The sequence below is a fragment of the Nonomuraea sp. NPDC050691 genome, from assembly GCF_040654455.1.
GTDB lineage: Bacteria > Actinomycetota > Actinomycetes > Streptosporangiales > Streptosporangiaceae > Nonomuraea.
Genome location: NZ_JBFAIA010000011.1, coordinates 56,954 through 108,685, shown reverse-complemented (window position 1 = coordinate 108,685; position 51,732 = coordinate 56,954). Strand labels below are relative to the sequence as shown.

Below are 51,732 nucleotides of genomic sequence, written 5' to 3'. Positions count from 1 at the left end.
GCATCGCCGATGCCTGGCCGCTCGCCCTGGCCGCCATGGTCGGCCTCGACACGGTGCCGCCGCGCATGGCCGCCTTCCGGGAGCACGCGATCGCCATCGCGGCCGCCGTCAACGCCGACGGCGTCGCGCGCGCCCACCCCGACCCGCCGCAGACGCCGATCTTCCACATCCACCTGCCGGCCTCCAGAGCGGCCGTCGAACGGGCCGGGGCGGCCATCCTCGCCGAGCACGGCATCCAGCTCTGGGGACGGGTGCGGTCCGGGCCCGACCCGTCGCGCTGCAGCTTCGAGGTGACCGTGGGCGAGAACGCGATGGAGTTCACCCCGGACGAGGTGGCCGCGCTGGTCCGCGACCTGCTGACCCGCGCGTCGCCGGTGGCCGCGACGCGCTCGCCCGGCTAGCCCCGTTTCCCGTACGGCCTGGCCGAGTCCGGCTTCGCACGAGGCGACCTCCGCTGAAGATCGCTCACATGCCGAGAACGGTGCTAGCGGGGCGGCCGGACCTCACGATGGCGTACAGCCGGCGCGCCGCCCAGCTCGTCCAGCAGGTCCGCGAGCAGCGCGCGGCACTCCTCCAACCGCCGCTTCCCGCCGCGTTCGGCCAGCCGCGACTCCAGCGCCTCGCGGGCCCGCCGGGCTGCCGCCACCGCCTCGCGGCCTCGCCCGGTCAGGTGCACGCGGCGGATGCGGGCGTCGCGCGGGTCGGCCAGACGCTCCACGTAGCCGAGGCGTTCGAGCTCGGTCACGGTCTTGGACGCCGCCTGCTGCGTCACGCCCAGCTTCGGGGCCAGGTCGCCCACTGTGGGGCCGACGTCGCCGACGAGATGCTGGAAGACGTATCCGTGTGCGAACCGCAGGCCGGAGAAGCCCTGCTCCGCCAGGCTCGCCTGCACGACGGAGGCGGCCGCGAATCCGACGAAGAGGGTGAGCGTCCCGGTGTCCAGTTCGCCGGGTTGTACAGGCTGCATGAAGACATTCTGCGGTTGACAACCAAGGTTGTACAAATATGGTTGTGAATATGACGAACCTCCAGCAGCACGCCAACGTGGACCTCGCCGTTCGGTACCACGAGGCGGTGTCCCGAGGCGAGAGCCCCGAGCCGTACTTCCACGAGGACGCCGTGCAGCGCGAGCTGCCCAATGCGCTCTTCCCCGACGGCGCCGTACGCGACCTCGGCGGTCTGCGCGCGGCGGCCGAACGCGGCCGCACGACCATCAAAGAGCAGCGCTTCGAGGTGCTGAACGCGGTCGCAGCCGGCGACCAGGTCGCCCTCGAGGTGCTCTGGACCGGCATACTCGCCGTACCGCTGGGCGACCTGCCGGCCGGCCACACCCTGCGGGCGCACATCGGGACGTTCCTCGAGTTCCGCGACGGCAAGATCGCGGCCCAGCGCAACTACGACTGCTACGAGCGCCTGACCCGCCGCTGACGCCCCGCCACACAGTGGTGGGCCGTGCAGCACGTTCCACACCTTGTCACAACAGCCGCCGCTCCTCCGCCACCCGCCGTCTTCGGCCGGAACCTCTTGGGGAGGAGGGGCCGTACCGGCGGTTCCATGGTGGCGACCTGCGACAGGGCGGCACGTGCGGAGAACGGGGCCGGCCTGTCGCCGCGCCCGCGGCCCGCGGCAGGCGGCGGCTCTTCAGGATGACACCCCGTAGCGGGCGGCGATCGCGGCGGCGCGGTCGCGCAGGGAGTCGCGCAACCACTGCGGGGCCAGGGCCTCCGCGCTCGTGGTGAGCTGCCACAGCGCCCATACGGCGTGTCTCGGGTCTTGGAAGGTCACCTCCAGCCGCAGCCAGCCGTCCGGGTCGGCTTCTTCGGCGCGGACGGCCAGCGCGGTGCCCACCAGGTCCTCCCGCCGCCTCGGATCCACCCGTACCCGCACCGCGACCTGATCGCCGCCGGTCCGGAACCGGGTGCTGCGTTCCTGCCAGGCCCGGTCCAGGTCGACCCGGTCCGGTCGCTGCGCGGGTTCGGCGAGTTCCTTGGCGGCCAGGATCCGGGACAGCCGGTAGGTGCGGTCCGCTCCGGACCTCGTGGCCAGCAGGTAGCCCCGGTCGCGTACGGTGACCAGGCCGATCGGGTCCACCGTGCGCCACTTCGGGGTCTCTCCCACAGCCGCGTAGTGGATCTGCAGCTTGCGTCCGGTGAACACCGCGCGCAGGACCTCGGCCACCACGGCGTCAGGCACCTCCTCGTCGACCAGCCGACGCGAGAGGAGGTCGGTCTCCGGGTCGATGAGCAGTCGCTCGGCCGCCCCGGCGGCGGTGTGCCGATAGCTTTCGGGGAGCGCGTCGACCACCTTGAGCATCGCCGAAGCGAGCGCCGAGCCGAGGCCGAAGGCCTGCGCGCCGCGCCGCGATCCGGCGACCAGCAGGGCGAGGGCCTCGTCGTGGTTCAGTCCGGTGAGCTCGGTCCGGAACCCGGGCAGCAACGCGAAACCGCCGTGCCGGCCGCGTTCGGCGTAGACCGGGACGCCCGCCGCGGACAGCGCCTCGATGTCGCGCAGCACGGTGCGGGTGGACACCTCCAGCTCGCGGGCCAGCGCGGCCGCGGACAGCCGGCCGTGCTGCCGCAGCAGCAGCACCAACGAGACCAACCGGTCGGCGCGCATGCGAAAACTCTACCGAAATACACGACACAGGATGTCGTGATTTGTTGGGAGGCTCATCAGCACGTCCGGCGCGGCCACCGAGCCGATGGGCGTACGTACTCACACTGAATCGAATGGAGCTGATGTGGCGATGGAGCGAACGGCGGTCAACCCGTGGGCGTGGTCGGTGGAGATGGGGTACAACCAGGGTGAGATCGTCTCCGGGCACACCCGGACCCTGTACTGCTCCGGGCAGACCGCGATGAGCGGCGACGGCAAGCCCCAGCACAGCGACGACATGGCGGCGCAGCTGGCGCTGAGCCTCGACAACCTGGAAGCCGTGCTCGGCGAGGCCGGCATGTCCCTCGCCAACCTCGTCCGGCTCAACGTCTACACCACCGACGTCGACCGGCTCTTCGAGCACTACGGCGTGCTGGCGGCGCGGCTGGGCGCCGCCGGGGTGGCACCGTCGACCACGATGCTCGGGGTGACCCGGCTGGCGATCCCCGACCTGATGGTGGAGCTTGAGGGAACCGCCGTCGCGTGATGCGACCTCGCCGCCTCCGGCAGGGGCTGCCGGAGGCGGCACGAGGAGACAGGGAGGTGATCTCCGGTGCTCAGAATGGTGACCATCGGCGTCTACGGCTTCGACGGCGAGTCCTTCCTGCGGCGACTGCGGCACGCGGACGTCCGTCTGCTGCTCGACGTACGCCAGCGCCGCGGTGTCCGGGGACCCGAGTACGCCTGGGCGAACTCACGCCGGCTGCAGGCGGCCCTCGCCCATGCTCGGATCGCCTACGAGCACCACCTCGAGCTCGCCCCGACCACCGAGCTACGCCGGCTCCAATACGCCGAGGACGACCGGCAAGGGGTCGGCAAGCGCTCGCGCCGCGAACTCGCCGCCGAGTACGCCCGCCGCTACACCAGCGAGATCCTCGACGGCGCCGACCTCACGCCGATCGTGTCGGAGCTGCCGGACAGCGGGACCGCGGCGCTGCTCTGTGTCGAGCGCGACCCCGAGGCCTGCCACCGCTCGTTGATCGCCCAGCGGCTGACCGAGCGGCACCACGTCACGATCGAGCACCTGCGCCCGTTGTGACGCGGGAATCCCATGCCTGGGGGTTCGAAGGGGACGAAACGGCGATACCCATGACAGAGCTCCGGCGCGACGGGGGGTCGCGGGAGCGTGTGAGGTGACGACCATGACAGAGCCGATCGTCGTCGGGTTCGACGGTTCAGACTCCTCGCGGCAGGCCCTCGCCTGGGCGGAGCAGGAGGCGGCCATCCGCGACGCCCCGCTGCGCGTCATGCACGCCATGCCGCGATGGTCGCCCGACGTCCTGCTGGTCCCCGAGCCCTCCGGCTGGGAGATCGAGGCGGACAAGGCCGCCCGCGAGAACCTCAATCAGGTGACGGCCGAGATCCGGTCGAGGAGGCCGCGGCTGGAGGTCACCGCGGAGGTGGTCGCGGACAGGCCGGAGGACGCGCTCGTCCATGCCGCCGACGCCGCGCAACTGGTCGTGGTCGGCAGCAGGGGCCGCGGCGGGTTCGCCGAGCTGCTGCTCGGCTCCGTGAGCCGGCACGTGGCCTCCCGCGCGCCGCGGCCCGTGGCGGTCGTCCGGGCGAGACCGACGAGCGAACACGGGGTCATCGTCGTCGGCGTGTCGGGGCAGCCCGGCGAGGAGGCCCTGCTGGAGTACGCCTTCCGCGAGGCGGTGCTCCGGGGGTCCGTCCTGCGCGCCGTCCATGCCTGGACGCATCCCGGCACGGTCGAGCCCTGGACCGTGGAGCCCGTGGTCTTCGACACCGAGGCGGCGGGACGGGACGAGGCGCAGCGGCTGGCGGAGTTCCTCGTCGGACCGGCCGAGAAGTTCCCGGACGTGGACCTCGTCGCGCAGGTGGTGCGTGGTCACCCGGCCAAGGCGCTGGCCGGCGCCTCGGCGGAGGCCGACGTCGTGATCGTGGGGGCCGCGCACGGCGCGACGGGCACCCTGCTCGGCCTCGGCGGCACCGCTCACGCGGTCCTGCACCACGCGCGGGCCCCCGTCATCGTGGTCCGCGCCTGACCGCCACACCACGCGCCTGCCCCGTGGGGCGCTCGCGGCGGTACTTGCCGGGTGCGATGCCGTACCGGCGTTTGAAGGCGTTGGCGAAGGCGAACTCGGAGGTGTAGCCGACGCGGGCGGCCACCTCGGCGAGCGGGGCGTCGCCCGTCCGCAGGAGCTCGGCCGCGATGGTCAGGCGCCACCACGTCAGGTACGTCAGGGGCGGCCTGCCGGCCAGCGCGGTGAAGCGGCGGGAGAAGGCGGCGCGGGACAGGCCGGCTTCGGCGGCGAGGGTCTGGACGGTCCACGGGCGGGCGGGGTCGCGGTGAACGGCCCGCAGGGCGGCGCTGACCGCCGGGTCGGCCAGCGCCCTGGCCCAGCCGGCGCCGCTCTCCTGCGCGGGACGCTCCTCGAACCAGGCGCGCAGGATGAACAGCAGCAGCATGTCGAGCAGGGCGAGCACGACGGTGTCCGCGCCGGGGCGGGGGTCGCCGACCTCGTTGCCGAGCAGGTCGACGGCCGCGCGCAGCTCGGGGTGGCGGCCGGGCCGGGCGGGCAGGTGGATCGTCTCGGGCAGGCCGCGCAGCAGCGGGTGGGTGTGGCGGGGGTCGAGCCGGTAACCGCCGCACAGGGTCACGGTGAGGGGCCCGTCGTGCCCGGCGGAGTCGGAGACGAACAGGTCGGCGTCCTCCAGCGGGTCGCACGCGGGCTCGGCGAGCGGTGTCGAGGGGCTGTCCGCGAGGCCGTACCCGTGGCCGTGGGGGAAGAAGACCACATCGCCGGGCCCGAGCGCGACGGGGACGCCGGAGGGCGGGACGAGCCAGCAGGAGCCCTGCAGGATCACCTGGAAGCCCGCCGATCCGGGCACCGAGGGGAAACGCTGTCCCCACGGGGCCCGCCAGGCGACGCGCGTCGAGCGGGGCCGCCCGGAGCGCATGATCGCGATCGCGTCGCTGAGCACGTCCACCCGGAGAAGCTAACACAAGACGATCGCGTATGAAGCGAAGCCATACGAGCATTGGCCATCTCATTTCCGCCCCCTACGGTTGACGATCAGTAGAGATCACCGAAAGGGAGGCACTGTGATGCAGCGACGGATACTGGTCACCGGGGCGACCGGCACGGTCGGCCGCCACGTGACCCGGCAACTGCTGGAGGCCGGAGCCGGCGTTCGCGCCCTGAGCCGGGAACCGGCCGGTTTCCCGCCCGCCGTCGAGGGCGTGCGCGGGGACCTGACCGTGCCCGATTCCCTGCGCGCCGCCGTCGAAGGCGTCGAGGCGGTGTTCCTGGTCTGGCCGTTCGCCTCGGCCGAAGGGCTGGAGCCGGTGCTGGCGATGGCCGCCCGGCACGCCCGCCGGGTGGTCTACCTGTCGTCGGCGGCCGTCCGCGACCACGAACGGGAGGCCGAGCGGCTGATCGCCCGGTCCGGTATGGAATGGACGGTCCTGCGCCCGCACGCCTTCGCGGCCAACGCCCTGCGCTGGGCCGGGCAGATCCGGGCCGAACGCGTGGTGCGTGAGCCGTACGGCCAGGCCGCCATGTCGCCGGTGCACGAACGGGACATCGCCGCGGTCGCGGTGCGGGCGCTGACCGGGGCCGGGCACGACGGCGCCGTCCACGAGCTGACCGGGCCGCGGTCACTGACCCAGGCCGAGCAGGCGCGCGTCATCGGCGAGGCGATCGGCCGGCCGGTGCGCTGGGAGGAGACCTCCCCGCAGGAGGCGCGGCGGCGCATGCTCTCCCTCGGGTGGCCTCCCGAGGCCGTGGACGGCGTCCTGCGGGCGCAGGCCGAGATGACCGGCGGCCCGGCACCGGTCACCGCCACCGTCGAGCGGGTCACCGGGAGCGCCGCGCGCACGTTCCGCTCCTGGGCCGCCGAGCACGCCCACGCCTTCCGTGCCACCATGCGGGCCGCGCGCATCCACGCCTACGGCGGGCCCGAGCTCATCCGCCACGAGGAGGCGCCGCTGCCGTCGCCCGGTCCCGGCGAGGTGCTCATCCGTGTCGCCGCGACCTCGTTCAACCCGTCGGAGACGGCGCTGCGGTCCGGGATGCTGCGCGCCGTGCTGCCGGTGGCGTTGCCGTACACGCTGGGCTGGGACGTCTCCGGCACGGTCGCGGCGGTCGGCCCCGGCGTGACCGGGTGGGCTCCGGGCGACCGGGTGATCGGCCGGCTGGACCGAGGCGGGGCGGCGGCCGAGTACGTCACCGCCCCGGCGGACGTCCTGGCCGCGGCGCCGTCCGCCATCCCCCTCGCCGACGCCGCGGCCATCCCGGTCGCGGGGCTGACCGCCTGGCAGGCGCTGTTCGAGCACGCCCAGGTGGGCGCGGGCCGGCGCGTGCTGATCAACGGCGCCGGCGGCGGGGTCGGCGGGTTCGCCGTCCAGCTGGCCAAGCACGCGGGCGCGACCGTGATCGCCACGGCCGGGCCGCGCAGCGCCGCCGCGGTACGTTCCCTGGGCGCCGACCAGGTCGTCGACCACACCGCCGAGCCCCTGCCGGGCGGGGTCGACGCCGTGATCAACCTTGCCCCGATCGGCCCGGACGCCGCCGCCTCGCTGGCGGCGCTCGCGCGGCCGGGCGGTGTAGCGGTGTCCATCACCGTCCCCCTCCCCTCCCCCTCCGGCTCCTCAGGGCACTTCGTGACGCGCAACGACCCCGCCCAGCTCTCACGGATCGTCCGCCTGGTCGACGCCGGGGAGCTCACCGTGGACGTCGTCGAGTCCCACCCGCTGACGGAACTGGCCTCCCTCCACCGCAGGAGCGAGACCGGCCGGACCCGAGGCAAGATCATCCTCACCCCCTGACGGGAGCGCGAACCGGCATGGCGAGCGTCGTGCCCGCCTTCCGCGGGCGGCGGGCGGCTTCGCGGCAGGTCTCGCTTCGGTGGTAGGGCTGGCACTACCGCAAGAACGGGCGGCAGCGGGGGTCCGCGCACCCCCTGGCTCTGGCGATGCTGACAAGCGATCACGTATGACCGACTTCGTCAGCATCGGAGACAGATGTGACTGTGGTGGAGGCGTCCCGCCCGCAGCGGGGCAGCGACTTCGCGAGATTGTCGCGCCGCATCGCGGAGGCGGGGCTGCTGGAGCGGCGGCCCGGCTCCTACGCGGTCCGGATCGGACTGGTCGCGACCCTGTTCGCGGGGAGCTGGGCGGTGTTCGCCGTGGTGGGAGACTCCTGGTGGCAGATGCCGGTGGCGGCGCTGCTGGCTGTGGCCTTCGCCCAGGTCACGCTGCTGGCCCACGACCTCGCGCACGGCCAGATCTCCCGGTCGCGCCGCACCGACAGGATCGCGGGGCTGCTGGTCGGCAACCTGGCCGTCGGCCTGAGCTACGGCTGGTGGATGGACAAGCACACCCGCCACCACGCCAACCCCAATCACGAGGACCACGACCCCGACGTCGCGCCGGACATCCTCATCTGGTCGCGGAAGCAGGCCGAGGCCGCGCGCGGGCTGCCGCGGCTGGTCGGGCGCTGGCAGGCGTGGCTGTTCTTCCCGCTGCTCACGCTGGAGGGCGTCAACCTGAAGGTGTCGAGCTTCCGCGCGTTGCGCCGCCCGACGTTGAAGAACCGCCCGGCCGAGGGGCTGCTGCTCGTGGCGCACGTCCTGGCCTACGCCGGTGCGCTGTTCGTGGTGCTGCCGCCGGCCAAGGCGCTGGCCTTCCTGGCCGTCCACCAGGCCCTGTACGGCGTCTACCTGGGCTGCACGTTCGCCCCCAACCACAAGGGCATGCCGGTGCTGACCGCCGAGGACGAGCTGGACTTCCTCCGCCGCCAGGTCCTGACCTCCAGAAATGTCAGCGGCGGGCGGCTCATGGACGTCGCGCTCGGCGGCCTGAACTACCAGATCGAGCATCACCTGTTCCCCGGCATGCCCAGCGCGAACCTGCGCAGGGCCCAGCCCATCGTGCGCGACTACTGCCGCTCGCTGGGCGTCGAATACGCCGAGTGCGGGCTGCTCGCGTCCTGGGGCCAGGCCCTGCGCCACCTGCACGAGGTGGGCCGGCCGCTGCGCCACGCCCGGACCTGACGACCGGTCCGCCCCGTGGCGGACATCGGTTCACCCGGTAAGACGTCGGCTCACCCGGTGACGGGTCTCCACCTCTCACCGAGCGGGAGTCGTCTCGGGGGGCCTGCCTGCCTGGAGGGGAGCCCTGACGCCTTCTCCCCCGGTACTCAGGCGAAGACCTGCTTCGCGGTCGTGATCGCCGTCATGGCCTTCGGCCAGCCGACGTAGAAGGCGAGATGGGTGATCGCCTCGATGAGTTCGGTCTCGGTGACGCCGTTCTCCCTCGCCCGTCCGAGGTGGAAGCGGAGCTGATCGGCGTCGCCGCCGGCGACGAGCGCGGCGACGGTGATCAGGCTGCGGTCGCGGGCGGCCGGCTCGGTGCGATTCCAGACGTCCTCGAACAGGACATCGTCGGTGAGCCGGGCGAGCTTCGGGCGAAATCGCCGATCATGCGGCGTCCGCCGCCGGTCTGCTTGTGCTGCCGGGTCATCGAAGATCTTTTCGTCGGCCGTCCTCCGGCGCACGACGGCGCGGGAAGAAGGACGGCTCGCCCGCGCCGGACGGCCTGTGCTCGGAGTGCCCCCTCCCGCCCCCGCCCCCGCCGCAGGCGCAGGCGCAGGCGCAGGCGCAGGCGGACGAGATTCACCCCATCCAGGTAACCGGCTTCACGCCCGGCCGAACAGGCCCTGCCGTGAGGTGTACTGGCAGTACCCCCTCCCACCGGGCGCGAGACGCACCCAGGTCAGGAGTGGCTGACCGGCCGGCGCGCGACTCGCGCTCATCGTCGTCTAGGGTGCCCGTGCATGGAGGAGCTGTTCGGCGGCGCCGCGCCGTACTACGCCAGATACCGCCCCGCGTACGGGGAGGCGGCGATCGAGCACCTGGCCGGAGCGCTCGGCGCGGCCAGCCGGGTGCTGGATCTGGGCTGCGGTCCGGGGACGATCGCGATCCCGCTCGCCCGCCGGGTGAGGGCGGTGCTCGCCGTGGACCCGGCGGAGGAGATGCTGGCCGAGGGCCGCCGCCTGGCCGCCGGCGCCGCTGCCATCACGTGGCTGCGCGGCGACTCGACCACGCTGCGCGCCCTGCCGCCGTTCGACCACGTGGTGATGGGCAGGTCGTTCCACTGGATGGACCGCAGGGCGGTGCTGGCGGACCTGGACGAACTGCTGCCGCCCCGCGGCGCGGTGGCGCTGCTCGGCCCGGTCAGGCAGCCGGGGGAGCCGTGGCAACCGAACGCCCAGCCATGGCAGCGGGTCGAGCGGCGGGTATGTGCGGACTTCGGTCTCGGCATACGCGCGGCGGCCGCCTCCTTCCACGCCACCGCCGAGTCCCACCGCGATCTCCTGGCCGCCTCACCGTTCAACCACCTGGAGTCGCGGACGTTCACGCGCCGGCTGACCTGGGACGTGGACGGGCTGGTCGGGCTCCAGCTCTCCTACTCCTACAGCTCCCCCGCCGCGCTCGGCGACCGGCTGCACGCCTTCGTCGAGGCGCTCCGCGGGGCGCTGCTCGCCGACAATCCGGCAGGGCGGTGGGAGCAGGAACTGGTGACCGAGGTGCTGATCGCCAGACGAACGGGCCGCCGGCCGGCCGATCCCCGGTGAGCGGTCGGCGACTCGCGATCACCGCAGGCCGGGACACCTGAGGGCCATGCCCATGGCGGTGGCCGGCTGCTTATTCGATGGAGGCGCCGTCCTGCCGTTTGTACAGTGAATCCAGCCGGGAGCGGGCGTCAGGGGAGGGATCGTGCGGGTGCACTATCCGCGTACCCCTCACCTGCCCTGGTCGCCCGGCGCGACCTCGGACGACGTCCGCGCGCGGGACCTGTCCGGGCTGCGCGGGCGCGAGGTCGTGGTCACGGAGAAGCTCGACGGCGAGAACACCACCTTGTACGCGGACGGGATGCACGCCCGGTCGCCGGACTCGGCCCACCATCCCTCCCGGGCGTGGGTCAAGGGACTGCAGGGGCGGATCGGCAGGCGCATCCCGGCGGGGTGGCGGGTGTGCGGGGAGAACATGTTCGCCCGGCACTCCATCGCGTACCAGGGACTGGAGAGCTGGTTCTACGGGTTCTCGGTCTGGGACGGCGATCGATGCCTGCACTGGGACCGCACGGCCGCCTTCCTGCGTGAGCTGGGGATTCCGGTGCCGCCGGTGCTGTGGCGCGGCGTCTTCGACGAGCGGGCGCTGCGGGCGCTGCGGCTGGACCCGGAGCGTCAGGAGGGCTACGTGGTGCGGGCCGCCGAGGAGTTCGGGCGGGAGGAGTTCGCGGGACGGGTGGCCAAGTGGGTGCGCCGGGAGCACGTCCGGACCGGCACCCACTGGATGCACACCACCGTCGTGCCGAACGCTCTCGGCCCGGGTGCGGCCCTCTGGTCGGTGCGCTCGGGCGCGGAGCCCGATCCGAACGCGCTGCAGGCCGCGGTGGGCATCCCCCGGGCCGAAGCGGGAGCCCCGGAGGCGGTGGCCGAGGTGTCGGCCCGGCTGGAAGTGATCGGGCGGTACGGGGACGCCCGGCTGGCGGGCGTGCTGGCCGCGGCGCTGTCCTCCATGCCGCGAGCCCGGCTGGCGGCCCGGCTGGCGAGGCCACTGGGCATGCGGCTGGCGCGGCGGGTCGGGGACCTGGTCGGGCTGCACGGCGCGCTGCGCCGGCCGTACCCGGACGAGCAGCGGCGTGCCGGACTGGGGCGCATGGCGTTGGCCGCCGACCTGGGCGTGCTGCACGCCGTGGCGGCGGCCGTGCCGGCGGGGCGCGCGGACGATGAGGCCGGCCGGGAACGTGAGCAGGTCGAATGGTCGGCCCTGCACGCCGAGGACGCCGGGCTGCTCGGGCCGAGCCCGCTGGAGCCGTTACGGGCCGGTCTGCGCGAGGCCCTGGCCGGTCTCGGCGAGGAGGCGGCCGATCGGTGCTGGGCGGAGGCGCGCGACGCCTGGGCCGGGGGAAGGATCGCCACCGTCGAGGAGGCCGTGGCGATGACCTGGCGGTGGCGATCGAGGAGGTTCCCCCGGCTGGTGCAGCTGGCCGGACCGTCGGGCAGCGGGAAGAGCACGTTCGCGGCCGGCCTGCCGGGGGTCGACGCGTACCTGTCGCTGGACGACCTGCGTGACGCCCGAGGGTCGCGGGCGGACCAGCGGGCCAACCGGGACGTGCTCGGCGAGGCACTGGACCGGCTCGACGCCGCCCTGGCCGCCGGTGGCACCGTGGTGTGGGACGCCACCTCGCTCAACCAGCACCAGCGTTCCCTGGTCCACGCCGTGGCGCGCCGCCGCGACGCGCTGACGACGTACGCGGTCACGCTGGTGGAGGAGGACGAGCTGCACCGGCGCAACGCCGGCCGCGCCCATCCGGTGCCCTCGCACGTGCTGGCCGCGCAGTGGCGCCGGTATGTCCCGCCTTATCCTGGCCAGGCCCACCGCACCTGGTACATCGGGGCGCGCGGAACCGTCGATGACGTGGACGGCGCCTTGGACGGGGAGGAGGCGTGATGCGTACCAGTGAGGAGATCTACCACCGGATTCGCTGGGACCCGCGGTTCGACCCGTCCCGTTTCGTCCTGGGAGTCGGCCAGCGGAACGCCGGCCCCGAGCGCGTCGCGCTGCCCGCCTTCACCCCGGGAGGCGACATCCCCTGGCACCGGGTGCTGTTCGTCGAGGCGGACGGCGAGCTGGTCTGGGACCGCGCCACAGGCCTGGACCGCGTCGACACCTGCGAGGCCGGCCGGGCGCGGGACCCGCGCCGGCTGCGGTCGCCGTTCTTCACGGCCAGAACCCCGCACGCCTGGGATCCGGCCGGCGGGTGGCGCCCCGCGGCAGGGCACGATCCGGCCGGCGGATGGGGCCCCGCCCCAGCGCGCGCGCACGCCGGTCACGCGGCCGCGCATGTGCTGACGTGGAACACGCTGTGGGACCGCTACGACAGCGACCTCATCGACACCGCCCGCCGCCGCCCCCTGCTCCTCGCCGCCCTCGAGGAGGCCGGCGCGGACGTCATCGCCCTGCAGGAGGTCGAGCCCGCGCTGGTGTCCATGCTGCTGGCCGCCCGATGGGTACGCGCCGGTTACACGCTCGGCACCGACCCGTACGGCCCGGACGTCCAGGACAGCGGCCTCCTGCTGCTCAGCCGGCTGCCCGTACGCGAGGCGGCCCGGCACGAGCTCGGCCCGCACAAGGCGGTGGCCGCCATCGTCGTGGACACCGCCACGGGCCCCCTCGTCGTCGCCGCCACCCACCTGACCAGCGATCATTCCAGCGACGGCGCGGCCAGGCGGCGGGCCGAGCTGGCCGGGATCGCCGAAGGGCTGGCCGGCGTTGACGCCGATCTGGTCCTGCTGGGCGACTTCAACGACGGCACCGACACCCCCGCGTCCGCGCTCGGCCTCCGCGACGCCTGGACGGAGGCGTACGGACCCGACCAAACCCCCACCTTCGACCCGAACGCCAACCCGCTGGCGGCGCTCTCCTCCCGATCCGGCCGGGCCGCGCGCCTGGACCGGATCCTGCTCCGGGGCCGGCCTCGCGTGGTCTCGGCGGCTCTGCGGGGCGACACGCCCACCCCCGAGGGGCTGTACATCTCCGACCACTACGGGGTGGAGGCAGTTCTTGACGTCTCCGGTGAGGGGGCAGTTCTTGACGTCTCCGGTGAGGAGGCCGGCGGCGCGCTCGACGTGCCGCCGACGGCGCGGACGGCGGTGGCGTGGATACCGCCGCAGGAGCTGTGGCCGCCGATCCAGGACGTCCGCCGCGCGCACGATCCGCAGATCGGCCGCTGGCCGCCGCACGTCAACCTGCTCTTCGGCTTCGTGCCGGAGTCGGCGTTCGAGGCGGCGGCGCCGTTGCTGGCCGCGGCGGCGGCCGAAACCGAGGCCTTCACGGCCAGGTTGGAGGGCGTGCGTACGTTCCGGCATCGCGACCACGTGACCGCCTGGCTCGACCCGGCCGCCGGCGACCCGGCGCCCTGGGCGCGCCTGCGTCACGCGCTCGAACGGCGCTTCCCCCGCTGCGAGGGACGCCCCGAAGGCTTCACCCCGCACCTGACCCTCGGCCGTACCGAGGACGCGATCCGCCTGACCGCGATGACGGCGCGGGTGGGAGAGCTGGTGCTGCTGTCGCGCCGCGCGGACGAGCCGATGCGCCCCCGAGCCCGGGTCGCGCTGGGCACAGGTGAGATCCACTGGCTCCCCGAGCCGGCTGGAACCGGTTCCCAGGGGCGGGCGGACCGGGCGGGCCTGGCGGCGGACGTGGCGCGGCGGCTGGAGGAGGCGCTGGCACCGGGGATCGTGCATGTCGCCGGATCCCGGCGCATGGGCTGCGAGCTTCCGGACGCGGACCTGGACCTGGTGGCGGCGCTGGCCGGCGAACCGGACATGGACGAGGTGGAAGCCCGGGTGCGCGCGGCGCTGCCCGGCGCGGCCCGGCTGCGCCAGGTGATCGGCGCCCGGGTGCCAGGCCTGCGGTTCCGCTCGGCCGAACTGGACGTGGACCTGACCGTGGTGCCCACCGGCTCCCTCTCGCCCGGGCAAGCGGCGGCCGGCAGCGCCGAGCTCGGCCAGGCGGCGGCGATCGCCATGAGCGCGGTCAGTGACGCGGACGCGATCCGCGCAGCCGTCGGTCACCACCACGCCCGTTTCGCCCGCCTCGCCAGGCAGGTGAAGGCGTGGGCGCGGGCACGCGGCCTGGCCTCCGCCCCGTTCGGCGGTCTCCCCGGTCTGGCCTGGACGGTCATGGCCGCGCGCACCGCGCGCGACAGCGGCGACCTGCCCGCCGACGATCTGCCGGGCCTGTTCTTCAGTACGTGGGCCGCCTGGAACTGGCGGGACCCGATCGCCCTCGACCCCGCCCCGGCCCCTCCGGAATCGGCCCCGCTCGTGGTGATGACGCCCAGCGCTCCCGTACGCAACTGCGCTCGCCAGGTCACTCCCGGCTACCTGGACCTGCTCAGCCAGGAGCTCTACCGGGCTTGGGAGCTCACGGAGAACGGCCGGTCCGCGGAGCTGCCCGCCCCGCCGCCCCTCCACCGCCGTCACGCGGCCTGGGCGGCGGTGACCGTGCGCTCCGACCGCCCCGAGGAGCTCGACGCGGCGCTCGGCCGCGTCAGAGGACGGATGCTGGAGCTGCTCACCGCGCTGGAAGAGGCCGGGGTGCCGGACGTCCACGCCTGGCCGCGCCCGTTCGAGAGCGGCCCCCGGCAGTCCCGGTACGCGATCGGCCTGGGCCGCACACCCCCGCAGCGCGCGCGGCTCGGCGAGATCACCGGCCGATGGGCCAGGGACCTGCCCGGCGTCACCGTCGAACGGGTCGAGTGCGGCGCCGTGCCGACCTTGAGCTGACCTCCGGGATCCTCGCCCACGTGAGCGGTCAGGTGTCGAAGCCGCGGCGGGCGGCTTCGATGTGACCGAAGTACTGGTGGGTCCAGCCGCAGATCAAGTCGACCGTCGCCCGCAAGGCCTGGCCCGGCTCGGTGAGGGTGTACTCGACCCGTGGCGGCACGGTGGGATGCACCTTCCGCTCGGCCAGGCCGTTGCGCTCCAGCATGCGCAGGTTCTGGGTGAGCATCTTGTGGCTGATGCCCTCGACCTCGTCCCGCAGCTCGCTGAAGCGCAGGGTGCGCTCACCGAGAGCCTCGATGATCAGCAACGCCCACTTGTTGGCGACATCCGAGAAGATCTCCCGCGCCAGAGAGTCCGCGCGCCTCAGATCCGCCTCATCGGACGAGCCGCTGAACTGCTTGGTCACCATCTGGTTCCCCAGTCACTGAAAAGTGCGTTCTTCCACGTCAGCGACCACTCTCTTATGGTTTCTGAGTAACCGCAAGAGACCACGGGTGGTCTGACAGGAGTTCTCATGACCGTTTCGCTCATCAACCCCGACAAGCATGTCCGAGTCCCGCTCTACCACCACGTCGCGGTGGCGACGGGTACCAGGCAGGTCCACATCGCGGGACAAGTCGCCTGGGACGAGAACGGCGAGCTCGTGGCACCGGGCGACCTCACCGGACAGGTGGCCCAGGTCTACCGCAACGTCGCCAAGGCGCTCGACGCGGCAGGGGCGACGTTCCACGACGTCGTCCGCTTCACCTGGTACGCCGCAGGCTGGAAGAGAGAGATGTACGACGCCTTCAAGGCGGGGATCGACCAGGCGGCCCTCGAGTTCGACCTCGCCACGCCGCCGGCCGCGCTGATCGGGGTCGACGTCCTCTTCGAGCCCGGCATTCTTGTCGAAGCCGAGGTCACCGCAATCGTCGATGAGGAGCGTGTGTCGGACTTCCAGCAGTGAGAGGAAGCCGGCGTCACTGACACGCCGCTGACCGCGGCACGACGCGACCTTGCGGAGAACCGCCGGATCCGGTCTCGCGCGTAGTAAACAAATCAGGCGACTTCGGCGTCTCAAATCACCGGGCCTCGCAAAGGCGTGGCGCTGCCGATCGCGGTGATCGCCTTGACGACTGTGATCGGTTCAGCCATGCCTGCCCGCGCAGAGAACCGGACGCCGGCTACGACGAGCATGGCCGCGAACGTGGCCATGAAAACAGCCATCCCCAAGGGTTTCCTGCTGTATGAGAGCAGGGCGACGAGGAAGAGACTGGAAAAGAAGGTCGTCCGCACGCGCATGCGATGGACGGCCAGTGACCGCCTGAGGGCGCCGTTGCTGATCGACCCTTGTGCCACCGGGAAGCAGACCGACCAGGGCCGCCGGTCCGCACGTACCATCACGGGGCGTTCGGTGATGTGGGACGGTGATTACTCCGAACAGCTGATCGTCTACCGGAATGAGATGGCCGCACGCGTGGCCGTGACGGGCCTGCGCTCGGATCTGCGCCGGTGTGCCAAGCGAAGCCGCCACAACTTCACCTACCAGGTGAAGGACATGCGGATCGGGGATGAGGCGTTCATGGTGGATATGTTCGAAGTCGCCTCGACAGAGGGAGCCACCGTCATGCGACAAGGAAGGACCGTGGCCATCTACGCCCTTCCCCGCGAACGGGCGGACGATCCTCCGCAGTGGAGGGAGACAGAGTACGGCGGGCTCGAGGCCGGGAAGATGGCGAACAAACTCGCTGACACTCCTCTTTGAGCGCCTGTCTCTGATGGATCAGCGTCAGTCGCAGACGTGGCGAGAGTGGGCCCGGCGATGAATCCCCTCGGCCTGTCCGCCTGAGCCACCCTTCAACGGGTGGATCGGCATGGTCGAGGTGGAAGGACGGGTCCTCATGCTGCAAGCGGTTAGCGGGACGGTTTCCACGGAATGCCTCAAGGCCGATGAAACCGAAGCGGCCGAGTCCAAGACGAGCGTGCGGGTCCGTGTGATGCTTCGCGACGTCTGCCCGCGACGCGAGCGCACGCTGCTGGAGAAGTGGCGGGACGAGTTGTGGCCGCCATCGTCCATCGGGACCGGCGGAGTTGTTGTCGCGCCCGTCACGCTCGACCGGCCCCTGGGGCGCCGGAAGGTCGTCGACGAGGAAGGCCGCGAGATCCGGGTCTGCCCGATCATGGGCTCGCCGTTCAAGACCATGCAACACTGCCTGAAGTAGGGCGATGCCCGTTGGGTGGTCGATGGATGCGCCTCCTGGGGCAGCTCGGGTACCGCCGGCGGGGTCAGTCCGGGAGTTCGTCCAGGATTGTGGCGATGGCCCGGAAGTGGCCCGAGCGCCAGCCGCTGCCCATGATGCGGCGCGACAACTGCTGTGTGGCGTCGTCCGGGTCGAAGCCCTCGTGGTCCAGGAACAGCCGCGTGCCCGTGCCTTCCGGCTCCAGGCGCCAGGTGACCGTCCAGTCGGCGTTCCTGCCGCCGCGCCAGCTGATGCGCAGCAGGCGTTCCCGTACGACCTCCAGCACCTCACAGTGCACGATCCCGTCGAAGCCCACGGCCTCCATGGGCTTGGTGGTGTAGGTGAAGCGGTGTCCCACCACGGGCTTGAAGTCGTTCGGCATGAGCCAGCGGGCCATCAGACCCGGGTCGGTGATCGCGCGCCACACCTTGGCGGGCGGGTGGGCGAGGAACTGGTCCAGGTGGATGGAGCGCAGGTCGTCGTCCACGTCGGCGGCGCCAGGTGGTGTCCGGTCAGACATGGGGTTGTTCACCGTTCCTTTCGTGCGGGTCGTCGAGATCGTCCAGGTCGTCCAGGAGGGTGCTGAGGGCGGCCAGGCGTTCGCTCCAGAACCGCTCGTACGGAGTGAGCCACTCGCGGAGCTCCATGAGCGGGCCCGCCTCCAGCCGGTAGTGCCGCTCGCGCCCGACGCGGGTCTCGGCCACGAGGCCCGCGTCCTTGAGGACCTTCAGGTGCTCCGAGACGCTCGGCCGGCTCATGTCGAAGCGCACGGCCAGCCGCCCCGCCGGCTGCGCGCCCTCGTCCAGCAGCAGGCGCAGCAGCCGTCGCCTGGCCGGGCTGGCCAGGGCGGCGAAGACGTGGTCGGCCGTCACGCCGACGTCACCACGAACCCGTTGCCGTCGGGGTCCTTGAACAACAGCTGCCGCCCCCACGGCTCGTCGGTGGGCCCCTCGCAGTCGGCGCCGTGCTCGCGCAGCCGGGCGGCCAGTTCGTCGAGGCCGGGCGAGGCGACCACGAGGCCGCCGATCGGCGCCATGCGGGGGAACCACGAGGCGAGCAGCAGGGCGGTCTCGCCGCCCTTGGGTGCCACGGTCAGCCACCGGCCCAGGGGGAACGGGTTGTCGGCGCGGACCTCCATGCCGAGGACGCCGGTGTAGAAGGCGAGGGCGCGCTCCTGGTCGGAGACGGGCACGGTCACGGTGAGGATCGAGGAGATGTCCATGTCGGCCACTATATGTAGGAAAATTCCTACATATCAACCGCAGCCTCGGAATTGGGGTAGGCGATCGAGGGCCGCAGGTCCCGGGGGGCGGTTCTGAGGTTCGCCGAAGGTCGGCGAGTCGCAGGTCGCGGGCCAGGGGATCGCGGGCCGGGGGCCGGGGGTCGCGGATCCGGGGTCGCGCGGGCCTGGAGGCTCGGGCCGGGGGCTCGGATCGCGGGCCGGGGGCTCGGGGCGCGCGGGGTCCGTAGGCCCGGGGGCGTGGGTCCGAGGTTCGGGGTGAGGGGGTCGCCGGGGTTGGGGTTGGAGGTCGGAGGGGGCGCCGGATGGGGGGTGGGGGATCAGGGAGAACCCCGATGGGCCGCCGGGGGCCCGGCCCGTACACTTGACGCATGCTGATCGACGACTACGTGGCCGATCTGAGCAGGGCGCTGGCCGGACCGGCCGGCCCCAAGCGCGATCTGGTCGTCGAGGCACGCGACAGCCTGGCGGACGCCGCCGACGCCTTGGAGGCGGAGGGGTTCGACCGCGCCGAGGCCGAGCGGGTGGCCGTGACCGAGTTCGGCGAGGTGTCGGAGATCGCCCCGTGCTTCCAGGACGAGCTGACCGCGGCGGCGGGCCGGCGGCTGGCGGCGCTGCTCTTCCTCAGCCTGCCGGTGGGTGTGCTCATCTGGTCGGTGATCTGGCAGAACTTCCCCGGCTACGGCGTCGCCTGGGAGGAGCGGCCCTTCTGGTACGGCTCGGTCGCGCGCCTGCTCGACTACGTGCAGGCCGGGGTCGGCGTGTACGGCGGGCTGGCGCTGGTGGCGCTCACCCGCGGCGGCCGGTGGATCCGCCGCCCCAGGCTCGTCACCCGCTCGCTCGGGTTGACCGTGATGATCGCGCTGCCCGTGTGCGGGCTGCTGAGCTCGGTGCTCACCGTCACGGCCGGGCTGCCACGCAGCTTCGACCACCTGCCGCCGGTCGTGCTGGCCGAGTTGACGACGTCGGCCTTCTGGGCGCTGCAGTTGTACGGCGCCACCCGCTGCCTGTGCATCACCCGTACGACCGCCGCCCTGGCCTGATCCGGCGGCGCGCACCTGCCGCACCCCGCCGGACGCACGGACGCACGGAGGAGGGTCAGGGGGAATTCGGTCCGGGGTGCAGGACGCTGCCGATGGCGCTGGTGAACTCGCGCCAGGCCGACCGCTCCCCCTCCAGTTGCCTGCGCCCGGAGTCGGTGAGCCGGTAGGTGCGGCGCTTGCGCCCGCCGACCGTGGCCCACTCGCTGGACAGGTGACCGATGCGCTCCAGCCTGCGCAGCGCCGGGTACACCGTGCCCGTCGGCACGGACAGCGCACCCCCGCTCCGTTCCTGCAGCGCCTCGATGATGGCGTAACCGTGCAGCGGCCCGGCCTCGACCACGGACAGCAGGAGAGCGTCCATGTGGCCGCGGAGCGCGTCGGGGTTCATGCCCTCGATCCTAGGCAACCGTGCATCATGTAGGCAGTCTACATGTAGGCTCTCTATATGTAGGTAGCCTCAATAAAGGAGTTGACGCGCATGGACGCGCTGGACCTGGCGCGGACGCAGTTCGCGGTGACGGGAAGCCTCCACTTCCTGTTCGTCCTGCTCACCCTCGGGCTGGCGCCGCTGGTGGCGATCATGCACACCCGCTGGACGCGGTCCGGCACGGCCGAGCACGAGCGGACGGTCCGGTTCTGGGGACAGGTCTACGTCACCAACTACGCGGTGGGCATCGTGACCGGCCTGGTGATGGAGTTCCAGTTCGGGCTGTCGTGGAGCGGGCTGTCCCGCTACGCCGGAGACGTGTTCGGCGCTCCCCTGGCCATGGAGACGCTCGTCGCCTTCTTCCTGGAGTCCACGTTCCTCGGCCTGTGGATCTTCGGCTGGGGCCGGCTGCCGAAGTGGCTCCACCTGGCCTGCATCTGGGCCGTGACGCTCACCGCGTACGCCAGCGCCTGGTTCATCATGGCCGCCAACTCCTTCCTCCAGAACCCCGCCGGCGCCGTCGAGCGCGGCGGCCGCATGGAGCTCATCGACGCCGCGGCCCTGTTCACGAACAAGACCCTGGTGTTCTCCTTCCCGCACGTGATCAGCGCGGGCCTGTTCACGGCCGGCATGGTGCTGGTCGGCGCGAGCGCCTACCGGCTGCGCCGCGGCGGCGAGGACGCCGCGTTCTTCACCCGCTCGATGCGCACCGGCGTCGTCACGGCCGCCATCGGCATCACGCTGACCGTCGGCTACGGGTACGCGCAGTTCGGCGGCATCCAGGAGGGCAAGTTCGACGGCGACACCATGGCCGGCCTGCCCCTCGCCCTCATGATGGAGATCGGCAACCTGGTCTTCTTCGTCGCGGTGTTCCTCATGCTGCCGCTGGTGCGTTTCCTGCCGCGCTGGCGGTGGACGCATCGGTTCCTCATGTTCCTGACGCCCGTCCCGTTCGTCCTGGCCATCTGCGGCTGGCTGGCCAGGGAGCTGGGACGCCAGCCCTGGATGGTCTGGAAGAAGCTGACCGTGGCCGACGCCATGTCCCCCGGCCTGACCCCCGGCATGATCACCGCCTCGCTCGTGGGCTTCACCGCCGTCCTGGGGCTGCTCGCCCTGACCGACTACGCGCTCATCGCCCGGCTGATCCGCCGGGGCCCGCGCGACCTCGACCTGGGCGCCGCCGAGGAGCGGCCCGCCCCCGCGCTGAGCTACTAGGAGTCCCCCGTCATGGAACTGATCTGGTACGCCGTCTTCACGCTGCTCCTGTCCGGCTACTTCGCGCTGGAGGGCTTCGACCTCGGCGTGGGGCTGCTCATGCCGGTGATCGGCCGGACCCAGGAGACCCGCGACCGCATGGTCGCCGCCATGGCGCCCTTCGTGCTGGCCAACGAGGTGTGGCTGGTCGCCGTCGCCGGCACGCTCTTCGGCGTCTACCCGCACCTGGAGGGCGAGGCGCTGTTCGGGCTCTACCCGCTGGTGGTGGCCATGCTGCTGTCGTGGGTCGTCCGCGACGCCGGGCTGTGGTTCCGGCGCCGGATCGACGGGCCGGGCTGGCGGCGGTTCTGGGACGTGATGATCACGGCCGGGTCGCTGGGGCTGTCGTTCGGCTGGGGCGTCGCGTTGTACGCCGCCGCCACGGGCTTCGGCTCCTCGCTGCTGCACCCGATGGGGCTGCTCCTGGGCGTGGTGGTCACGCTGCTGCTCGCCTGGCACGGCTGGACGTTCCTCGGCTGGCGGGCGCCCGAGGCCGCCGGCATCACCCGCACCGGGCGGGCCCTCGCCCTGTCGGGACTGGCCGCCGCCCTGCCCGCGCTCTCCGTGCTCGGCGGCGCCCTGCCGTACCTGCTGGCCCAGAGCGCCCCGGCGTCCACCCTCGGTGTGATGGGTGTCATGGTGCTGCCGTTCGCGCCCGTCATGGTACTCGCGCAAGTATGGGTGTGGCGGTTCTTCCGGCCCGGGAGAAGCGCCGTCCGGACCCCCTCGTTCTTCTGAGGACACGTGCATCGAGATCTCCTCCGGCTCATGCGGGCCGAGCGGTCGGTACGCCGTCACCTGACCGTCACCCTCGCGGCCGCGGTCGTCGCCGGCCTGCTCGTGCTGGTGCAGGCCGAACTGCTGGCCGGCGTGCTGTCGGGCAGGTTCGCCGCGACCGCGCTGGCCGGCCTCGTCGCCGTGGTGGCGCTGCGCGCCCTGCTGGCGTGGACGCAGGGCGCCTTCGCCGGGCGCACCGCGACCGGTGTGAAGTCCGCCCTGCGGCGGCGGCTGCTGGAACGGCTCCAGGAGCTCGGCCCCGCCCGGCTGAGCGGCCACCGCTCCGGCGAACTGGTGACGCTCGCCGGCCGCGGCCTCGACCGGCTCGACGCCTACCTGACCGGCTACCTGCCCGCGGTGGCCGTCGCCGGGGTGGTGCCGGTGGCGGTGCTGGTCCGGCTGTTCGCCGCCGACCTGGCGAGCGCGTTGATCGTCCTGGTCACGCTGCCGCTGATCCCGGTCTTCGGCGCGCTGGTCGGCATGACGACCAAGGCGGTCACCGAGCGGCAGTTCCACGCGCTGTCCCGGCTCGGCGGGCACTTCCTCGACGTGGTGCGCGGCCTGCCGACGCTGCGTGCGTTCGGCCGGGCCCGCTACCAGGCGACGGTCATCCGGCAGGTCGCCGACGCCCACCGCGGGGCCACCATGCGGACGCTGCGGGTGGCGTTCCTGTCGTCGCTGGTGCTGGAGCTGTGCGCGTCGCTGTCGCTGGCGCTGGTGGCGGTGCCGATCGGGCTGCGGCTGCTGGGCGGGACGCTGGACCTGACGACCGCGCTGCTGGTGCTGCTGCTGGCGCCCGAGGCGTACCTGCCGCTGCGCGCGATGGGCACGCGCTTCCACGCCTCGATGGAGGGGGTCGCGGCGGCCGACGCGGCCTTCGCCGTCCTGGACCGGGCCGCCGGCCCCGAGCCCAAGATCGCGGCAACGGCCGAGCAGGGGGCCGGGGCGCCGCGGATCGAGCTGGAGAACGTCACCGTGCGCTACCCCGGCCGGGACGACGCGGCCCTGTCCGGTGTGTCCCTCACCATCGAGCCGGGCGAGCGGGTCGCGCTCGTCGGCGAGAGCGGCGGCGGCAAGAGCACGCTGCTCCACCTGCTCCTCCGCTTCGTCGAGCCGTCCGAGGGCCGGGTCCTCGTCGACGGGACCGACCTGCGCGACCTCGACCCGCGCGCGTGGCGCGACCGGCTGGCGTTCGTGCCGCAGCGGCCCCACCTGTTCGCGACGTCCGTGGCCGGAAACATCCGGCTGGGCGCCCCCGAGGCGACCCTCGACGAGGTGCGCCGGGCCGCCGCGGCGGCGCGCGCCGACGAGTTCGTCGAACGGCTCCCCGGCGGCTACGACACCCCGGTGGGCGAGCGCGGCGCCAACCTGTCGGCCGGCCAGCGGCAGCGTGTCGCGCTGGCCCGGGCCTTCTGCCGTCCGCACGCCCCGGTGCTGCTGCTGGACGAGCCGACCGCCCGGCTCGACGGGCGCAGCGAGGCCGCGGTGGTGGCCGCGACGGCCGAGCTGAGCGAGGGCCGCACGGCAGTCATCGTCGCGCACCGGCCCGCGATGATCGAGCTGGCGGACCGGGTCGTCCGCCTGCACGAGGGCCGCGTGATCTCCGAAACCGGCACCGCTGCCCCGCCCTGTCCGGTAGGGACCGGCGGCGACGCGGCTGTACATGCCGGTGGGCAGGACCACGGAGGTGACCGATGAACCGGCGGATGGGACTCCGGCTGACCTGGGCCGTCCTGGCCGGAGCCGGCGCCGACCTGGCCGGGCTGGGCCTGATCGCCGCGGCCGCGTGGCTGATCACCCGGGCCGCCGAGCAGCCGCCGCTGGCCGCGCTGAGCGTGGCGATCGTGGCCACGCGGGCGTTCGCCACCGGCAAGGGCGTCCTGCGGTACGCCGAACGCCTCACCGGCCACGACGTGGCCCTGCGCGCCCAGGCGGGCACCCGCGAGGAGCTGTACGAGGCGCTGATCCCGCCGCGCCCGCCGCAGCACGGCGGCGCCGACCTGCTGAGCCGCATGGTGGACGACACCGAGGCGGTCCAGGACCTGCTCGTGCGCGCCCTGCTCCCGGCCGCCGCCGCGGCGCTGACCGGTCTGGCCGCGGTCGTCGTCGGGCTGTTCGTGCTGCCCGTGACGGCGCTGGTGCTGGCCGCCGGGCTGACCGTGGCCGGCGTGCTGCTGCCCGCCCTCACCGCCGCCGCCGCACGCCGCTGGTCGGCCCGGATCGCCCCGGCGCGGGCCGCGCTGGCGGGGTCGGTGGCGGACCTGGTCCACGGCTCGGCCGACCTGGCCGCGTACGGGGCGGAGGACCGGGCGCTGACGACGGCGCTCGCCGCGGACGAGGACCTGGCGGCGCTCGAACGGCGTCAGGCCCGGGTCCACGCCGTCGCCCTGGCCGCCGGCACCCTCGTGCAGGGGCTGACCGTGGCGGCCGTCGTCCTCCTCGCCCAGGGCGCGGACGCCGGCTCGGTGGCCACGGCCGTGCTGGCGCTGACGGCGCTGGTGTCGTTCGAGCCGGTGCTGCCGCTCGCGGCGGCGGGTGAGCGCATGGCGGGCATCACGGCCGCGCTGCGGCGCCTCAAGGAGGTCCGCTCGGCCCCGGTCGCCGTCGCCGAGCCGCCCTCCCCCGCGCCCGTGCCCGCGCCGCCGTACACGGTGCAGGTGGAGGACCTCGTCGTCCGGCACGCGGACACCGCCCGGCCCGCGCTCGACGGCGTGTCGCTGACCTTGACGCCGGGCCGGCGGGTGGCGCTCGTCGGCCCCAGCGGCGCCGGGAAGAGCAGCCTGCTGTCGGCGCTGATGCGCCTGGTGGAGCCGGAGGCGGGCCGGGTGCTGGTCAACGGCGCCGACGTCCGCGGCCTCGCGTCCGACGACGTGCGGGCGCTGATGACCGGCCTGACCCAGGACCCGTACGTCTTCCAGACCACCCTGCGCGACAACCTCCGCCTGGCCGGCCCGGAGGCGGGCGAGGAGGAGCTGGCCCGGGCCGTGCGCGAGGCGCGGCTGGAGCAGTGGGTCGAGCGGACCGGCTGGGACGCCCAGCTCGGCGAGGACGGCCGGACCGTGTCCGGGGGGCAGCTCCAGCGGCTGGCCCTGGCGCGGGCCCTGCTGTACGACCCGCCGGTGCTGCTGCTGGACGAGCCCGCCGAGGCACTGGACGAGGAGACGGCCGACCGGCTCATGACCGACCTGCTCGACGCGACCCGGGGCCGTACCACGCTGCTAGTCACCCACCGGCTGCGCGGCCTGGAGGGCGTGGACGAGATCGTCGTGCTGGAGGAGGGCCGGGTGATCCAGCGCGGCACCCACGCCGAGCTGGTCGCCGAGCCGGGCTACTACCGCGATCTGTGGGAGTCCGAGGTCCTCACCCGCTCCCGCTGACTTCTCCCTCTGCCAAGGGAGTTGAGTTGGCGGCGCCATCTGGTTTAAAGTACAAACCAGTTTGATGGTGAGAGAGGTTGGGATGACAGAGGACTCCGAGGCCCCGCCCACACCGGAGGAGACCCTGCGGCTCATCGAGCAGCAGCGGGCCGCCACCGTCCGGCAGCTCAAGGGCGAGCCGCTGCTGCTCTACACCCCATGGGGCGTCGCCTGGCTGGTCGGCTTCGGCGCGATCTTCCTGCACTTCGGCCTGGACGGCCGGGGCCTGGCCCCGATCTCGCAGATGCAGGCGGTCGGCGTGCTCCAGGGCGCGCAGGTCCTGGCGGGCGCCTTCGCCGGGTTCGGCATCGCGAGGCAGAGCCGGCAGGTGCGCGGCGACACCTCGGCGCGCGGCGCGATGATCGGCTACTCCTGGGTCGCCGGGATGGCCCTCATGGTCATCATCTGCGTCCGGCTCTCCGTCGGCCTGCCGGAGGAGGAGGTCCAGATCCTCTGGACCGGCTCGTCGCTGCTCGTCGTCGGCCTGATGTACATGATGACGGCGGCGGTCTGGCTGGAATGGCCGATGTTCTTCCTCGGCGCCTGGACCGTCGCCGTCAACGCCACCGGCGTCATGCTCGGCGCGGGCCGGCAGGCCCTGCTCATCGCGGTCCTCGTCGGCGGGGGGTTCATCGCGGCGAGCCTGTGGCTCAGGCGGCGCGGATGACCGCCGGCGCCGGCCCGCCGCCCGAGCTCGACCCCGTCATCCACGCCCAGGCCCGGCTGCGCGTGGTGGCGGCGCTCAACACCCTCGGGGATCGCGACGAGATGGCGTTCCCGGCGTTGAAGGACCTGCTCGGCATGACCGCCGGCAACCTGTCCGTCCACCTCACCAAGCTGGAGGACGCCGGGTACATCCGGATCACCAAGACCCACAAGGGCCGCACCCCCGTCACCTACGTCGCGCTCACCAAGCGCGGGCGGCTGGCCTTCGACGAGTACACCAGGGCCATCCGCGCCCTCCTCGACAACGCTGGAGACGCATCATGACCGTCCTCGCCCGCACGGCCGAGGTTTCCCGCAGGTACGGCGACGTGCTCGCGCTCGACCGTGTGTCCATCGACATCCGGGCCGGCGAGCTCGTCGGCCTGCTCGGCCCGAACGGGGCCGGCAAGTCCACGCTCATCAACCTGTTCGTCGGCCTGCGCCGGCCGACGTCCGGCACGGTGGAGCTGCTCGGCGGCTCCCCCCAGGACCCCCTGGTGCGGCAGGGTATCGGCGTCACCCCGCAGGAGACGGGCCTGCCCGAGGCGCTGCGGGTCGGCGAGATCGTCGACTTCGTCTCCTCCCACTACCCGCGCCGGGCCGGCAAGGGCGAACTGCTCGAACGGTTCGGGCTCCAGGACCTGGTCAAGCGGCAGATCGGCGGCCTGTCGGGCGGGCAGCGGCGGCGGCTGGCCGTGGCGCTGGCCTTCGCCGGCGAGCCCCGCCTGGTCTTCCTCGACGAGCCGACCACCGGCCTCGACGTGGAGGCCCGGCGCGCGTTATGGGACGGCGTCAGGAGCTTCCACGAGCAGGGCGGCACGATCCTGCTGACCAGCCACTACCTGGAGGAGATCGAGGCGCTCGCGCGCCGCGTCATCGTCGTCGGCCACGGACGGGTGCTGGCCGACGACACCGTCCACGCCATCCGCGACGTGGTCGGCACGCGGCGCGTCTCGCTGACCGCGGCGGAGCTGCCCGAGCTGCCCGGCGTGCTCAGCAGCGAACGTCAGGACGGCCGCGTCCACCTGGTCACCACCGATCCCGACCGGCTGGTGGTGGAGCTGGTGCGCAGCGGCGCGCCGTTCTCGGGGCTGGAGATCCGGCCCACCACGCTGGAGGAGGCGTTCCTCGCCATCACCTCGAAGGAGACCGCCGATGTCTAGTCTCGTCCTCGCCCACACCCGCTACCAGCTCCTGGAGCAGATCCGGGTGCCGATCGGCCTGGTGGCCAGCGCGTTCTTCCCCGCGGCGTCGATGCTGGCCTTCGTCGTGCCGTTCGCGGGCGCCGACCCGGTGGGGGCGACCCGGGCGACCGGGTCGATGATGATGATCGGCGCGATGTCGGCGGCGGTGATGGGGCTGAGCATCTCGGTCGCGCAGGACCGCGAGCAGCCGTGGAACCCCTACCTGCGCACGCTGCCCGCCGGGCCGTTCCCCCGCTTCGCCGGGCGCATCGTCACCACCATGGCGGTCATGCTCATGGCGGCCGTGCCGGTGCTGCTCATCGCGGCGCTGCTCACGGAGGCCACCGTCACGGCGCCGCGGCTGGCGCTGGGGCTGGGGGCGCTGATCCTGGGGGCGCTGCCGTTCATGCTGATCGGGCTGTTCCTGGGGTTCCTGCTGCCGTCGAAGGCGGCCATCGGCGTGTCGCAGGTGGTGTTCTTCCCGATGGCGATCGTGGGCGGGCTGTTCATGCCGCCGCAGGTCATGCCGGAGTTCCTCCGGGCGCTCTCCCCGTACGTGCCGAGCCGCGGCGCGGTGGAGCTGGTGTGGAGCGCGACCACCGGGTCCGCCCCGGACGTCACCGGCGTCGTCATGCTCGTGGCGTGGACGGTCGCGGCGGCGCTGGCCGCCGCCTGGGCCTACCGGCGCGACGAGGGCCGCCGGTTCTCCTGACGGCCCTGCGCCTGACACCTGGACGGTCTGATACCTGAACGGGGGTGTGCCGCCGAGTCCGCAGCGATCTCGACGGCACACCCGTCCGTGAGGGGGTCCTGTTATTTCTTCTCTTCGAGAGTGACGCTGACGTTACTCGTCTTGCCGTCCCTCATATATGTGATCTGAACCTGTTGGCCCACTTTGAAACCTCTGACCTGCCCAACTACCGTATCTCCGCCGTCAACGGGCTTGCCGGCGATCTTCGTGATGAGGTCGCCCTCCTGGAGCCCCGCCTTGGCCGCCGGGCTGCCCTCGATCACCTGGCGGACCAGGGCGCCCGAGACGTCGCCGGTGGCGTCGGTGACGCTGACGCCGAGGTAGGCGTGGCTGACCTTGCCGCCCTTGATGAGCTGGTCGGCCACCTGCTTGGCGGTGTTGATGGGGATGGCGAAGCCCACCCCGATGCTGCCGCTGCTGCCGCCGTTGGTGGCAATGGCGGTGTTGATGCCCACGACCTGGCCGGCCGCGTCGACGAGGGCGCCGCCGGAGTTGCCGGGGTTGATCGCCGCGTCGGTCTGGATGGCGCCGCCGATCGTGGTCACCTCGGACGGCTGCCCGCTGCCCCGCTGCTGGCCCCAGCCCGGCGGGATCTGCTGCTGCTGCTGCTCGCCGCCGACCGTGAGCGTACGGTCGAGGGCGCTGACGATGCCGGCCGTGACCGACCCCTGCAGGCCGAGCGGGCTGCCGATGGCGAGGACGGGCGCGCCGACCTTGAGCTGGTCGCTGTCGCCGAGCTGGGCGGGGGTCAGCCCCGAGACGCCCTCGGCCCTGATGACGGCGAGGTCGCTGGCCGGGTCGGTGCCGACAACGGACGCCTTGGCGCTCTTGCCGTCGCTGAACTTGACCGTCATCTGGCCGCCCTGACCGGCGCCCACGACCACGTGGTTGTTGGTGAGGACGAGGCCGTCGGCGGTCAGCACCACGCCGGACCCCTCACCGCTGCTGCCCTGGATCATGACGACGGACGGCTCCAGCTTCGCGGCGACGTCCGAGACGGTCATGGTGCTGGCCGCCTGCTTGAACGAGGCGGGCGCCGGGGCGGCCGTGGCGACCGTGTCCGGCTGCATGGCCGTGGCGACGGCGGCCCCCGCCGCACCGCCGCCGATGGCCATGGCCGCCAGGGCGAGCCCCGCGATGGCCTTCTGGCGAGTGGAGAGGCCCGGCTTCACGGGCGCGGACGGTGGAGGCGGAGGTGTGGGCTGCCCCATGACCACGGTGTCTCGACGGGGGAAGCCCCCGGAGGAGGGCGGCGTGGCACCGAACTGGCTCCAGCCGCCGTTTCCCTGCTCGCGAGGCTCGTTCGCGTTCATTGTCATCTCCTCAAGTCCCGATGACTCAAGAGTGCCAAGTCGCGCGTAAGTGCAGGTTAAGGCGATGATCGGAGCTTTCTGCGACGTCTGACGCAGGCCTTATCACCGCTGGTACGGGCTCCGTCACCCGTCTCGGAAAGCCGGAAAAATCTTCCTTCACTTTGCCGTCGTGTCGCCGGAGGACGGCCAGTACTCGTCCCTGAGCAGCCGCTTGTAGAGCTTGCCCGTGGCATGACGGGGCAACTCGGCGCGGAAGTCGACCGAGCGCGGGCACTTGTAGGAGGCCAGCCGCGAGCGGCAGTACGCGATCAGCTCCGCCTCCAGCGCCGGACCCGCCCGCTCCATGGACACCGGCTGCACCACGGCCTTGACCTGCTCACCCATCTCCTCGTCCGGCACGCCGAAGACGGCGACGTCGGCTACCGCGGGGTGGACGGACAGGACGTTCTCCGCCTCCTGCGGATAGATGTTCACGCCGCCGGAGATGATCATGTAGGAGAGCCGGTCGGTGAGGTAGAGGAAGCCGTCGGCGTCGAGGTGGCCGATGTCGCCGAGCGTCGTCCAGCCGCGTCCCTGGGGGTCCTGGACGGAGCGGGTCTTGCCTGGATCCCCGTGGTACTCGAAGCGGACGCCGCTCTCGAAGTAGATCAGGCCCGTCTCCCCCGGCGGCAGCTCCCGGCCCCGCTCGTCACAGACGTGCACGGGGCCGAGCAGCGAGCGGCCGACCGTGCCCGGGTGCGCCAGCCAGTCCTGGGGCGAGGCGTACAGGAAGCCGTTGCCCTCGGTGCCCGCGTAGTACTCGTGGATGATCGGGCCCCACCACTCCATCATCCGTTCCTTGACCGGGACCGGGCAGGGCGCGGCGGCGTGGACGACGCAGGCCAGCGACGACAGGTCGTACGCCTTGCGGGTCTCCTCCGGCAGCTTGAGCAGCCGGCTGAACATGGCGGGCACGAGCTGCGTGTGCGTGACCGCGTGCCTCTCGACCAGCCGGAGGTACTCCTCGGGGTCGAAGCGCTCCATCACCACGACCGTCGCGCCGAGCCGCTGGAAGGTCATGCAGTAGCGCAGCGGGGCGGCGTGGTAGAGCGGCGCGGGCGACAGGTAGACGCTGCCGGCGGACGGCGCGAACAGGCCGGCCACGAGCTTGTAGAGCATGGTCGGCTCGGTGAGCGGGGCTCGCGGCAGGGGCGGTTTGACGCCCTTGGGCCGGCCGGTGGTGCCGGAGGAGTAGAGCATGTCGGCGCCCTGGCGCTCGTCGGGGATCGGCGTGACGGGCAGGTCCGCGACGGCCCGCTCGTACGACTCGAAGCCCTCCGCCGTGCCGTCCAGCATGAGACGGCGCTCGACGCGCGGCGTGGCGCCGGTGATCGCCGTGGCGACCTCGGCGAGGTCCGCGCCGGCGATGAAGACGCGGGCGCCGCAGTTGTCGACGATGTACGCGAGCTCGTCGGCGAGCAGCCGGGAGCTGATCGCCGTGTAGTACAGGCCGGAGCGGTGGGCCGCCCAGGCGATGGCCAGGAAGAGGGGGTGGTTGCCGAGCATGAAGGCGACGTGGTCGCCCGGCCGCAGCCCGGCGGAGCGGAAGAGGTGGGCCAGCCGGTTGGACTCCTCGTCCAGCCGCCGATAGGTGACGATCTCCCCCGAACCCGCCATCACGACAGCGGGTTTGTCCGGGTCCGTTGCCGCGATCACTCCCGGGTACATGAACCGAACACTATTCGGCCACCGGCCGACGCGCCAGCACCCGTGATCATGTACGGCCGGACGCGAAGGAGCCGCGGCCTCTCACCGAGAGGCCGCGGCTCCTTTCGCGGACGGGGTCACTCCGCGGGGATGACCGAGCCCTGGTACTTCTGCTTGATGAACTCCTTGACCTTCGGGTCCTGCAGGAGCTTGCCCAGGGTGACGATCCCGGCGTCCTTCTCGTGCCCGGCCTGCACGACCAGGCCGTTCACGTACGGGTTGCCCTCGCTCTTCTCCAGGGCCAGCGCCTGGGAGGCGGGCTTGAGCCCGGCCTCGATCGCGTAGTTGCCGTTGATGACGGCGGCGTCCACGTCGTCGAGCGAGCGCGGCAGCTGCGCCGCCTCCAGCGGCTTGAAGGCCAGCTTCTTCGGGTTGCCCGTCACGTCACGCTCGGTCGCGGCGGTGCCGGCGCCCTGCTTGAGCGTGATGACGCCGTTGTCGGCGAGCAGCTTCAGCGCGCGGCCGAGGTTGGTGGCGTCGTTCGGCACGGCGACGCTCGCCCCGGAGGGCAGCGCCTGCAGGCTGGTGACCTTCTTGGAGTACAGGCCCAGCGGCTCCAGGTGGACGGGGGTGACGAAGCTCAGCTTCGTGCCCTTGGAGGCGTTGAAGTCGTCGAGGTACGGCTTGTGCTGGAAGAAGTTGGCGGTCAACAGGCCCTCGCTGAGCTGCACGTTCGGCTGCACGTAGTCGCTGAACTCGACCACTTCCAGCTTCAGGCCGGCGGCGGGCGCCAGGTTGTCCTTGACGTAGTCGAGGATCTCGGCGTGCGGCACCGCGGAGGCGCCCACCTTGATCACGGTGTCGGCGGACTCGGCGCCCGCGTTCGTCGTCGCGATCTGCGACGAGCCGCACGCGGCGAGCAACACCGACAGCGCAGCAACGCCCACAATGTTCCGCAATTTCATGATTTTTCCTTACTTATACAGGGATGGTGTACATCGTTCAGCGATGGGAAAGCCGGCGCGCCACGGCGTCGCCCAGGCTCTGCACGACCTGCACGATGACGACGAGCAGCACGACCGTGACGATCATGAGCAGGGTCTCGAAGCGCTGGTAGCCGTACCGGACGGCCAGGTCGCCGAGCCCTCCCCCGCCGATCGTCCCGGCCATCGCCGAGTAGCCGATGAGCGCGACGATCGTGACGGTCAGCCCCGCCACCAGGCCGGGGAACGCCTCGGGCAGCAGCACCTTGCGGACGATCGTCGTCCGGCTCGCGCCCATGGCCTGCGCGGCCTGGACCACGTCCGAGCCGACCTCGCGCAGGGCCGTCTCGACGAGCCGGGCGAAGAACGGGACCGCGCCCACGGTGAGCGGCACGACCACGGCGGCGGTGCCGATCGTGGTGCCGACCACGAGCCGGGTGAACGGGATGATCGCGATCATCAGCACGATGAACGGCAGCGACCTGCCGATGTTCACCACCACGCCGAGCACGGACCTCAGCGCGGGCAGCGGCAGCAGCCCGCCGCGGTCGAAGGCCACGAGCGCCACGCCCAGCGGCAGCCCGAACAGCACGGTGAACAGCGTGGACCAGCCGACCATCTGGGCGGTCTGCCCGGCGGCCTCCCACAGCAGCGGGGTCATCTCGTCCCAGGTCATGGGGTCACCTCCACGAGCAGTCCGCGCTCGCGCAGGAAGGCGAGCGCCGGGGCGGTGTCACCGGTGATCGAGACGCGCAGCCGGCCGACCGAGCCGCCGGCCAGCTCCTCGATCGAGCCGCCCAGGATGCTGATCTCGACGTCGAACTTGCGCACCGCCTCCGACACGACCGGACGCTGCGGGTCGCCGGTGAAGGTGAGCGTGACCGAGCCGGGCGGTGCGGGCTCGGGCAGCGGGAAGATCTCGCTGGTCAGGCGGGAGCCGGGCGTCCGGATGAGGTCCGCGATGGCGCCCGACTCCTCGATCCGGCCCCCGGCCATGATGGCGACGGAGTCGCAGACGCTCTTGACGACGTTCATCTCGTGCGTGATGAGCAGGATCGTCAGGTTCAGCTCGGCGTTGAGCCGCTTGAGCAGGTCGAGGATGGAACGGGTGGTGGCCGGGTCGAGCGCCGAGGTGGCCTCGTCCGACAGCAGCACCGACGGGTTGCCGGCCAGGGCGCGGGCGATGCCGACGCGCTGCTTCTGGCCGCCGGAGAGCTGGTGCGGGTGGTCGCCGCCGCGGCCACCGAGCCCGACGAGGTCGAGCAGCTCGGCCACGCGCCGGGCGCGCTCGCCCCGCGGGACGCCCATGACCTCCAGCGGGAAGGCCACGTTGCCGGCGACGGTCCGCGAGGACAGCAGGGCGAAGTGCTGGTGGATCATGCCGATGCGCTGGCGCGCCCGGTTCAGCTCACGGGACGGCAGCGCGGTCAGATCCTGGCCGGCGACCGTCACGGTGCCCGCGGTCGGCCGTTCGAGCAGGTTGACGCAGCGCAGCAGCGTGCTCTTGCCGGCGCCGCTCTGGCCGAGCACGCCGTAGATCTCGCCTTCGCGCACCCGCAGGTCGACACCGTCGAGGGCGACGGTGTCACCGTACAGTTTGCGCAGGCCGGAAACCTGGATCACGAGAAAACCCCACACTGGCAGCGGCCACGCCGCTGGGAACGAAACGTCAGGAAAGAGCGGACCGGGGGCGCGGGTCAGCGGGTGCCGGGGTGGAAGGGCAGGTGGCTCAGCCTGCGCAGCACGTAGCTCGGTGCGATCATCGGGGGACCTTCGTGGGTGGACGGACGGGTCTTCGCTCCCGCGGGCGGCTTCAGCCCGCGGCGGGCCGGCTCGGTCGGGGTGTGCGCTCGCTCGGCCGCTCGGCCGGCAGCTGGGTCAGCGCATTCGCCGGGTGCGCATGCGACAACAGCGCCCGCCGATGGGGGCGTCTTTGGCGTTCGCATATGCCTCGTCCACGTTGGGTGCCAACGACCCCTTCACTTCCCTATATTCCCGACACTTTTGGTGATGTACATCACGCAGGTCCCCCGGGCTCCCGTCACGCGGACCTCTCGGCGAGGATCCGCCAGGCGTGCGGGCCGACGACGGCGGGGTCCTGCGGGCCGCGGTCCGGCTCCAGCGGCGTCAGCCGGGAGACGTCGAGCGGGAACCGGTAGGAGCGGTCGTCGAGGTTGAGCAGGGTGACCAGCGCCTGCCCGCCGGCGCTCGACCTGAAGGCGGCGGCCCGGTTCGTCAGGTGCTCGACGTCCGTGCGGGCCCGCACCAGCCACGGGTGGCGGCGGCGCAGGCCGACGAGCTTCTGGTGCAGGCGGTAGATCGGCAGGCCGTACGGGGCCAGATCGGCGGGCGCGTCCGGGAAGGCGGGACGGATGGCGTCGTCGCCGCCCTCGCGCTCCTCCTTCAGCCCCTCGAACGCCTGCTCGTCGCCGGAGTACAGGCTCGGCACGCCGCCCACCGTGAGCAGGATCGCCAGGGCGTGGCCGAGGTGGCGCCGGTCGTCGAGCCGGGTCGCGAGCCGGGTGACGTCGTGGTTGCCGGCGAAGGTGAGCGGGGTGAAGCCGGCGAGCAGGTCGTTGTGCCGGTCGAGGGCCCAGGCCAGTTCGAACAGGTTCCGGTCGTTGAGGGAGCTCCAGATCGCCTTCCACAGCTCGTACTGGGTGACGGAGTCGAGCCCGGACTCCTTGACGTACCCGGCGTAGTCGCCGTGGATGACCTCGCCGGCGAACCACGCGTCCGGGTGCCGCTCGCGGACGCCCGGCAGCACCTCGCGCCAGAACGCCGGGGCGACGGCGTAGGCGGCGTCGAGCCGCCAGCCGGCCGCGCCGCGCGTGAGCCAGTGGTCGAGCACGGAGGCGACGTGGTCGCGCACCGCCCGCTGCTCGTGGTCGAGGGCGACCAGGCGCTCGTGGCCCTCGAACGTGTCGTAGCCGTCCGCCCCCTTCCTGAACCAGGCCTGGCCGCCGGTGAAGGACCTGCCGACGTGGTTGAAGACGCCGTCGAGCACGATCCGCAGCCCGCGCCGGCGCGCCTCGGCGACCAGGTGGTCGAAGTCGGCGTCGTCGCCCAGGCGCGGGTCGACGCGGAAGTGGTCGACGGTGTCGTAGCCGTGGGTCTCGGAGGCGAAGACGGGGCCGAGGAGGAGGCAGGAGCAGCCCAGCTCGACGGCGTAGTCCAGCCACGGCACCAGCCGCCTCAGCCGATGCTGAACCGGCTCTCCGGGGGGCGGTGCGGCGGCGGGGGCCCCGGTGAAGCCGAGGGGGTAGACCTGCCAGAGGATCGCGTGGTCACTCCACGACGGCACGGGTACTCCTCACCTCGTCCTTGCGGTCGTCGTTCCGGTCATGCTCGCGGTCGTGCTTGTGGTCGTGCTTGTTGCGGCGTATTGCCCAGGGAAGGTAGCCGAAACACCTCGCCGGCGCGCACCCGACGCACGGGCCGGCGATCCGGGGACCCCCCGGCCCGGCGCGAGCGCCTCCGGAGAGCAGGCCCGTTCCCCGGGCCGAGGCCGGAGGCAGGGCGAGCAGGACACCCGCCACGTTGGTCCGTCCATCAGGGCGGACATGGCGACGCCCGCCGTCCCGGAAGGGATCGGCGGGCGTCGATCGAGGTGCCCCATCCGGAGCCGGGGGTCAGGCGGCGGCCGGCGAGGCGACCTTGGCCGGGGTGAGGGCGATGTCCAGCACCTCGCGCACGTCGCTGACCGCGTGGATGGTCAGCTCGTCACGCACCTCCTGGGGCACGTCGTCCAGGTCGGGCTCGTTGCGGGCCGGGATGAGCACCGTGGTGATGCCCGCCCGGTGCGCCGCGAGCAGCTTCTGCTTGACGCCGCCGATCGGCAGGACCCGCCCGGTGAGCGAGATCTCACCGGTCATCGCCACGTCGCCGCGGACCTGGCGGCCCGACAGCAGCGAGGCCAGCGCCGTCGTGAGCGTGACACCCGCCGAGGGGCCGTCCTTCGGCACCGCGCCCGCCGGGAAGTGGACGTGGACCGAGCGGTCCTTCAGCGCGGTCACCGGCAGCTCCAGCTCCGCGCCGTGCGAACGGAGGTAGGACAGGGCGATCCTGGCCGACTCCTTCATCACGTCACCGAGCTGGCCGGTCAGCGTGAGGCCGGTCTCCCCGGTCTCGGGGTCGGCCAGCGACGCCTCCACGTACAGGACGTCGCCACCGGCACCCGTGACGGCCAGGCCCGTCGCCACGCCCGGCACCGAGGTGCGCTGCGTCGCCTCGGGCAGCGACGACTCCGGCACGAACCGCGGCCGGCCGAGGTAGCCGACCAGGTCGTCGGCGCCGACCGTGACCGGCAGCTCGTCCTTGGCGGCCACCTTGCGCAGGACGCGGGCGACCGACCGCTCCAGGGAGCGCACCCCGGCCTCGCGGGTGTACTCGGCCGCGAGCCTGCGCAGCGCCGCCTCCTCGACCGTGACCTCCTCGGCCGTCAGCCCGGCCAGCTCCAGCTGCCTGCGCAGCAGGTGGTCACGGGCGATGGCGACCTTCTCGTCCTCGGTGTAGCCGTCGAGTGTGACGACCTCCATGCGGTCGAGCAGCGGCCCGGGGATCGCCTCCAGGACGTTGGCCGTGGCGAGGAACAACACGTCGCTCAGGTCGAGCTCGACCTCCAGGTAGTGGTCACGGAACGTGTGGTTCTGCGCCGGGTCGAGCACCTCGAGCAGGGCGGCCGTCGGGTCGCCGCGGTAGTCGGCGCCGACCTTGTCCACCTCGTCGAGCAGGACGACCGGGTTCATGGAGCCGGCCTCGCGGATGGCGCGGACGATGCGGCCGGGCATCGCGCCGACGTACGTGCGCCGGTGGCCGCGGATCTCCGCCTCGTCGCGCACGCCACCGAGGGCGACGCGGACGAACTTGCGGCCCATCGCGCGGGCCACGGACTCGCCGAGCGAGGTCTTGCCCACGCCGGGAGGGCCGGCCAGGGCGAGCACGGCGCCGCTGCGGCGGCCGCCGACGACCCCGAGTCCCTTGTCCTGGCGGCGCTTGCGCACGGCCAGGTGCTCGATGATCCGGTCCTTGACGTCGGCGAGGCCGGTGTGGTCGGCGTCGAGCACGGCCCGCGCGCCGGTGATGTCGTAGTTGTCCTCGGTCCGCTCGTTCCAGGGGATGTCGAGGACGGTGTCGAGCCAGGTGCGGATCCAGCCGGTCTCGGGGGACTGGTCGGACGTCCGCTCCAGCTTGTCGACCTCCTTCAGCGCGGCCTCGCGCACCTTCTCCGGCAGGTCGGCGGCCTCGACGCGGGCGCGGTAGTCCTCCTCCTCGCTCTCGGAGGTGTCGCCGTTGAGCTCCTTGAGCTCCTTGCGGACGGCGGCGAGCTGCTGGCGCAGCAGGAACTCCCGCTGCTGCTTCTCCATGCCCTCCTGGACGTCCTTGCGGATCGTCTCGGCGACGTCGAGCTCGGCGAGGTGCTCACGGGACCACTCGACCAGCTTGGCCAGCCGGTCGGCCGGGTCGGCCGCCTCCAGCAGTTCGACCTTCTGGGCCGTGGTCAGCCAAGGGGTGTAGCCGGAGCTGTCGGCGAGCACCGAGGGGTCGTCGATCTGGTTGACCTGGTCGACCACCTGCCAGGCGCCGCGCTTCTGCAGGATCGTGGTGGCCAGGGCCTTGTACTCCTTGGCCAGCTCCTGGGCGCGCTCACTGACGGCAACGGGGTCGACCGTGATGGCCTCCACCCACAGCGCGGCACCCGGCCCGGTCGTGCCCGTGCCGACGCGCACGCGGTTCACGCCCCGCACCACGGCGGCGGGCTCACCTCCGGGCAGCCTGCCGACCTGCTCCACGACGGCCTCGACACCGACGGCGCCGTAACGACCGTCGATGCGGGGAACGAGAAGGACTCGCGGCTTGTTGCGTCCGGATGCGCGGCTCGACGACTCGGCCGCGTCGATCGCCGCACGCACCTCGGAGTCGGACAGGTCCAGCGGGACCACCATGCCCGGCAGGACGACCTCGTCGTCGAGCGGCAGGACCGGCAGGGTCAAGCTTTCACTCATGCGAACTCCCAAGGGTTGAGTTATACAGACTCAATTCATCAGAGCCCACTGGTGTTCCCTTCCTTGCCGATGTTCGCTCAGAGCGATCGTAATCATGTAAGCGGAGTGTGCAGATGGCGGGTCGCCGGGGCGCGACCTGGAGCGGTCGGCGGCGGGAGACATCCGGACTCGTGATGCGTCATGTCCGGGTGGATGCGGGCCATCGGGCCAGGCCTCCCCGCGCGCCGCACTCATCCTGGTCGCCGGGGACCGAGACCGGCCGGCGCAGTCGTGTGTCCGGACACTGGTCGTCTTGACCTGTGGCGTCTTGAACGCCGTCCCGCGCCCGGCCCGCGGCGCCTCGTGTGGCACCGGTCCGCGCGGCGCCTCGTGTGGCACTGTCACGCGCCGCCCAGTGCGGCACCGTCACAGCGCCGCCGGACCGTGCACGGGGAGGCGCTGCGTGAGGCGGGTGACGGCCGACACCGCAGGAGCCGCGTTGCGCAGCGGGCTACGCGGCGGCGCCCCCGCCTTCCACCGGCATCTCGCCGAAGCAGTTCGCCCGCCCCCGCGGCGATCCGCCGCAGGCATCCTCCAGTCTGGCGCGGGCCGCCGGCACCAGGGCCGTGATGCCGCCCTGGGGTCCGAGCCCGCCACACCCGGCCAGGCAGAGCAGAGGACGGCCATCCCCTGCCAGGGCGAACGCTTCGCGCTGTGCCACTCCCGGCCGGGCACAGCTCTGCCCCGGCCACTCCCGGCCAGGGCAGAGCTTCGCGCCGACCACTCCCGGCCAGGGCAGAGCTTCGCGCCGACCACTTCCGGCCGGGGCAGAGCTTCGAGCGGCCCGCCGGATCAACGGCGTTCGTCTATGCCGAACGGAACCGCCGATTCAGTCGGTCGAAGCGCCGTCCTCCTCCGCCGCCTCCTTATCGCCCTCGGCCGGAAGTTCGCCGGTTTGGTCCTGCGCGGGAGTTCGGCCGACATGTCGGTGACCGAGCAGATACGCTGAGTAGCTGTTCGCCATCGAGGAGGTGCCGGCCTCATAAGGGGTGACGAACATGGGGAATTGGTGTTGAGTCATGTCGAGTCGCCTTTGTTGTGCGTGACAGGGCGCCGACGGGGCGAGGGGGACGATTCCTGCTGCAACAGGAAGCCGCCGTCCCCCTCGCCCCACCTGCGCCAGGGCGTGTCTCTCCGGGCATGACGAGCCCCCGACTCCCCGCCGGGAGACCGAGAGACCCACCGCAAGGGGATCAGTGCTCCGATTTCAGGTCATTCATCGAACGCGAATATGAATTGCATTCACGTTCATTTCGGAGAGCGCGGTACGCCCTCTCGACCGAAGCGTACATAACATCAACACTGCCTCGCGCGCGTACTCGTGAATCAAGCTCGGATCAATTTTTCTCCCAGGATCGTACTGGTCTCTGACCACTCCACCACCCAACGGCACGCGCACCGAATTGCGAAAAGCGGCGATTATCCACTTCCGAGGAAAAGGCGGTTTGCGCGACACCGGCACTGCATCTATCCGGACATTTCCGGTTTGGAAGCTGGTAGCGGGGCAGTCACCAAGGGGTTACAATTTTGACGACACAGTGTCGTCATCCTCTTGACGGAACGGTCGCAGGTTTGTGACACTGCGTCATGAAAGAACGGTACGCGGTGGGGTGAAGTGTGACGTCGTTCTCCGAAGCGCTGAGGAACGCCACGTGGGGGGACCATGAGGCGGCCGAGGACGAGAGCTACCTCAAGGAGCTCATGGGCGGGCGGCTGAGCACCGCCGAGTACGGCGAGATGGTCGCGCAGCACCACTTCGCGTACGTGGCGCTCGACGGGGTGTCCCGCGAGCTGGCGGACCACCCCGTGGCGGGCCGGTTCGTGTTCCCCGAGCTGTACCGCGAACGGGCGCTGGAACGCGACCTCGCCACCGTCTACGGCGACGGATGGCGCGACCGGATCACCCCGTCCAAGGCGACCCGCACCCTCGTGGCCCGGATCGAGCAGGTGGCCGGCTGGCCCGGCGGGTACGTCGCCCACCACTACACCCGCTACATGGGCGACCTGTCGGGCGGCCAGTTCATCCGGATGGAGCTCCAGCGGATCTACGGGTACGCGAAGGGCGGCGGGGTCGACTTCTACGTGTTCGACCAGGTGGGCAGCCTGCCGAGGTTCAAGCAGGAGTACCGGGCGCGGCTGGACGCGTTCGGGGAGACCCTCGACGAGCGGGAACGGCAGCGCGTCATCCGCGAGGTGAAGCTGGCCTACCAGCTCAACACCGAAGTCCTGGCCGAGCTCCTCCACACCGTCCGCGCCGTCGCCTGACCGGTTCTCGCTCGCCTGACCGCCTGACGGCAGCCTGATCTCAGCACGGCTCCGGCGGTACGTTCGCCCGTTCCCGTGGCGTGCGCGCGGCCTACCATGGCCCTATGCCCCGGATCTCCGCCGCCACCATCGGCGAGCACCGCGCCCGCACGCGCGAGCGCATCCTCGAGGCGGTCTCACGCCTGTCGCGCGAGCAGGGCATCGACGCGCTCTCGATGACCGACGTGGCGCACGAGGCGGGCATCACCCGCACCGCGCTCTACAACTACTACCCCGACAAGGCGGCGCTGCTGCTCGCCTTCACCGAGCAGGTCACCAGCTACTTCATCGAGAGCTACGAACGCGAGCTGCCCGACGGGGCCACCCCGGCCGAACGGCTGCGTGCGTACGTACGGCTCCAGCTCGCCGGCCTGGTCGCCCACCCGCACCCGGGCCCCGCCGACCTCAGCGCCGCCCTCGGCCCCGACGCCTACCAGCGGCTGGCCGAGCACGTGGCGCCGATGCAGCGCATCCTCGCGGAGATCCTGGAGAGCGGCGCCGCGTCGGGCGACTTCGAGGTGCCGGACGTGGCGGCGACGGCGCGCATGGTGCTCGCGGTGATCGGCGCCGAGCGGGTGCCGTTGGTCAGCGGAGCGGTCACCGTGGACCGTGCGGGCGAGCTGGTCTCCGACTTCGTCCTGCGCGCCCTGGGCAGCCGCTCTCCACGCTGACTCCCGGCCCCCGAAACTGTCGGTCCTCCTCGCTAGCTTACGAGCAGATCATCGAGGAGGCATGGCATGTTCCGTCAGGGAGACATCCTGGTCGTTCCGGTCGCCGAGGTACCGGAGTGGGTGAAGTCGGCGCCGTCCTCGCCGCGTGACGGCCGGGGACGGCTGGTGCTCGCGCTGGGCGAGGCGACCGGCCACGCACACGCGGTTCCCGGGCCCGGCGCGTTCGTCCACGACCCTCGCGGCGACTACCTGAACCTGCCGCAGGGCGGGCGGCTGGTCCACGAGGAGCACGCCACCATCTCGTTACCGCGCGGATGGTTCCGGGTGGTCAGGCAGCGTGAGTACGTGCCGGGCACCTACCGCCTGGTCGCCGACTGACTCCGTACGACTTCTCGCCCCGGCCTCCATCCTCCCCGCCCCGGCCCCGGCCCCTTCCACTCCTGGCCTCGTGCGCCCTCGACCTTGTGCGCCCCTGACCTCGTCCGCCCTCGGTCCCGCTCGGGCCTCCGGCCTTCGCCAACCTTGGGCGATCTCCACGCCAGGGGTCTCATGTACCGCCGTTCTGTTGTGCCCGTGTCGTTGTGCCCGTGTCGCTGTGCTCAGGCCCTGAATGCATGGCCCAGGTCCTGCGCGGCCTTACAGGTCCTGCGCGTCCAGCTCCTGCGTGGCCTCAGGTCCCCCGTGGCCTCAGATCTTGCGGGCCTCAGGTCCCCCGAGGCCTCAGATCTTGCGTGGCCTCAGGTCCCCCGAGGCCTCAGGTCTTGGGTGGCCATGCGGCCGGACAGACATCGAGATAGCCCCCATCCCCCATCCCCGAGCCCGGATCAGGAGCTCCCCATGCACGACCAGCAGCCGCCCACCTGGCGAGAGGTGGCGTTCACGACAGGCCCGGCCGACCGGGCGGAGGCGGAGGCCGGTGTCCGCGCCGCGTATCTGGCTGCGGGGCTCGCTCCGCCGGAACGCGTCGTGTGGCTGTCCTCACCGGCGCAGGGCGCGATCGCCGCCGCCGTGCTCACCGGCGATGCCAAGACGCGCAGCTTGCTCCATTCCGCCCTGGCGGCGAGAGGGACCGGCGGGGAGGCGGGCAGAGACGACGAGCCCGCCACGCCCGACCACCAGCCGGACGGGCGTGGCGGGGTGGCGGCGCACGCGTTGAGGCACGGCTTGGAGGCACTGCTTCCTGAGATCGAGGGAGTCGACGCCGGTGCTTCGGTGCGCGACCTCGTCCGTACGGAACCATGGGCACGAGCGCGGGCCGAAGCCGTGGCGCGATGGGGTGGTGACGGGTGGGCGCGGGTGTGGGCGCTCACCGGAGCACCGCTCTGGCCGGAGGTCGAGCGGCTGGTGAGCGACATCCGCCAGGCGATCGGGAGCCTGGCGGCATCCTCGGACGAGGTCACCGGACTGCTGCGGCGGGCAACCCTGGACGCGGTGCACGGCCAGCAGGACGCGCCATGGCTCGCGGCGTTCGACGAGCCTGCGGGCGCGCCGATCGTGGAAGGACCGGCGGGTGCACCGGCACAGACGCAGGCGGAGAGCGCATCGACACTAGGAGGACGGGCGCCGGGTTCACCGGCACAAGGTCGGCCGGTGAGTGCACCCGTACAGGCGCGGCCGGTGAGTTCGCCGGTGGAGGCGCAGCCGGCGGGTTCACCAGCGCAGGTTCGCCCGGCCGGTTCATCGGCACGGGAGCGGCCGGGCAGTGCCGGCGATCACCATCTCGACGGGCTTCGGCGCGTGGCGCGGGCCGCCGGGTGGTGGTGGCCGTACGAACGGGTGGTGCTGATGTGCGAGCGGCCCGCACGCCACCACCGGGACGAGCTCGGCCGGCTGCACCGCGCGGACGGCCCGGCCCTCGAGTTCCCCGACGGGTTCGCGTTGCACGCCTGGCGTGGCATGCCGGTGCCGGCGGGGTTCAGCGCCACCATGGCCACGCTCGACGCCGATCGCATCAGAGGCGAGGAGAACGCCGAGCTGCGCCGCGTCATGCTGGAGCACTACGGCTACGACCGCTACATCGCCGAGTCCGGCGCCCAGCCGGTGCACCGCGACGAGACGGGGGTGCTGTGGCGGGTCGACCTTGCAGGCGACGAGCCGCTCACCATGGTCGAAGTGGTCAACTCCACACCGGAGCCCGACGGCACGAGCCGCACGTACTTCCTTCGGGTCCCGCCATGGGTGACCCGGGCTCGTCAGGGTGTGGCGTGGACGTTCGATCTGGCCGAGGCCGGTTACCAGCCGCAACGCGAAACCTGACCGCTCCAGCCTTCCGGGGCAGGGAGCGGGCCTTGGGTCAGGGTCCGGGCGGGGTTGGATCGAGAAGAGAGATCCGGGGCCGGGCCGGGTGCGATCCGCGGAGCGCGTGCGGCCATCCTGCGGGGATGCGTTCCAGGATTCCGTCCGCGAAGGTGTCGTACAGGCCGAGCGGCTCCAGGTGCACGTAGCCGATGTGGCAGTCGCACATCGCCAGCGGGCAGGGGCGCGGGCGGAGCGCCGCCTGGGCCGTGCCGTCGTACAGGTTGCCGAGGCGCTCCCGCACGAAGTGACAGCGCCGCACGTCGCCCTCTCCGTCCACGGAGATCACGGTCTCGCCGGTACGGCACGGCAGGCCGAGGCTGGGATGGGGAGTGCGGCTCACGGCGAACAGCGGGTCCAGTGCGGTCCAGGCGGTGGCCTCCTCGTCGGAGTAGAGATGGCCTTCGGCGGCGTTCACCCACAGGTAGACGTCGTCGGGCAGGTCGGCGCGCAGCCTGCCGGCGGCGTCGAGCTGCTCCGGGAGGCCGACCACGCCCACGCTGTAACGCACCGCCCTGGCCGACAAGTCATGGCATTTGCGGATGAAGCGGTCGTGGGACACCTGGCCCGGATGGTAGGTGGCCCACAGGGCGAGCGCGTCGAGGTCTGCCTGGTCGAGCCAGGCCGTCCGGCCGCTGAGGTTCGTCTGGATGGCGACGCGGGGCACGTGATCGAGATGGCTGAGCTGGACCATGGCACGCCGGTACCACGACCTGACGAGCCCCTCTCCCCACGGGGTGAACAGCACGGAGACGGTGAAGTCCTGTTCGCTCACCCAGTGGACGAATCGCTCCAGCGCCGCCCGGTCGGCCCGCAGTTGCTCGGGGGTGTCGCGTCGCTTGGCGAACGGGCAGTAGGGACAGTCGTAGTCGCAGCCGGCCAGGGGGCCACGGTAGAGAATCGTCAACTGCGCGGGCCCGGCGGCGATGAGCGGTGGGAAGGGTTCGTCCGCGGCCGTGGCGGGAGGCGGCTCGCCGACGTCACCACAGGGGACCGGAACCCCGGCGGCGGGAGGCCGCGAGGGTGCGCTGGTGGGCGCACGGAGTGGGAGGCGGTCAGCGGTGGTCATAGGTGTCCATCAACTCCCGGACGCGGGTGGAGAACAGGGCGGGTCCGATGGCGTCGGAGTGGGCGAGCCCTTCGGGGGTGAGCCTGACGCGTTCGGCGTCGCACTCGAGCCAGCCACGCGCCGCGTAGCCGTCCAGGTCGAAGTCGTCCAGCACGTCGGCGCCGAAGCGCTCCTCGTAGGCGGCCCGGTCGAGGCCCCGCGCCTGCAGAAGCGACTGGAGCAGGTGCCGGTGGCGGCGCTCGGCGGCGTCCAGCGCGAAGCCGGCGTTGGCGCGGGCGAACTCCTCGCGCGGCAGCCGCACGTAGTCGTCGATGATCGCGCGCACATGGCGGATGGCTACGGCGTACTCGAAGGAGTAGTGGAGGCGCTCGGTGTAGGAGCGGGCGCCGCAGCCGAGCCCGACCATTCCGTCACGCTGACAGCTGTACTCCTCCCCAGGCGAAGCGTCGTACGAGCTGCCCGGCGAGACGTCGTACGGGCTGCTCCCCGAAGAGGCGGGCGAGGCGTCGTACGGGCTGCCCATCGCAGGGGCGGGCGAGGCACCGGGCACGGTGGAGGACACGCGGCGGCGGAACATGCGCATCGACACCTGCTCGTAGCCCGCACCCAGCAGGTGGTCGCGGCCCGTCCGGTACAGGCGCAGCCGCTGGTCGTCCCACGCGCCCGGCCGCATGCCGAGCCCGGTGAGCGGCCGCACGTACAGCGGGTACAGATACATCTCCTCCGGCCGCCACGCCAGCGCCGCGTCGAGTGAGTGCAACCATGACGCCTCCGTCTGGCCGTCGATGCCGTAGATCAGGTCGAGGTTGAGCACGGGCGGCCCCGCCGTCCTGATGGCGGCGAGCGCCGTCTCGACCTCGGCGCGCCGCTGGGGTCGCACGGCGGCCCGCGCCTCGGCGTCGACGAAGCTCTGCACGCCGATCGAGATCCGGGTGACGCCCCTGTCCGTGAGGACGGCCAGCCGGTCGGGTGTCGCGGTGGCGGGTGAGGTCTCCACACCGAACGGGATGGCCCGGAGGTCGGCCCCCATGACCTCCTCGGCGATGTCGAGAAGCCTGGCCAGCTCCCCAGCCTCCAGGTAGGTGGGCGTGCCGCCGCCGATCGCCGCCGCCGCGAACCGGGCCTCGGGAAGCGCCTCGCGGGTCACGGCCGCCTGGCGTTCGAGCGCGTCGAGGTACGCCGTCACCAGGGAGGCGGGCGCGCCGGTCCGGGTGAACAGGTTGCAGAAACCGCACCGCATCTCGCAGAACGGCACGTGCAGGTAGAGGAAGAGCGCCTGATCCTGCTCCTCCGCCCACACCTCGCGCAGCGACGGCCGGGGCACCAGCGGCCGGTAGGCGGTCTTGTGCGGATAGGAGTAGACGTATCCCTGGTAGGGCGAGGTCACCGCCAGGATCCCTTCTCGAGGAGGAATTCGCCGTAGGGGACTGTCCACACGACCTCGTGCCCGATGCGGTGGCCGGTGTGCCCGTCCTCCCCGTACGCGGTGCCGTGGTCGGAGCAGACGATGGCCAGGCACGGCCGCCGCGCGCTCATCAGGGCGAACAGTCTGCCGATGTGCCGGTCGACGTAGCGGAGGGCGGCGGCGTGCGTGGCGAGGTCGTCGCCGGTGGCGCCGGGCAGGTGGAACCAGTTCGGCTGGTGCAGCGCCGACACGTTGACGAACAGGAACACGGGCCCGGCGGCCCTCCTGACGGCGGTCTCGGCCCAGTCGAGCTGCCGCTCGAAGGAGTCGGGCGCGGTCACGCCGAACCCTGGCTCCCAGTGCGACTCGGTGAACAGCGCCGGCAGCGCCGATCCGAGCGGCGTCAGCTTGTTGAAGAAGCCCACGCCGCCGGCGCACATCGTGTGGTAGCCGGCCTGGGCGAGACCGGTGGGCAGGTCGGCGGCGTCGAAGCGCCAGGTGCCGGGTCCGGTGGTCTCGCTGCCGGGGAAGGCGGCGGCGAACAGCCGCGGGTGCGGGCCGGGGGTGACCGGCGTGGGCAGGAAACCGGCCAGTATCGCGGCGTGCGCGGCGTAGGTGAAGCTGCCGGGCGTGTGCCGGCGTTCCCACCGGCCGCCGGGCAGCACGCGGGCCAGGGTGGGCAGCCGGCCCCCGGCCAGTTCCCCGGCCGCGACGTCGTACCGCAACGTGTCGAGCGTGACCAGCAGAAGGTCGTGCGTGCCGATCACCGCGCGCATGTCCCTCATGACCTCCCCCTCCAGCCTTCTCCGGCGCCTTCCGGCGCGCGGTCCTGCCGGCCTCCTCCTGGGCCCTTCGGCGCCTGCCGGCTCGGCGGGCTGCCGGTCATCGGCGTCCTGCCGTCCGTGCGGACCCCAGCAGCAGCTCCACCTGCGCCTCGTACGTGTCCAGGCCCTCCGCCCCGCCGCCCGGGAGCCCGGTCAGGCCGGGCAGCAGGTCACCGAACGCGTTGACCTCGGCCACCGCCGGATCCCAGCGGCCGGCCTCCAGCATGAGGTCGACGCCGACGGCGGGGCTCCGGGGGAAGCAGGCGGCGGCCGCCGCGCAGACGTCCATGGCCCGCGCCCAGCCGGACTCGCCCAGGGTGGCGCGGACCATGGCGAGGTCGCCCCGCCGGCCCCCGAGGTGGAGGTTGGTCATGGGGGCGTGGCTGGTGCGTACGACCGCGTGGGTGGGCCGGCCGCCGGTCACGACGACCCGGAGGTCGAACACGCGCCCGCCGACGGACGCCTTGGGGAACCAGCGCTCGACGTGCAGCCCGTCGGGCGCCAGGGCGTCGACGATCGCCGCGACGTCCGTCTCGTGCTCGTACGAGCGCACCCGCAGGGAGTTGTGCAGCCTGCCCGCGGACTCCAGCTCCACGGAGGTGGTGGCCTTGATCCGCGGACCGTGGGCCTGCAACGCCACGACCCCGGAGGCGGACGAGCCGTGAGCGGGCTTGACGAACACCCGGGCCCAGCCGGCCTCGCGCATCGCGGCGCGCAGGGCGGTGTAGCCACGGACCGGCCCTGGCAGGGCGGGTGGGACCGGCACGCCGGCCGCCGCGAGCCGGGCGTGGCAGAGCCGCTTGTCGAACATCACCGCGATCTCACCGACGTCGCCGGCCAGCCGCGCTCCGGGGGTGCGGGCGACCGCGTCCCGGACCGACTCCAGGGCACGGACGAAGCGGGCGTGCCAGGTGGCGCCGCCGCCGACGCGGGACGGGTCGCCGGGCCCGCGCAGCAGCGCGTCGGCCGCGGCGTCCTCTCCCGGTGACTCGACGCGGACGATCGCGCCCTCGGGAAACCGCGGCGCAGGCGGTACGTCCCACCCATCGGGCGCGTCGGACCGGGCGAGCACATCACGTCCGGCGACCGCCTCGTGCCCGCCGAGCACCTCACGCCCGGCGAGCGCCTCGGACCAGGCGAGCACGTCGCGCCAGGCGACCACGTGCGGCTCCGGGAGGCCGTGACGGCGCAGCGCGGCGGCGAACAGGGTGACCCGCCGGTCGCCCGGGGTGCCGACGACGGCGACCGGCGGCCCCACCGGGACTGGCGTCACTCCGACACCGCGACGTAGCGCCAGTCGTTCCCGCGGGCCCTCTGACGGTCGGACAGGTCGAGCTCCACCCCGGGCAGCGCGGCGCGCAGCCGCTCCGCCATCGGCTCGCTCAGGTAGTTGTGGCTCAGGTCGAGGCTGGTCAGGTGGGTGAGCGGCTGGCCGGACAGGAGCGCCTCGGCCCCGGTGTCGGTCAGGACGCCCATCGACAGGTCCAGGGACTCCAGGCGGGCGACCACCGGGGCGGCGGCCACGGCGGCGCAGACCTCGTCCTGGATCTCGCTGTCCTGCAGGCCGAGGTGGCGCAGCGCGGGCAGGCCGGAGCCGTCGAGGATGCCCGTCCAGTCGGTGGGCCGGGAGTCGCCGGAGTAATTCTCGCTGCCGAGCCAGAGCTCCAGGTGCCGCAGCGCGGGGAACGAGCTCTCGCCGACGGCCCGCACCACGGACGCGGGCAGCCCGCCCGTCTCGAACCTGAGCACCTCCAGCGCGGAGTGGGTGACCGGGCCGAGCCGCAGCCCGGTGCCGCCGCGCACTTCCAGCCGGCGCAGGCGCGGGTACGTGTCGAGCAGGGGTGTGATGTCGTCCTGTTCGATCCAGGAGATCTCGGACTCCTCAGCGAGGATGTCGCCCAGGAAGATCGCCTCCAGCGCGGGCAGGCGATCGGCCGCGCCGGCCAGCATCCCGACGGGGATGTCGCCGCGCTTCCCTTCCCAGCCCGGTCCCCACCAACCGATGACGATCGCCCGGATCCGCGTGGGGTCGACCCTGTCGAGCAGCTCCTCGAAGTTCTGCTGAAGCGTCGGTTCCTCCTCGTCGTAGTCGGCGGCCTGCACGCGCCATGCCACGGTGTCGGGGGCGGCCGACGACGTCGCCGGGTCGAGGCCGACCCAGCGGACCGGCAGGCCGTGGAAGGTGTCGAGGTGCGCGTGGATGGTCATCGGTTCTCCAGGTAGGGGGAGATCAAGGTCTACCAGAGGGCAGTGACAGGATGGGTCGCATGGAAAACGGCCACATCCGGCTCGCGTCCGCCCGGGGGCGGTGGATCCTCGCGGCGACCGTCCTCGGCTCCGGCCTGACGATGCTCGACAGCACGGTCGTCAACGTCGCCCTGCCCTTCCTCGGCAAGGAACTCGACGCGGACATGTCGGGCCTGCAGTGGACGATCAACGGCTACACGCTGACGCTGGCGGGGCTCATCCTGCTGGGCGGGTCATTGGGCGACCGGTACGGCCGGCGCAAGGTGTTCCTCATCGGGACGGTGTGGTTCGCGGTCGCGTCCGCGATGTGCGGGCTGGCGCCGGACGTCGGTTTCCTGGTGGCGGCGCGGGCGTTGCAGGGCGTGGGCGGGGCGCTGCTCACGCCCGGGTCGCTGGCGATCATCCAGGCGTCGTTCGAGAAGGCCGACCGGCCGCGCGCCGTGGGCGTCTGGTCCGGGCTGGGCGGGGTGTCCGCGGCCGTGGGCCCGCTGCTCGGCGGCTGGCTGGTGGAGTGGGCGGGCTGGCGCTGGGCGTTCCTGATCAACCTGCCGTTCGCGGCGCTGGTGGTGCTGGTCGCCCTGCGCCACGTGCCCGAGAGCCGGGACGAGCAGGCCGCCGGCCGCTTCGACGTGCTGGGCTCGGTGCTCGCGGCGCTGGCGCTGGCCGGGATCACGTACGGGCTGATCGACCTGAGCGCCCCCGTGCCGCTGATCGTGGGCGTGGCGCTGGGTGTGGCGTTCGTGCTGGTCGAGCGGCGGCGCTCGCCGGACGCGCTGGTACCGGTGGGGATCTTCCGCGACCGGGTGTTCACGGCGGTGAACGTGGTGACGCTGATCATGTACGCGGCGATGGGCGTGGTGTTCTTCCTGCTGGTGGTGCAGCTCCAGGTGGTGTCCGGGTTCTCGCCCATCGCGGCGGGCCTGGCGCTGCTGCCGACGACCGTCCTGATGCTGGTGCTGTCGCCCGCGGCCGGCGAGGTGGCCAAGCGGTACGGGCCGCGCCTGCCGATGACGCTGGGCATCATCGTGGCGGGGCTGGGCTTCCTGTGGATGAGCACGATCTCCACCGGCGCGTCGTACGTGCTCCAGGTGCTGCCCGCGGTCGCGGTCTTCGGCCTCGGCCTGTCGGCGGCGGTGGCGCCGCTGACGGCGACCGTGCTGGCCAGCGCCGACGAGCGGTACGCGGGCACGGCCAGCGGCGTCAACAACGCGGTGGCCCGCACCGGCAGCCTGCTCGCGGTGGCCGCCGTGCCGCCCCTCGTGGGCCTGGTCGGCGACGCGTTCGAGCGGCCGGCGGTGTTCGACGCGGGCTTCCGGACCGCGATGGTGGTCAGCGCGGGGATGATGCTCGTCTCCGCGGCCATCACGTTCCTCACGATCAGGACGAACGTGCTCGCCCCGGAACGTGCCGGCCGCTAGCCTCCGCCGGAGGCCCGCCGGCCAGAACCTGAACGCCTAGAAGGTGAACGCCTGGCTGCGGACGCTGTTGTCGAAGTTGGACAGCAGCAGCTCGGGCTCCCCCACCGCCCGCACGCCGGGCAGCCGCGTGAGCAGCTCGCGGAACATCGTGCGCATCTCCTGGCGGGCCAGGTTGGCCCCCAGGCAGAAGTGCGGTCCGGGGCCGCCGAAGCCGACGTGCGGCTTGGTGTCGCGGGTGATGTCGAAGCTGTCGGGATCGGGGAAGACGCTCTCGTCGCGGTTGGCGGAGCCGTAGAAGAGCACGACCTTGTCGCCCTTCTTCAGCTCCAGGCCGCGCAGCGAGTGGTCCTGGGTGACGGTGCGGCGGAACTGCATGATCGGGGAGACGTGGCGGACCATCTCCTCGATGGTGTTGTTGACGTGGCCGTCGAAGTCGCTCATCAGCAGCTCGCGCTGGGCGGGGTTGTCGGTGAGCAGCTTGATGCCGTGGGCCATCGTGTTGCGGGCGGTCTCGTTGCCGGCGACCAGCAGCAGCGCGAAGAACGAGCCGAGCTCCTTGTCGGTGAGCTTCTCGCCGTCGGGGTTGGCGGTGACCAGCAGCGAGATGAGGTCGCCCCGGGGGGCGGCGGCGCGCTCGTGGCCGAGCTTGATCACCATGCGCTGGAGGGCCAGCAGGGCGAGCATGTTCTGCCCGGCGAGCTGGATGCTGCGGGCCAGGCTGGGACGCACGCCGGTGTAGGCGGTGGAGACGTCGACGTGCTGGTGGACCTTTTCCCGCAGCTCCCGCGGGATGTCCAGCATGTCGCAGATGACGTGGATGGGCAGCCGGGCCGCGACCTGGTGGACGAAGTCGCGGGGGCCGTCCTTGACCACGTCGTCGACGATCCGGGCGCAGGCCGCCTCGATGTCGCTCTGCAGCCCGGCCAGCATGCGCGGGCTGAAGGAGCGGGTCACGATGCGGCGCAGGCGGGCGTGGCGGGGGTCGTCCATGTTGACCATGGACTCGCCGAACACCTGCTTGACCCAGCCCGGCGGCTCGGGGTTGGTGACGGCCGGCTCGCTGGAGAACACCTTGGCGTTGCGGCTGGCCTCCACCACGTCGGCGTGGCGGACCAGGGCGTAGAAGCCCTTGCCGGAGCGCAGGAGCGGCACCCGCTTCTCCTCGAAGAACACCGGGTGCTCCAGCTGCCGGAGCCGGGCGAACGCCTCGTGCCGTTCCTTGAGGGGTTTGCGCCAGAAGTCCAGGTCCGCGAGATCGATGTCCGCCACGTCGATAGCCACGCGTCCATCCTGGCACGTTCCCAGGGTGATCCGTCATGGATCCCCGAGCCCGCCGGGGTTCCCGCGCCTCAGCGGGAGCAGGCCGTCACGCTCCTGATCCGGGTCACGTCCGCGAGCCGTACGAGCTGGTGATTGTCACCGACCTTGACGATGAGGCTGCCGCCGCTGGTGTCGAGGAGCGCCCCACACAGGCGGCCT

General features: G+C 72.4%; 51 protein-coding genes (1 of these 51 running past the window's edge). 27 read left to right on the top strand and 24 right to left on the bottom strand.

The features are described from left to right. Positions 1-401: hypothetical protein (locus AB0H81_RS07455; protein WP_358370567.1), on the top strand; the 401-nt coding region annotated here is incomplete at its 5' end. Between the two features lie 83 nt (positions 402-484). On the opposite strand, the gene AB0H81_RS07450 is transcribed toward AB0H81_RS07455, so the two are convergent. Further along, positions 485-967: a MarR family transcriptional regulator gene (locus AB0H81_RS07450; RefSeq protein WP_358370565.1), complete on the bottom strand. Its 483-nt coding sequence runs from the start codon at positions 965-967 to the stop codon at positions 485-487. Between the two features lie 50 nt (positions 968-1,017). Here AB0H81_RS07450 and AB0H81_RS07445 point away from each other — a divergent pair, with 50 nt between their 5' ends. Then, positions 1,018-1,428: a nuclear transport factor 2 family protein gene (locus tag AB0H81_RS07445; protein WP_358370562.1), complete on the top strand. Its 411-nt coding sequence runs from the start codon at positions 1,018-1,020 to the stop codon at positions 1,426-1,428. Positions 1,429-1,641: 213 nt separating this feature from the next. On the opposite strand, the gene AB0H81_RS07440 is transcribed toward AB0H81_RS07445, so the two are convergent. Next, positions 1,642-2,616 carry a WYL domain-containing protein gene (locus AB0H81_RS07440; protein WP_358370559.1) on the bottom strand — a complete coding sequence of 325 codons (975 nt, stop codon included), beginning with the start codon at positions 2,614-2,616 and terminating at the stop codon, positions 1,642-1,644. Between the two features lie 130 nt (positions 2,617-2,746). Here AB0H81_RS07440 and AB0H81_RS07435 point away from each other — a divergent pair, with 130 nt between their 5' ends. The 3 genes from AB0H81_RS07435 to AB0H81_RS07425 all read left to right on the top strand — a co-directional run bounded on the left by AB0H81_RS07435 (position 2,747) and on the right by AB0H81_RS07425 (position 4,661). Next, complete coding sequence (locus AB0H81_RS07435) at positions 2,747-3,142, top strand: RidA family protein (protein WP_358370574.1); 396 nt, start codon at positions 2,747-2,749, stop codon at positions 3,140-3,142. A gap of 75 nt (positions 3,143-3,217) precedes the next feature. Next, positions 3,218-3,694 (top strand): DUF488 domain-containing protein, encoded by a 477-nt coding sequence (locus tag AB0H81_RS07430; protein WP_358370572.1) that lies wholly within the window; start codon positions 3,218-3,220, stop codon positions 3,692-3,694. A 103-nt stretch (positions 3,695-3,797) separates the two neighbouring features. After that, positions 3,798-4,661 (top strand): universal stress protein, encoded by an 864-nt coding sequence (locus tag AB0H81_RS07425; RefSeq protein ID WP_358370556.1) that lies wholly within the window; start codon positions 3,798-3,800, stop codon positions 4,659-4,661. On the opposite strand, the gene AB0H81_RS07420 is transcribed toward AB0H81_RS07425, so the two are convergent. After that, entirely contained in the window at positions 4,642-5,607 is a 966-nt protein-coding gene (locus tag AB0H81_RS07420) for an AraC family transcriptional regulator (RefSeq protein WP_358370553.1), read from the bottom strand. The genes AB0H81_RS07425 and AB0H81_RS07420 overlap by 20 nt on opposite strands. Before the next feature lie 118 nt (positions 5,608-5,725). On the opposite strand from AB0H81_RS07420, the gene AB0H81_RS07415 reads away from it, so the two are divergent. Then, positions 5,726-7,447 (top strand): NAD(P)H-binding protein, encoded by a 1,722-nt coding sequence (locus AB0H81_RS07415; RefSeq protein ID WP_358370550.1) that lies wholly within the window; start codon positions 5,726-5,728, stop codon positions 7,445-7,447. A gap of 206 nt (positions 7,448-7,653) precedes the next feature. Continuing rightward, entirely contained in the window at positions 7,654-8,673 is a 1,020-nt protein-coding gene (locus AB0H81_RS07410) for an acyl-CoA desaturase (protein ID WP_358370570.1), read from the top strand. A 146-nt stretch (positions 8,674-8,819) separates the two neighbouring features. Here AB0H81_RS07410 and AB0H81_RS07405 read toward each other — a convergent pair whose 3' ends face one another. Continuing rightward, positions 8,820-9,176 (bottom strand): carboxymuconolactone decarboxylase family protein, encoded by a 357-nt coding sequence (locus AB0H81_RS07405; protein ID WP_358370549.1) that lies wholly within the window; start codon positions 9,174-9,176, stop codon positions 8,820-8,822. 279 nt (positions 9,177-9,455) lie between these two features. Between AB0H81_RS07405 and AB0H81_RS07400 the strand changes: the two genes are divergently transcribed. The 3 genes from AB0H81_RS07400 to AB0H81_RS07390 all read left to right on the top strand — a co-directional run bounded on the left by AB0H81_RS07400 (position 9,456) and on the right by AB0H81_RS07390 (position 14,978). Beyond that, the gene (locus tag AB0H81_RS07400) at positions 9,456-10,256 is read left to right on the top strand and encodes a class I SAM-dependent methyltransferase (protein ID WP_358370547.1); all 801 of its coding nucleotides are present in this window, start codon (positions 9,456-9,458) and stop codon (positions 10,254-10,256) included. 142 nt (positions 10,257-10,398) lie between these two features. Next, positions 10,399-12,138, top strand: a complete 1,740-nt coding sequence (locus AB0H81_RS07395) for an RNA ligase family protein (RefSeq protein ID WP_358370545.1) — start codon at positions 10,399-10,401, stop codon at positions 12,136-12,138. Beyond that, positions 12,138-14,978 (top strand): poly(A) polymerase, encoded by a 2,841-nt coding sequence (locus AB0H81_RS07390; RefSeq protein ID WP_358370542.1) that lies wholly within the window; start codon positions 12,138-12,140, stop codon positions 14,976-14,978. The genes AB0H81_RS07395 and AB0H81_RS07390 overlap by 1 nt, the downstream gene beginning before the upstream one ends. 28 nt (positions 14,979-15,006) lie before the next feature. Here AB0H81_RS07390 and AB0H81_RS07385 read toward each other — a convergent pair whose 3' ends face one another. Then, entirely contained in the window at positions 15,007-15,387 is a 381-nt protein-coding gene (locus AB0H81_RS07385; protein ID WP_358370539.1) for a helix-turn-helix domain-containing protein, read from the bottom strand. A gap of 105 nt (positions 15,388-15,492) precedes the next feature. Between AB0H81_RS07385 and AB0H81_RS07380 the strand changes: the two genes are divergently transcribed. The 3 genes from AB0H81_RS07380 (at position 15,493) to AB0H81_RS07370 (ending at position 17,179) form a co-directional block, all read left to right on the top strand. Next, complete coding sequence (locus tag AB0H81_RS07380; RefSeq protein ID WP_358370538.1) at positions 15,493-15,924, top strand: RidA family protein; 432 nt, start codon at positions 15,493-15,495, stop codon at positions 15,922-15,924. A 135-nt stretch (positions 15,925-16,059) separates the two neighbouring features. Then, positions 16,060-16,722, top strand: a complete 663-nt coding sequence (locus AB0H81_RS07375; RefSeq protein WP_358370536.1) for a hypothetical protein — start codon at positions 16,060-16,062, stop codon at positions 16,720-16,722. 109 nt (positions 16,723-16,831) lie between these two features. Continuing rightward, entirely contained in the window at positions 16,832-17,179 is a 348-nt protein-coding gene (locus AB0H81_RS07370) for a hypothetical protein (protein ID WP_358370534.1), read from the top strand. Between the two features lie 64 nt (positions 17,180-17,243). Here AB0H81_RS07370 and AB0H81_RS07365 read toward each other — a convergent pair whose 3' ends face one another. The 3 genes from AB0H81_RS07365 to AB0H81_RS07355 are packed head-to-tail and all read right to left on the bottom strand — an operon-like array spanning position 17,244 to position 18,419. Then, a complete protein-coding gene (locus AB0H81_RS07365; RefSeq protein WP_358370532.1) occupies positions 17,244-17,717 on the bottom strand; it encodes an SRPBCC domain-containing protein in 474 nt (157 codons plus the stop codon). Continuing rightward, positions 17,710-18,069 carry a metalloregulator ArsR/SmtB family transcription factor gene (locus AB0H81_RS07360; protein ID WP_358370529.1) on the bottom strand — a complete coding sequence of 120 codons (360 nt, stop codon included), beginning with the start codon at positions 18,067-18,069 and terminating at the stop codon, positions 17,710-17,712. The genes AB0H81_RS07365 and AB0H81_RS07360 overlap by 8 nt, the downstream gene beginning before the upstream one ends. Then, positions 18,066-18,419 (bottom strand): VOC family protein, encoded by a 354-nt coding sequence (locus AB0H81_RS07355; protein ID WP_358370526.1) that lies wholly within the window; start codon positions 18,417-18,419, stop codon positions 18,066-18,068. The genes AB0H81_RS07360 and AB0H81_RS07355 overlap by 4 nt, the downstream gene beginning before the upstream one ends. A gap of 389 nt (positions 18,420-18,808) precedes the next feature. On the opposite strand from AB0H81_RS07355, the gene AB0H81_RS07350 reads away from it, so the two are divergent. After that, positions 18,809-19,480 (top strand): permease prefix domain 1-containing protein, encoded by a 672-nt coding sequence (locus AB0H81_RS07350; protein ID WP_358370523.1) that lies wholly within the window; start codon positions 18,809-18,811, stop codon positions 19,478-19,480. Between the two features lie 55 nt (positions 19,481-19,535). On the opposite strand, the gene AB0H81_RS07345 is transcribed toward AB0H81_RS07350, so the two are convergent. After that, a complete protein-coding gene (locus AB0H81_RS07345) occupies positions 19,536-19,868 on the bottom strand; it encodes a helix-turn-helix transcriptional regulator (RefSeq protein WP_358370522.1) in 333 nt (110 codons plus the stop codon). 90 nt (positions 19,869-19,958) lie between these two features. Here AB0H81_RS07345 and AB0H81_RS07340 point away from each other — a divergent pair, with 90 nt between their 5' ends. From AB0H81_RS07340 to AB0H81_RS07305, 8 genes are all read left to right on the top strand, one after another. Next, positions 19,959-21,122 carry a cytochrome ubiquinol oxidase subunit I gene (locus tag AB0H81_RS07340; RefSeq protein ID WP_358370519.1) on the top strand — a complete coding sequence of 388 codons (1,164 nt, stop codon included), beginning with the start codon at positions 19,959-19,961 and terminating at the stop codon, positions 21,120-21,122. Positions 21,123-21,134: 12 nt separating this feature from the next. Then, on the top strand, positions 21,135-21,899 hold the full coding sequence (locus AB0H81_RS07335) for a cytochrome d ubiquinol oxidase subunit II (RefSeq protein ID WP_358370517.1): 765 nt from the start codon (positions 21,135-21,137) through the stop codon (positions 21,897-21,899). 6 nt (positions 21,900-21,905) lie between these two features. After that, on the top strand, positions 21,906-23,636 hold the full coding sequence (gene cydD, locus AB0H81_RS07330) for a thiol reductant ABC exporter subunit CydD (protein ID WP_358370515.1): 1,731 nt from the start codon (positions 21,906-21,908) through the stop codon (positions 23,634-23,636). Continuing rightward, on the top strand, positions 23,633-25,315 hold the full coding sequence (gene cydC / locus AB0H81_RS07325) for a thiol reductant ABC exporter subunit CydC (RefSeq protein WP_358370513.1): 1,683 nt from the start codon (positions 23,633-23,635) through the stop codon (positions 25,313-25,315). The genes cydD and cydC overlap by 4 nt, the downstream gene beginning before the upstream one ends. Positions 25,316-25,397: 82 nt before the next feature. After that, complete coding sequence (locus tag AB0H81_RS07320; RefSeq protein WP_358370511.1) at positions 25,398-26,021, top strand: hypothetical protein; 624 nt, start codon at positions 25,398-25,400, stop codon at positions 26,019-26,021. Beyond that, positions 26,018-26,344, top strand: a complete 327-nt coding sequence (locus tag AB0H81_RS07315; RefSeq protein WP_358370509.1) for a transcriptional regulator — start codon at positions 26,018-26,020, stop codon at positions 26,342-26,344. Before AB0H81_RS07320 ends, AB0H81_RS07315 begins: the two co-directional genes overlap by 4 nt. Then, entirely contained in the window at positions 26,341-27,222 is an 882-nt protein-coding gene (locus tag AB0H81_RS07310; RefSeq protein ID WP_358370506.1) for an ABC transporter ATP-binding protein, read from the top strand. The genes AB0H81_RS07315 and AB0H81_RS07310 overlap by 4 nt, the downstream gene beginning before the upstream one ends. After that, a complete protein-coding gene (locus tag AB0H81_RS07305) occupies positions 27,215-27,955 on the top strand; it encodes an ABC transporter permease (protein ID WP_358370503.1) in 741 nt (246 codons plus the stop codon). Before AB0H81_RS07310 ends, AB0H81_RS07305 begins: the two co-directional genes overlap by 8 nt. A 101-nt stretch (positions 27,956-28,056) precedes the next feature. On the opposite strand, the gene AB0H81_RS07300 is transcribed toward AB0H81_RS07305, so the two are convergent. The 8 genes from AB0H81_RS07300 to AB0H81_RS07265 all read right to left on the bottom strand — a co-directional run bounded on the left by AB0H81_RS07300 (position 28,057) and on the right by AB0H81_RS07265 (position 39,020). Then, a complete protein-coding gene (locus AB0H81_RS07300; RefSeq protein ID WP_358370501.1) occupies positions 28,057-29,307 on the bottom strand; it encodes a trypsin-like peptidase domain-containing protein in 1,251 nt (416 codons plus the stop codon). 156 nt (positions 29,308-29,463) lie between these two features. After that, on the bottom strand, positions 29,464-31,014 hold the full coding sequence (locus tag AB0H81_RS07295; RefSeq protein WP_358370499.1) for an AMP-binding protein: 1,551 nt from the start codon (positions 31,012-31,014) through the stop codon (positions 29,464-29,466). Positions 31,015-31,130: 116 nt separating this feature from the next. Further along, entirely contained in the window at positions 31,131-31,958 is an 828-nt protein-coding gene (locus tag AB0H81_RS07290; RefSeq protein ID WP_358370497.1) for a MetQ/NlpA family ABC transporter substrate-binding protein, read from the bottom strand. A 37-nt stretch (positions 31,959-31,995) separates the two neighbouring features. Further along, positions 31,996-32,652, bottom strand: coding sequence for a methionine ABC transporter permease (locus AB0H81_RS07285; RefSeq protein ID WP_358370494.1), 657 nt, complete (start codon positions 32,650-32,652; stop codon positions 31,996-31,998). Further along, positions 32,649-33,599, bottom strand: a complete 951-nt coding sequence (locus AB0H81_RS07280) for an ATP-binding cassette domain-containing protein (RefSeq protein ID WP_358370492.1) — start codon at positions 33,597-33,599, stop codon at positions 32,649-32,651. The genes AB0H81_RS07285 and AB0H81_RS07280 overlap by 4 nt, the downstream gene beginning before the upstream one ends. 418 nt (positions 33,600-34,017) lie before the next feature. Further along, entirely contained in the window at positions 34,018-35,280 is a 1,263-nt protein-coding gene (locus AB0H81_RS07275) for an alpha-amylase family protein (RefSeq protein ID WP_358370489.1), read from the bottom strand. A gap of 328 nt (positions 35,281-35,608) precedes the next feature. Continuing rightward, a complete protein-coding gene (gene lon / locus AB0H81_RS07270; RefSeq protein ID WP_358370486.1) occupies positions 35,609-37,981 on the bottom strand; it encodes an endopeptidase La in 2,373 nt (790 codons plus the stop codon). A gap of 868 nt (positions 37,982-38,849) precedes the next feature. Then, complete coding sequence (locus AB0H81_RS07265) at positions 38,850-39,020, bottom strand: hypothetical protein (RefSeq protein WP_358370483.1); 171 nt, start codon at positions 39,018-39,020, stop codon at positions 38,850-38,852. Positions 39,021-39,637: 617 nt separating this feature from the next. Between AB0H81_RS07265 and AB0H81_RS07260 the strand changes: the two genes are divergently transcribed. The 4 genes from AB0H81_RS07260 to AB0H81_RS07245 all read left to right on the top strand — a co-directional run bounded on the left by AB0H81_RS07260 (position 39,638) and on the right by AB0H81_RS07245 (position 43,251). Then, entirely contained in the window at positions 39,638-40,285 is a 648-nt protein-coding gene (locus tag AB0H81_RS07260; protein ID WP_358370481.1) for a biliverdin-producing heme oxygenase, read from the top strand. Positions 40,286-40,389: 104 nt separating this feature from the next. Further along, positions 40,390-40,995: a TetR/AcrR family transcriptional regulator gene (locus AB0H81_RS07255; protein ID WP_358370478.1), complete on the top strand. Its 606-nt coding sequence runs from the start codon at positions 40,390-40,392 to the stop codon at positions 40,993-40,995. A 66-nt stretch (positions 40,996-41,061) separates the two neighbouring features. After that, on the top strand, positions 41,062-41,373 hold the full coding sequence (locus AB0H81_RS07250) for a hypothetical protein (RefSeq protein ID WP_358370475.1): 312 nt from the start codon (positions 41,062-41,064) through the stop codon (positions 41,371-41,373). A gap of 459 nt (positions 41,374-41,832) precedes the next feature. Next, positions 41,833-43,251 (top strand): DUF6745 domain-containing protein, encoded by a 1,419-nt coding sequence (locus tag AB0H81_RS07245; protein WP_358370472.1) that lies wholly within the window; start codon positions 41,833-41,835, stop codon positions 43,249-43,251. 37 nt (positions 43,252-43,288) lie between these two features. On the opposite strand, the gene AB0H81_RS07240 is transcribed toward AB0H81_RS07245, so the two are convergent. The 5 genes from AB0H81_RS07240 to AB0H81_RS07220 all read right to left on the bottom strand — a co-directional run bounded on the left by AB0H81_RS07240 (position 43,289) and on the right by AB0H81_RS07220 (position 48,796). Then, on the bottom strand, positions 43,289-44,197 hold the full coding sequence (locus tag AB0H81_RS07240) for an STM4011 family radical SAM protein (protein ID WP_358370469.1): 909 nt from the start codon (positions 44,195-44,197) through the stop codon (positions 43,289-43,291). Positions 44,198-44,345: 148 nt separating this feature from the next. Continuing rightward, the gene (locus tag AB0H81_RS07235; RefSeq protein WP_358370466.1) at positions 44,346-45,746 is read right to left on the bottom strand and encodes an STM4012 family radical SAM protein; all 1,401 of its coding nucleotides are present in this window, start codon (positions 45,744-45,746) and stop codon (positions 44,346-44,348) included. Further along, positions 45,743-46,549, bottom strand: a complete 807-nt coding sequence (locus tag AB0H81_RS07230) for an STM4013/SEN3800 family hydrolase (protein ID WP_358370463.1) — start codon at positions 46,547-46,549, stop codon at positions 45,743-45,745. The genes AB0H81_RS07235 and AB0H81_RS07230 overlap by 4 nt, the downstream gene beginning before the upstream one ends. 97 nt (positions 46,550-46,646) lie before the next feature. Next, on the bottom strand, positions 46,647-47,861 hold the full coding sequence (locus tag AB0H81_RS07225) for an STM4014 family protein (protein ID WP_358370460.1): 1,215 nt from the start codon (positions 47,859-47,861) through the stop codon (positions 46,647-46,649). Further along, a complete protein-coding gene (locus AB0H81_RS07220) occupies positions 47,858-48,796 on the bottom strand; it encodes an STM4015 family protein (protein ID WP_358370457.1) in 939 nt (312 codons plus the stop codon). The genes AB0H81_RS07225 and AB0H81_RS07220 overlap by 4 nt, the downstream gene beginning before the upstream one ends. A 59-nt stretch (positions 48,797-48,855) precedes the next feature. Between AB0H81_RS07220 and AB0H81_RS07215 the strand changes: the two genes are divergently transcribed. After that, on the top strand, positions 48,856-50,253 hold the full coding sequence (locus tag AB0H81_RS07215) for an MFS transporter (protein ID WP_358370454.1): 1,398 nt from the start codon (positions 48,856-48,858) through the stop codon (positions 50,251-50,253). 36 nt (positions 50,254-50,289) lie between these two features. On the opposite strand, the gene AB0H81_RS07210 is transcribed toward AB0H81_RS07215, so the two are convergent. Both AB0H81_RS07210 and AB0H81_RS07205 read right to left on the bottom strand, forming a co-directional pair. Continuing rightward, complete coding sequence (locus AB0H81_RS07210; RefSeq protein WP_358370450.1) at positions 50,290-51,534, bottom strand: cytochrome P450; 1,245 nt, start codon at positions 51,532-51,534, stop codon at positions 50,290-50,292. Between the two features lie 68 nt (positions 51,535-51,602). Beyond that, a protein-coding gene (locus AB0H81_RS07205) for a hypothetical protein (protein WP_358370447.1) crosses the window boundary here: on the bottom strand, positions 51,603-51,732 show its end. It continues 470 nt past the right edge of the window; the window shows 130 of its 600 coding nt (coding positions 471-600); its start codon lies beyond the right edge, outside the window; the stop codon is at positions 51,603-51,605.

Excerpts from the sequence above, each read along its gene's own strand:
- AB0H81_RS07450 (WP_358370565.1), bottom strand. The coding sequence starts at position 967 with ATGCAGCCTGTACAACCCGGCGAACTGGACACCGGGACGCTCACCCTC.
- AB0H81_RS07445 (WP_358370562.1), top strand. The coding sequence starts at position 1,018 with ATGACGAACCTCCAGCAGCACGCCAACGTGGACCTCGCCGTTCGGTAC.
- AB0H81_RS07440 (WP_358370559.1), bottom strand. The coding sequence starts at position 2,616 with ATGCGCGCCGACCGGTTGGTCTCGTTGGTGCTGCTGCTGCGGCAGCAC.
- AB0H81_RS07435 (WP_358370574.1), top strand. The coding sequence starts at position 2,747 with ATGGAGCGAACGGCGGTCAACCCGTGGGCGTGGTCGGTGGAGATGGGG.
- AB0H81_RS07430 (WP_358370572.1), top strand. The coding sequence starts at position 3,218 with ATGGTGACCATCGGCGTCTACGGCTTCGACGGCGAGTCCTTCCTGCGG.
- AB0H81_RS07425 (WP_358370556.1), top strand. The coding sequence starts at position 3,798 with ATGACAGAGCCGATCGTCGTCGGGTTCGACGGTTCAGACTCCTCGCGG.
- AB0H81_RS07415 (WP_358370550.1), top strand. The coding sequence starts at position 5,726 with ATGCAGCGACGGATACTGGTCACCGGGGCGACCGGCACGGTCGGCCGC.
- AB0H81_RS07400 (WP_358370547.1), top strand. The coding sequence starts at position 9,456 with ATGGAGGAGCTGTTCGGCGGCGCCGCGCCGTACTACGCCAGATACCGC.
- AB0H81_RS07390 (WP_358370542.1), top strand. The coding sequence starts at position 12,138 with ATGCGTACCAGTGAGGAGATCTACCACCGGATTCGCTGGGACCCGCGG.
- AB0H81_RS07385 (WP_358370539.1), bottom strand. The coding sequence starts at position 15,387 with ATGGTGACCAAGCAGTTCAGCGGCTCGTCCGATGAGGCGGATCTGAGG.
- AB0H81_RS07380 (WP_358370538.1), top strand. The coding sequence starts at position 15,493 with ATGACCGTTTCGCTCATCAACCCCGACAAGCATGTCCGAGTCCCGCTC.
- AB0H81_RS07370 (WP_358370534.1), top strand. The coding sequence starts at position 16,832 with ATGGTCGAGGTGGAAGGACGGGTCCTCATGCTGCAAGCGGTTAGCGGG.
- AB0H81_RS07365 (WP_358370532.1), bottom strand. The coding sequence starts at position 17,717 with ATGTCTGACCGGACACCACCTGGCGCCGCCGACGTGGACGACGACCTG.
- AB0H81_RS07355 (WP_358370526.1), bottom strand. The coding sequence starts at position 18,419 with ATGGACATCTCCTCGATCCTCACCGTGACCGTGCCCGTCTCCGACCAG.
- AB0H81_RS07350 (WP_358370523.1), top strand. The coding sequence starts at position 18,809 with ATGCTGATCGACGACTACGTGGCCGATCTGAGCAGGGCGCTGGCCGGA.
- AB0H81_RS07345 (WP_358370522.1), bottom strand. The coding sequence starts at position 19,868 with ATGAACCCCGACGCGCTCCGCGGCCACATGGACGCTCTCCTGCTGTCC.
- AB0H81_RS07340 (WP_358370519.1), top strand. The coding sequence starts at position 19,959 with ATGGACGCGCTGGACCTGGCGCGGACGCAGTTCGCGGTGACGGGAAGC.
- AB0H81_RS07335 (WP_358370517.1), top strand. The coding sequence starts at position 21,135 with ATGGAACTGATCTGGTACGCCGTCTTCACGCTGCTCCTGTCCGGCTAC.
- cydC (WP_358370513.1), top strand. The coding sequence starts at position 23,633 with ATGAACCGGCGGATGGGACTCCGGCTGACCTGGGCCGTCCTGGCCGGA.
- AB0H81_RS07320 (WP_358370511.1), top strand. The coding sequence starts at position 25,398 with ATGACAGAGGACTCCGAGGCCCCGCCCACACCGGAGGAGACCCTGCGG.
- AB0H81_RS07315 (WP_358370509.1), top strand. The coding sequence starts at position 26,018 with ATGACCGCCGGCGCCGGCCCGCCGCCCGAGCTCGACCCCGTCATCCAC.
- AB0H81_RS07310 (WP_358370506.1), top strand. The coding sequence starts at position 26,341 with ATGACCGTCCTCGCCCGCACGGCCGAGGTTTCCCGCAGGTACGGCGAC.
- AB0H81_RS07305 (WP_358370503.1), top strand. The coding sequence starts at position 27,215 with ATGTCTAGTCTCGTCCTCGCCCACACCCGCTACCAGCTCCTGGAGCAG.
- AB0H81_RS07300 (WP_358370501.1), bottom strand. The coding sequence starts at position 29,307 with ATGAACGCGAACGAGCCTCGCGAGCAGGGAAACGGCGGCTGGAGCCAG.
- AB0H81_RS07295 (WP_358370499.1), bottom strand. The coding sequence starts at position 31,014 with ATGTACCCGGGAGTGATCGCGGCAACGGACCCGGACAAACCCGCTGTC.
- AB0H81_RS07290 (WP_358370497.1), bottom strand. The coding sequence starts at position 31,958 with ATGAAATTGCGGAACATTGTGGGCGTTGCTGCGCTGTCGGTGTTGCTC.
- AB0H81_RS07285 (WP_358370494.1), bottom strand. The coding sequence starts at position 32,652 with ATGACCTGGGACGAGATGACCCCGCTGCTGTGGGAGGCCGCCGGGCAG.
- lon (WP_358370486.1), bottom strand. The coding sequence starts at position 37,981 with ATGAGTGAAAGCTTGACCCTGCCGGTCCTGCCGCTCGACGACGAGGTC.
- AB0H81_RS07265 (WP_358370483.1), bottom strand. The coding sequence starts at position 39,020 with ATGTTCGTCACCCCTTATGAGGCCGGCACCTCCTCGATGGCGAACAGC.
- AB0H81_RS07255 (WP_358370478.1), top strand. The coding sequence starts at position 40,390 with ATGCCCCGGATCTCCGCCGCCACCATCGGCGAGCACCGCGCCCGCACG.
- AB0H81_RS07250 (WP_358370475.1), top strand. The coding sequence starts at position 41,062 with ATGTTCCGTCAGGGAGACATCCTGGTCGTTCCGGTCGCCGAGGTACCG.
- AB0H81_RS07245 (WP_358370472.1), top strand. The coding sequence starts at position 41,833 with ATGCACGACCAGCAGCCGCCCACCTGGCGAGAGGTGGCGTTCACGACA.
- AB0H81_RS07230 (WP_358370463.1), bottom strand. The coding sequence starts at position 46,549 with ATGAGGGACATGCGCGCGGTGATCGGCACGCACGACCTTCTGCTGGTC.
- AB0H81_RS07220 (WP_358370457.1), bottom strand. The coding sequence starts at position 48,796 with ATGACCATCCACGCGCACCTCGACACCTTCCACGGCCTGCCGGTCCGC.
- AB0H81_RS07215 (WP_358370454.1), top strand. The coding sequence starts at position 48,856 with ATGGAAAACGGCCACATCCGGCTCGCGTCCGCCCGGGGGCGGTGGATC.